Below are 57,671 nucleotides of genomic sequence, written 5' to 3'. Positions count from 1 at the left end.
CGTAAGTTTGCTGCTTGCGTCAGCAGCGAATCGGCAAACGCATAGGCAACGGCGTCCTGGTTTTGGTCTGTTTCAGAGGTGGATTGCCCGCCCGCAAGCTGTGCCAATTCTTCTCGTCGCTGTTGGTTGTCGAGCGGCGTTACGCGCACAACAGTGCGAACGGAGTCAAGCGGGTTAGGAAGGGCAAGCGTTTTAAGTTTTGAGTTCTTTGTATCCCCTGCTTCCCCTTGCTCCTTGCTCCCAGCTCCTCGCTCCTCTCCCTTCTCCGACTCAATCACCTGCTTACTCACGCGCCAATGATGGTCTGCCATCGCAGCGACGATCGGCTGGTGGGTGACGCAGAGTACCTGATGCTGCTGACTCAGTTGGTGGAGTTTTTCGGCGATCGCCTGGGTGACGCGTCCCGAAACGCCCACATCGATTTCGTCAAAGACTAAGGTGCCAACGGGATCAATTTGAGAAAAGCTGGCTTGGAGGGCGAGTAAGAAGCGACTCATTTCACCACCAGACGCAATTTCGGTCAGCGGTTGCAGAGGCTCACCCGGATTGGGGCTAAAAAGGAAAGTGACGCGATCAGCTCCCAAAGCAGAAGGAGACGCAGGCGAGATCTCTACCTGAAATTTCACTTTCTCCATTGCCAGCGGTTTGAGTTCACTGACTAACCGCTCTTCTAATTCTTTAGCAGTGGCTTGTCGTTGTTGCGTTAAAGCAGCACAGGCTTCAGTTAAAACACTCTGCCGTTCTTCATATACTCGCTCTAGATCTTCGAGGGATTGACCGCCGCCCGTAAGCTCGTCCATATCAGCCTGGAGCCGCTGATATAGGGCGATCGCATCACCTAAAGTGGGTCCATACTTACGACACACTTGCTTTAGCTCGACAATGCGCCCTTGGACATCCTGAAGGCGTTGTGGGTCTGCCTCGAGCGTTTCGCCGTAGGCATTGATTTCCCGTCCGGCTTGTTCTACCTGTGCGAGAGCGTTACTAACCATTTCCAGGATGGGCTGTATCTGGGTGTCATATTCTGCCATCTCCCTCAGAGTGTTTTCGGCTTTGCCCAGCAGGTCGGCACAGGCTTCGGTGCCGTCATCGTTTTGGTAAAGTGCTTGATAGACCTGATAGCTCTGGTGTTGTAGCTCTACGCTGTGGCTGAGACGCTTGCGTTCTTGCTCTAATTGATCTAGTTCGTCTGGTTCTACAAGATTGGCAGCGGTGAGTTCTTTCAGTTGATACTCAAAGAGATCAAGCTGTTGGAGGCGCTCTTGCTCTGATTTACGGCGTTTCTCTAACGTCTGGAGCGCTTGTTGATAGGCAGCGAAAGCAGTGGCAACGATCGATCTCTGCTTCAGCAGGGGTTCCCCCCCATAGCTATCGAGCCATTCACGCTGAAGGGGCGGTTGACCAATCTGGACGGTTTGCCCTTGAGCCGTGAGTTCGACGAGTCGATCGCGCAGTTGCTCCATTTGCTGCTTGTTGACCAGTACACCGTTGATGCGCGATCGGCTCCGCTGGCTGCTCTGGCTGGCGACAATTTCTCGACTACAGACCAGATGGGCAGTCTCAGAGGGCTGAATCTCTTGCTGCTCTAGCCAGGAGGCGAGATCAGGATCGAGTCTAAAGACTGCCTCTACAAGAGCGCGATCAGCTCCAGTACGAACGGCACGGCTGGTAACTTTGCCTCCTAGTACTGCATCGATCGCGTCGAGGATAATCGACTTGCCTGCACCAGTTTCACCTGTCAACACGGTTAGACCCGCATCTAAGCCGATCTCTAGGTGGTCTACCAGAGCGAAATTTTCGATTCGCAGGGAAAGCAGCATGGGCAGGGGTGGGGAGGGATGAAGGAGCGGGAGAATAAAGCGGTGAGTGGGTAAAGGCTGTTGTACGTACTGTCAGTACTTTAAGGTGTTGCTAAAGTGTAAGGTTTTTAAGAATCCTCTTGCTGCTCCGGCACTCTCTACCCTACATCCCATTACCAATTCCCTACTCCCCTTCTAGATACTAGCGGTCTCTGATGCGACGACGATAGTTTTGTAAGCGTGTCAGGTGCAACTGGTGCAGGCGCAATGGCTGTGCTACCAATGCTAAAGCAATCACTTTGTACTACAGCGTATGACATATTGGTGTGCTCTCTGGCGGCGAGCGTTCAGCCTACTCTAATTATCACCGTTTATACGACTGCCGCACCCCGCTGAAACGCTGGCAACCGCTTTTTAGGCTGTTAGCTGTTTGCAGGCAACGATCGTTAATGGTTGTAGCAGGTAAATAGCCCCTAGTCTTTCACCCTGCGTCTGTCTCGTTGGGCTACTCCTGGCAATTGGGTGGGATGCTTGGTTAAAGTCGTACTAGTACCAGAAAAAGACTTGTCAATGAAGCTTCGTCCTGAGACGGAATCTGATTACGCTGCAATCGCCACAGTTGTGACACAAGCCTTTGGTCAGGCAAACGAAGCCCAACTAATTGATCGCATTCGGTCTAGCGATCGCTATTGCCCGTCCTTAGCCCTTGTTGCAGAGCAGGAGGGTGCGATCGTCGGTCACATTTTATTTAGCTATGTCGATTTAGTAGGCGAAGAGAGCCGATCAATCCTGTCGCTAGCCCCTGTTGCCGTACAGCCAGCTGTTCAAAAACAGGGCATTGGTAGTGCGCTGGTGCAAGCAGGTTTAACGGTTGCAGACTCGTTAGGAGAAGCCTTAATTGTTGTTTTAGGGCACCCCCAGTTTTACCCACGCTTTGGGTTTAAGCCGTCAGTAGAGTACGCGATCGAGTCTCCTTTTCCAGTGCCAGACGCTGCTTTTATGGTCAAACCATTACAGCACTTCCATGTGGCATATCGAGGCAGGGTGGTTTATCCGTCTGCTTTCAATGACGTGTAGTGCGGAAAGCTCACCTTGCATTTGTCCCTCTGGACGGAGCAAAGTAGAGGAATGTTGTGCTTGACTTAGTAAAACGGTTCTTGTGCATACAGCGTGACACGTTCGGAGACAACAGATCTAACGAGACAGTCTGACGATACAGACGAACTGTTGTTACAATGCTTTACATAACTGCTCTCATCCGGCTGCAAATTCATGAATGTTAAGACTGCACCGCCTATGCCCGCTTCGTTAGACTCAGAGCATATGCCTTTCGGCTCGGCAGGGCGGCTTCATGAGGTAAGAGAGTTAGAGGGTGTGACTCCAACCTTAGTAGTGGATGACGCAACCACTGCTGAGTTGGAAGAGCGCTTACTGTTAGCAGATCTTGTCCCACCCGATGAGACTGATGGTGCGCTGCGTTACAATGCAGACGCGATCGCGGCACATTACCAGCAGCAGCCTCTCCAGGTCTGGGGACGAGTGCTCAAGATTTTCTTTCCTTTCATTACGTTTGGGCTGATCTGGTGGTGGAACACTCGCGTTGGCTTCAGCGAACGCAAGCATCAGCAGCAAGCGGTACGCCTACGCCAAATGTTGACGCGCTTGGGACCGGCTTTCATTAAAGTCGGGCAGGCGCTGTCAACTCGTCCGGACTTGGTGCCACCTGCATATTTAGAAGAATTGACCCGCCTGCAAGACCAGTTACCACCTTTCGATAATGCGATCGCTTATCGCTTTATCGAAGAAGAGCTAGGTGATGCGCCTAACCTGATTTATGCGGAACTGACCGAAAGTCCGATCGCGGCAGCTTCACTAGGGCAGGTCTATCGCGGTAGGCTCAAAACGGGTGAAGAAGTCGCTGTTAAGGTGCAGCGTCCTGGGCTGGCGCAGAGTATCGCGTTGGATACCTACATTCTGCGCGGGCTAGCAGCGCTGGCAATGCGATTCTTCAAGCAGATTCGTAGTGATCTGGTTGCCATTATGGATGAGTTCGCCGCCCGCATCTTTGAGGAGATGGATTACAACCAGGAAGGACGGAATGCCGAGCGTTTCGCCCAGCTCTATGGGCACATGAAAGATGTGTACGTACCCAAAATTTACTGGGAGTATACGGGACGGCGTGTGTTGACGATGGAATGGATTACGGGTATTAAACTTACCCAACCAGAAGCAATTCGGGCACAGGGAACCGATGCCAGCTACCTGATTGAGGTGGGCGTGCAATGCTCCCTCCGTCAGCTTCTAGAATATGGGTTCTTCCATGCTGATCCCCATCCCGGTAATCTGTTGGCAACGCCTGACGGCAAGCTGGCATATCTAGACTTTGGGATGATGAGTGAGGTAAAACCAGCTCAGCGTTACGGCTTGATTGAGGCGATCGTTCACCTAGTTAACCGTGACTTTGAAGGGCTAGCGAGAGACTACGTAAATTTAGAGTTTCTTACCCCTGATACCGATCTGACTCCGATCATTCCTGCTTTTGCGACCGTCTTTAATGACGCATTAGGAACGAGCGTGGCAGAGATTAACATTAAAAGCATTACGGATCAACTGTCATCCTTGATGTACGAGTTTCCCTTTCGGGTGCCTGCTTACTACGCGCTGATTATTCGATCGCTCGTTACCCTTGAAGGGATCGCTATTAACGTTGATCCGGAGTTCAAGGTTCTAAGCAAAGCCTATCCTTATGTTGCCAAACGTCTGTTGACTGATCCGGCTCCACAATTGCGGGCATCGCTTAAGGATCTGCTCTTTAAAGACGGCAGTTTTCGCTGGAACCGTCTGGAAAACCTGTTACGAAATGCGCGTGGCAGCACCGACTACGATTTGAGCCAAGTTGTGGATCAAACGCTGGACTACCTTTTCTCTGATCGTGGGGATCTGATTCGTCGTCAAATTGTGGAAGAAGCGGTTAAAGGACTTGATCTGTTTGGCAATGCAACGCTCAACAATATCCGCTATGGCTTTGCAGAACGACTAGGTCTTACCGTCAACCGTGCCACTGTTACGACCGATCAGCCCACGCTGGAACACCTCAAGCGTATTTGGGGCATTTTAAAGGAGACACAAGGCTTTGATCCAGCTCAACTGCTACCAGCAATACCCAAACTGCTGTTCAAGCCAGAAGCTCATCAGATGGGGCAGCAAATTGCAGGCGGGTTAGCGCAACGGGCGATCGCCCGTTTCATCCGCGAATTTCTTCTCACGAGTGATGCTGATCCTGCCAACCCTCCTTCTAAACAATTGCGCTTGCCAGCCGCCCATCTGTAGGTGGGTTAGTCATGTAAGTTGACGTATTAGCTTCTTTGAAATGCCTGCGTGAGGTACCTGATTCTTAACCCTTAGTGCAAGCATGAACTGGAACGGTCTACACGAAAAACCCTTCTCCTTGAGAGAAGGGTAAAGGTAAGAGAATCAGTCCCGTCTTACGTAAGCTAAGTTGGAGGTTCTTCAAGTTCCATCTGTGTTTCGCGCTTAGTAGGGGCAACTTCTAGATTTAGCGGTTCCAACAGTTCAGCTTCTGCCACTTTTTTGGAAACGATCGGCAAGCGTAGCGGCAGTGGCTGCTCGATCCAGCAGCTTGCTAGTGGCAGCGTTTGTTCTAGGTCAGACAATGGTCGTGGGATCACCATGACCGCATGCAGTTCGCCGATCCGTTCTGCCTCATGCATTCCGGCTTCTACCGCCACTGCCACATCTGCCACTGCGCCGCGAATAATCACAGTACACAAACCATCGCCGATCGTTTCATGTGCCGAAAGCTGCACATCGGCAGACTTAAGCATGACATCAGCCGCACCTACCATAGCTGGAAAACCGCGCGTTTCAAGTAGCCCGATCGCTTGATTGCTCAACCGACTATCCCCTGAACCTTGTGCGGCATCAGCCAACAATTTACCAATAGGCAGCACAGCCTCTAGATTAGCTAATGGACGAGCAATGACCAGGCTAGACACCTCTTGACCAAATTGCTCCGCTGCCTCTACCCCTGCTGCTACAGCAAGGCGAACGTTAGAAATACCGCCACGAACGATCGCGGTGCAATGTCCACTGCCAATTTTTTCATAGCCTACCAAAGCGACCTCAGCCGACTTTAGCATCATGTCAGCCGTACCGACGATCGCTGGAAAGCTTTGCGTAGACACTAAACCTAAGGCAGTATCGCTAAAATCGTTCGGATCGTATTGACCTCCCCCCATCATGAACCTCGGTACTGCTTTTTAATTGTAACTTTGGCTCTTGGATTGCGAGTCAGCAGAAGGTCAGAGGTCGGAAACAGTTTAAAGGACGTACATGAAGTAAAAGTACCTGTTGATCGGTTTTCGACTACGTTTAACCCTCAGCACTAATCCAAGAGGATTGATAAGAGTTGCCCTGCGTTAGCGTTTAGTTGCTCTTTCAGAAAAGGTACAGCTTTTAGCTTTCGGGTCTAAAACGATTCGCTTCGCCTTGACGATTATGTACTGTCATTGCTGCGTTAGGACATTATGGTTTGAGGCTTCAAGTGGGTCTTGTCTCCTGACCTCTAACCGTCACTCTTTGCATCCTCACTGCTGTTAAGAAACATTTGTCTATGCGGCAGTAAGGTTGACAGTAGGCGGTTTAAATTTGCCTGACCGTATACAGGGGTGCTAAAGCTAAGCTGAATTTCTGCCGCTGGCTGATTAGCAGTCGGATCAACCGTACCATTAGGGGAGTCTTGAGCTTTAGTCAGCGAAGCCGACGGTACGCTAGGAGTCTCTATAACTGTGGTTTCAGCCGGCTGACGATCGGTCGATTGCGTCTCAGGCGAGCGCTCATTAGGCACACCCAAAAGTGATAGCGGCGGCACAATCTCCCCACGGGCGATCGAATGATTCCACAGCGTTGAGGCTGCACCAATGCAAGCGCTAGAGCCAATCTTGCCCGTACCAATAATCAGTACCCCAGCACCAATAGTGACTTCTGCCTCCACTTCAAGCGTCCCTTGATGAGCATGAATCACTGTACCGAGACCCAAACAAACACCCGCACCAATGATGACGCGGGCTTCTGGATCTGCCTGGAGTAAAACCCCTGACGCAATCACGGCAGTTGGATGAATCGTGACATCGCCACTAACACAAAAGTGAGAACTATTCACAGGTTGTAGCGACGGCACATGCATGAAACGGAAAACCTTACTTGAAAGTTAGAAAACGACAAGTTGCTAACTGCTAGCTGTTGGACTAAACGCTGCTTGAACCAACCTTTGTAACCAACAGCTAACAACGCTGCGTGTCTGACTATTTCAATTAGTCAGGCGATCCTTGGTTCGAAGCGATCATTTAGTGGGTCGCTTAATCGTCGTTTCGATCACTCGGCGCTTTGCCTCACGATCCGTACCAACCAAGCGCACATAGGCTCGACCCTGTTCCGAAACAGCAGCTTCTAAGGCTGCCAGCACCTCTGCCTCACGTTTTGCTTGAATGACACCGCCAGTCTGCCACGAACTCGTTTTAAACCGACGCTCATCTGCATACTCGGTGCTAATTTGATAGCCCTGCGCAATTGCCTGACGTACTTGACCGATGATTTCCTGACTGAAGCTTGTTGCAGACGAAGTGTAGCTGGAACCGTTATCAGCAGTAGCTCTGGAACTAGTAGCCCCAAAACTCGTGCTGCTTTCAGCCTTGCCACCAGAACCATTAGCAGAAGCCCCACCCGGTCGCTGAATAATCAACTCTGCAACGCGCCGTTTGGCTTGGGAATCAACGCCAATCAGACGTACATATTCACCGCTATGTTCAGCCATGCAGCGCTCTAGTGCTGCAATCACATCGCCTTCACGCTTGTTATTAATCGCACCGCAGCTCTGCCAGGAACTGGTTTGAAAACGACGTTTGTCGGCGTGTTCGACCCCAACTTGGTGCCCTTGCGCGAGCAACTGCCGCACCTGCGCGATCACCTCTTGACCCAGGTTGCTGGACGCATGACCATAACTGCTACCACCGGAATCATAGGTTGCAGCACTGCTACTAGACCCTTGTGACGTTGAAGCCGCAAAGGGAGTACCCGGTCGCTGAATAATGATCTCGCCAACGCGCCGCTTTGCTTGAGGGTCAATACCGACTAGGCGTACATACTCGCCGCCATGTTCGGCAGTAAGGCTTTGGAGTGCTGCAATAACATCAGCTTCGCGCCTAGCGTTAATGGCACCGCAGCTTTGCCACGAACTGGTTTGAAAGCGGCGTTTATCTGCATATTCTGAGCCAACTTGATAACCCTGAGCAAGCCACTGGCTAACTTGGGCGATCGCGCCCTGGTTCACGTTATTACCGTGCACAGGACTGGAAGGAGCTGTACCAGCCGCTGTAAGATCCGTACCCCTATGGGTTGCAGGCGCTGACCGCGTTTGATCGCCAGTGCGCGTATTGGGTCGCTGAATGATCGTTTCTAAGACTCGCCGCTTCGCGTTAGGGTCAATGCCAATCAAGCGAACGTATTCATTACTATGTTCATCTAAACAGGCATCTAACGCGGTCAGCACTTCTGACTCACGCGTTGCCTGAATCGGCTCACAGCTTGTCCATGATGCCGACTGAAAGCGTCGTACATCTGCGTGCTCCGTACCAATCCGCAAATTCTGAGCGAGCAATTGCCGCACTTGCTGCACCACTTCTGAACTCAGGCGCGTATTCGCTGAGTTCGCCGATCCACTTGATTCATAAGCCCGCGTCATTTGATCCCTCACAGAGGCTATACAGCTAACATTATCAGCGCAGTGATACCCTGATCGCAGCGCATCATTAATACCTAATACATGTGTTGCAAACTTAATATCACCTGCTTGTACATCAGGCAGGCGATCGGCTTGCTGTTGATTTGTAATTATCGACCCAGAGGCAACATATTTGCCGGGTGGAATCTCAACATCTTGAATGAGAGCATGCATCATTACAATACTGCCTTGACCGACCCGCGCATTAAAAACAGTGGAACGGAAGCCAATAAAGCAGTCGTTGCCAACATACGCAGGGCCGTGGATCAACGCCAGATGGGTAATAGAGGCATTGTCTCCAATCCAGACAGAATAATCATGATTGTCATCACCAACGACGCGCCCGCGCTCCAAGCCATGCACCACCACACCATCTTGGACATTCGTGCCATTGCCAATGTGAAAAGGGCTACCCTCATCAGCACGGATTGACGTTCCGGGTGCAATCATTACTTTGGCACCAATACGAACGTCCCCAATAATGTTTGAGAACGAATGTACATAGGCAGATTCGTCAATTTTTGGGGTGGTCAGGCTTTTTGACCAGGGGGTTGGGGGAGCCGCAGAGCTACGAGCTACCATAAACGAATGCTCCTGAGAAAAACTTAAAGAAGACCCTGCTGAAACGATGGGATATGCAGCAGAGTGAACTGAACGAAGCCAAACTAGAAACGCTGAACTCAACACCACAATCTCTTGCACCTGTGCAAACCAACTCTAGTCTCTAGGGTGAGTCGTTCTCTCCCCAGAGACTAGAGTCTGGTCAGCCAAAACCTTTTTCAGGCGGGCTTTGGTCTATTGCTAGCCAGCTTTAAGGGTTTTGGTCTGAAGTCCAGATTTTAAAGTTCGTACACTAACGGTAATCATCCCTCTTGTTGTAGAGGCGACGATCGTCAACGCTAACCGTGTCGATAATCCCCACCACCACAGCATCGATCGGACGATGTTCGCTGCCTGCCACCTGACGAGCCGCACTACCGCAGCTCACTAGCACCCACTCATCTAGCCCAGCACCAACCTGATCGGCTGCCACTTCATAACGTGGTAGTGGAGCACCCTCCTCATCCATAAACTGTAAGAGGAGGAACTTCACGCCACTGAGGCTTGGTTCTTTTTGAGTGCTGACGACCGTGCCACGGACTTTTGCAATCTGCATACAGCTCTATGGTCTGGTGTAAGGACCAGCGTGGATCGCTCTACCACTGACGCTATCCCGGAACTGCTCCACTTCATCGGTGTAGCGGATGGGCAGAACATATTCCAGGTTTTCGTGCGGACGGGCAATGATGTGGGTCGAGAGTACCTGTCCACCGCTGACTCGCTTCACATTATCAACGCCAGCCGCAACCGAAGCCTGCACTTCGGAAACGTCACCGCGCACAATAACCGTAACGCGACCGCTACCGATCTTCTCGTAGCCTACAAGCGTCACACGAGCGGCTTTCACCATCGCATCGGCAGCTTCCACAACAGCGGGAAAGCCCAGTGTTTCGATCATTCCAACAGCAATTGCCATGAGTCGTACTCCCTAAATTAAATAGCCGAAAAGTTAATGTCTAAACTCTAAACAGTCGGTTCAGATAACACTCAAGAACCGCTCCGCCAATCAATTAAATCGCGGAAACGGCTAGAAGGGTGCGATTTCAAACGAGAGTATAAAGTCTAGTTATGCGAACAAAAAGGATGAAACATCCTGTTTTTAACTACACCCGGAATTGCTCGATCGCCTCGGTGTAGCGAATCGGCAGCACGTATTCCAGGTTTTCGTGAGGGCGAGCAATGATGTGAGTGGATAAAACCTCACCACCGTTGACCCGCTCTGCTGACGCAACGCCTGCCACGATGGATGCCTGTACTTCAGAGACATCACCGCGCACAATGACTGTGACACGTGCACTACCAATTTTCTCATAGCCTACCAGGGTTACGCGGGCAGCTTTGACCATAGCATCCGCAGCTTCCACAACCGCAGGAAAGCCCTTCGTTTCAATCATTCCAACAGCAATCGGCATACTCCTCTCCTACAGAGTCATAAGTCACTGTGCAAACATTTGATGCTATATACAAATATTTGGTAACAATGGTCATCGCGAAGGATACTCTTTAAATTGATGACGAAATTGCCATGATTTAAGCTTTTTTTGAAGCTTGAGTGTCTTCGATTCTAAGAATAGAACGATTGTTTGACGTTTGGCAATATAACTGTAAATAATATTTTCAGATTTCAGCTATTAAGAAAGCTGATTTTTGGCGATCGAAACCCTCTGGTGGTCTAAGGGGTTCTCGGCTAAGCAGTTCCATTTACTTCATAACCGTTTGAGCGACGATGTGACAGGCATTTCCGTCAGGTGTACTTTGCCGGGATCAACTGTTAGACAGGACTAAGGTTGATCCCGGAGCTAGCCTCGACACTACAGCCAGTAAAGGGATCGCCGTCAGAAGTATAGGCAAAAATCTATGATACCCATTGTATTTGGTCTATGAGACGTTGATGCGATTAGTTAACTTGTAGCGATAAGTCAAGATTGATGAAACTATAGGCGCTTTTGTTGTCTGAGGTTTTGCTTTTTTAGGACAGCAGTCCTAAGCTAAAGTAATGCTAGTTAAACTAATGCATTGATAATTAACTCAAGTTTATCAACTACTTTGGTTCTGTTGAAATGATTTAAAGTGAGTCTTTAGCATTGAGTGCATAGTTTTTAGAAACTAGTAAAGATTGCTTAGAAATTAGTAAGAATTGCTGACATTTTAGTGCAATGGTATTTTAAATGATTCAGTTTCTCCTCCAAAATAGTTGGTGGATACCTTGTTACGGTGTCTTGGGTGCGCTACTGACGCTGCCTTGGACGATCGGCATTGTCCGTCGTACGGGGCCCCGGCCTGCCGCTTACATTAATCTCTTGATGACGGTGCTGGCGTTTATTCATGGCACGACCGTCTTTCGATCAACCTGGAATCAGCCGCCTCAAGCCCTGGTCTTTCATTGGCTGCAAACTGTAGATCTGGATTTAACCTTTGTTCTCGATATCTCAGCGGTTAGCGTGGGTGCAATGGAGCTGGTTACAGGGCTGAGTTTGCTGGCGCAATTATTTGCGTTGGGCTATATGGAAAAAGACTGGGCACTGGCACGGTTTTTTGCCTTGATGGGCTTTTTTGAAGGAGCAATGAGCGGTCTGGCATTAAGCAATTCGTTACTGCTAACTTACGGTCTGCTAGAACTGTTGACGCTTTCAACCTACTTGCTAGTTGGTTTTTGGTACGCGCAACCCCTGGTTGTTACAGCGGCACGGGATGCTTTTTTGACCAAGCGTGTGGGCGACATTTTGCTGCTGATGGGTGTGGTGGCGTTGTCCACGTTGAGCGGTAGCTTGAGCTTTCCTGACCTTTATGAATGGGCAGAGACGGCAACACTGTCTCCCCTCACAGCAACGCTGCTGGGCTTGGCATTGATTGCCGGACCAACGGGCAAGTGTGCTCAGTTTCCACTCCATCTCTGGCTGGATGAGGCAATGGAAGGTCCGAATCCAGCGTCTATCTTACGAAACTCGGTGGTGGTTGCCTGTGGTGCTTACGTGCTGATTAAGCTGCAACCGATTTTGAACCTTTCGCCTGTGGCATTGACGACGCTGATTGTGATTGGCTCTATGACCGCGATCGGTGCCTCGCTCGTGGCGCTCGCGCAGATTGACATTAAGCGTGCGCTGTCTCATTCCACTAGTGCCTATCTAGGCTTGGTGTTTGTGGCGGTGGGCACTCAATGGACTGGTTTTGCGCTCATGCTGCTCTTTGCCCATGCGGTTACTAAAGCGTTGATGTTTATGAGTGTGGGTGCCATTATCACTACCACGCAAAACCAGGACTTAACCGAAATGGGTGGTCTATGGTCACGGATGCCAGTGACGACGACAGCCTTTGTTGTTGCGTCTGCTGGCTTGGTCGGCATCTTACCGCTGGGTGGTTTTTGGGCTTTGCGGCTGGGCATGGACGACTTTTGGACCGATGCACCCTGGCTGGTCGGTGTTGTGCTGGTAGTCAATGCGCTGACAGCGCTAAACCTGACGCGAGTCTTTCGCCTAGTGTTTTTGGGCGCTCCGCAACCGAAGACTCGCCGCGCACCAGAAGTTGGCTGGGCAATGGCAGTACCAATGGTATCGTTAACGATCGTGACGTTGCTGACACCGTTAATGATGCAACGTTTATCACTGTTGCCTGATTGGGAGTATTTCAATCACACAGCGGCATTTTTGCTGGTGCTGTCAGGCATTATTGGGTGCCTGGTTGGGGCAACGGTCTATCTCCACAAAGCATGGTCGCGATCAGTGCACTTGCCCTGGCGGATGCTGCAAGATCTTCTGTCCTACGACTTTTATATTGAGCGACTGTACGAAATTAGCGTGGTCAATGGAGTGGTCTTGCTAGCCCGTTTTAGCAATTGGTGCGATCGCTATATTGTTGACGGTATGGTCAATTTTTTGGGCATTGCTTCAATTTTCAGCGGCGAGAGCCTGAAGTACAGCATCACGGGGCAGTCTCAAGCTTATTTGCTCACGATTATGGTAGCAGTGAGCCTCTTGGGTGGGGTTTTGGTCTGGTTCGCATGGTGATTCTGGAGTAGGACAATGCTCAGTGCTTTGATCTGGATACCGCTGTTAGGTGCGCTTCTCGTTGGCTTTGGACGAGAACCGTTGATTCCTGCACGGGCGCGTTTGATCGCTCTTTTGACAACTGGGGGGACGTTTGTCTGGACGATCGTGCTGGGCAGCCAATTTGACGTAGGGCAGGCAGGGATGCAATTTAGCGAGCATCTTACATGGATTGAACCGCTTGGCTTGACGTATGACCTGGGTATGGATGGGCTCTCACTGCCGTTGGTTGCCCTTAACGGGTTACTGACGACGATCGCGATCGCAAGCGGCACACCATCAGTCAGTCGTCCTCGTCTTTATTACATCCTGCTGTTGCTGCTGAATGCAAGTGTGACCGCAGCCTTTCTAGCTCAGAACTTGCTGCTGTTTTTTCTGTTTTACGAGGTGGAGCTGATTCCCCTTTACTTGCTGATTGGGATTTGGGGGGGTGCCAACCGAGGTTACGCTGCCACCAAGTTTCTGATTTATACCGCTATTTCAGGCATCTTGATTCTGGCGGCTTTTTTAGGCTCAACGTTATTAACAGGTGCATCTAGTTTTGGCTACGAGCCTCTGCTGACGCAGGCTTTGCCGTTGGGACAACAGTTTTTACTGCTGGGGGCGCTGCTGATTGGCTTTGGTATCAAAATCCCGCTGGTGCCGTTTCACACCTGGTTACCCGATGCCCACGTTGAAGCGTCAACCCCCATTTCAGTCTTGCTGGCGGGCGTGCTGCTAAAGCTGGGTACCTACGGGTTACTACGGTTTGGGTTGGGTCTGTTTCCTGAAGCGTGGGCTGTACTGGCTCCGTGGTTGGCATCATGGGCGGCGCTAAGTGTTCTGTATGGCGCGTTTATGGCGATCGCGCAAACAGACATGAAAAAGATGGTGGCATATAGCTCGATCGGGCATATGGGCTATGTTTTGTTAGCCGCTGCAGCAGCTACACCTCTGAGCCTCCTAGCCGCTGTCTGCCAAATGGTCAGTCATGGACTCATTGCAGCGATGCTCTTTTTGCTAGTCGGTGTGGTGTATCAAAAAACAGGCACCCGTGACTTAAAGGTGCTGCAAGGGTTGCTGAATCCGGAGCGTGGCTTACCACTCATCGGCAGTCTGATGATTTTGGGTGTAATGGCAAGCTCTGGTCTCCCTGGTATGGTGGGCTTTGTTTCAGAATTTTTGGTGTTTCGGGGTAGCTTTCCCATCTTCCCAACCCAAACGCTGCTGTCAATGGTCGGCACCGGGTTAACAGCGGTTTACTTTTTGCTGCTCGTCAACCGTGTCTTTTTTGGTCGCCTATCGGAACCTGTGCAGGATCTACCGCCTGTCTACTGGAGCGATCGTGCACCAGCTATGGTCTTAGGTGCCTTGGTTTTGCTGCTGGGTCTACAGCCAAACTGGTTGGTACACTACAGCGAAACAACGATGGCTTCATTGCTGCCTGCTCGTTTGGCGATCGCCCCAACAGCAGTGGTGGCGCAACCAATGCCCAAAGCAGAAATAATGGAATAGGCACTTGCCCACAGCCCATCTTCGATCTTCGTCCCTCTGGCACAGTATGACCGATACCCTTAAAGCGCATCCCCCCTCCTCCTCCCATCCGTTCGCGCCCTACATCAATCGCCTAAAGGCGGGTGGGGCGCTGCTGCCGGATACACAGCAAAATGTTATGGAGGTTGTAGGCATCCTCAAAAGCTATGGCATTGTGCTGGATGCCTACTACCGCAACCTGCTCTACATTTCCGAGCATCAGTTTTTGGTATTTTTTCCGTTCTTTAAGTATTTCAATGGCGATGTGTCGTTTGCTAAGCTCTTGCGCCACTGGCAACACGATCGCATCAATTTTGAATATGCCGAATACTGTATGAAAGCAATGTTTTGGCATGGCGGCGGCGGTTTAGATGCTTATCTAGATTCCCCAGAGTTCATGGCGCGATCGCAGTCGGCGATTCAAACGCGCATTCAAGGGAATCCAGGGCTGATTGCATTGCATCGCTTATTTCCCGAATTTTTGCCAGAGCACGTGCGGCAACTGGCTTACTACAGTGGGCTGGGTCAGTTTTGGAAGGTGATGAGTGAGATCTTTCTGTCACTGTCTGATCTCTATGACGAAGGAAAAATCCAGTCTATTCCACAGGTTGTGACCCATATCCAGGACGGGCTGGTAGCTGCTGCTAGTCTTCCTATTACTTACACGGTTACGTTGCGTAACCAAACCCATGAAATTATCCCCCTTTCAGTCGGCTTAACGTTTCTCCCCGATGTGGCAGTGCCCTACGTTGAGGCAGTGTTCTTTCGTGGCACACCCTTTTCGGGTACGGTCTCGTATAACGCTCAGTTGCATCAAATTCCGCCGGATCAGAGCCGCTTTGGCTATGGGGCGCTATTTGCTGATCCGTTGCCGATCGGTGGTGCTGGCATTCCCCCCACCTTACTGATGCAGGATATGCGACATTATTTGCCGGATTATTTACACGATATCTACAAAGGTGGAAAGCGTGGTGAAGACGATTTGCGCGTAAAAATTTGCGAAACGTTCCAGAAATCCATGTTCTGTGTCACAACCGCAACTATTTTTGGTCTAGCGCCCTATCCCTTAGAAACCAACGACCCAGAACAGCAGCGTCAGAACCAGGTGTATCTAGAAGGTTGGATGGATCGCCTTCTAGACTCCCGTCTGGCAGAGGTGCAGCCTACTTAGGGGACTAAGTAAGCTGAAAGCTGAAGGCTGATCGCTGCTATTAGCTTTGCCCTTTTAGTTTGCATGCTGTCTAGTGTACTCTCACCCATAGCGCTAAACCGCCGCCACGTCCGCGGGCAGCAAGGCAGTCTGGTGTCACCAGAAAAAAAGCGAAAAAGGGCAGTGTACCAACGGTTTGACGATAAAAATCATTGCTAGTTTTACGCCCTGGCACTGCACCGCTATAAACCGTTTTGCCCAGCACTCCAACATGCAGACGGGTAAAGTCGAACGCCAGCAGATTCTTCTTGCCGAGGTAGTGCGCTGGACCGGTAAACTGCAGCAGTACTGGACCTACCTCAACCTGGTTGCCGATCGTGCCTCGTCCCAATACGGGGTCTGCACCCCCTTCAGCGCTAAAGGAAAGCTGTGCAACCGCTAGCTTTGGTACATAGAAGCCTTTCCCCAGTACAATGCCGCCACGCCGAACTTTGCGCGTTCCTGTAGCAAAACAGAGCCGCCAGTTGCCCCATAATGGCTCAAACGGGTAGGTCAAACGCTCTTGCTTTGCCGCTTTTTCTGCCTGCACTAGCGCTTCAGCCACCGCTTCAGCCGTAGGGCGCTCACTAACTTTGCTTTGAAACGCAGCCGCAGCCTGATGCAAAACTGCGCTATGGTCAGGCGATGATGTCGGTCTCTGGTCAACAGTCATACAGTCTTTTTACGAGCAGCAACATTAAGCTAACTATAACGACAGGTGCATGGATCTAAAAATTACCAAGGCACGGCTACCGGGACGATCGCACCAATGGGATCTAACGATTGATAATGGCACTATCATCACCATTGCGCCATCGATTGCTACTCCCGCAGAGACAACGCTTGATGCCCAAGGCGGGCTTGTCATTCCTGGCTTAGTAGACGCACACATTCATCTCGACAAAGCCTTTTTGCTCGATCGCATGCAGTGGCAGACGGGTACTTTTACCGAAGCGCTGCAAGAAACTGCCAACGCCAAGCGATCGTTCACGGTTGCTGATATCCAAGCCAGAGCACGACGGGTCATTGAGCAAGCGATCGCCTTTGGCACAACTGCTATGCGCTCGCATGTAGAAGTTGATCCCATGATCCAATTGACCGGTATCAAAGCACTGCTGCCCTTACGTCAAGACTATGCGTGGGGCTTAACGCTTCAGCTTGCTGTCTTCGCGCAAGAAGGGATTACAAATCAGCCTGGTACTGAGGCTCTGTTGCGACAGGCAATGGCGTTGGGTGCTGATGTCATTGGGTCTGCACCGTATGTCGATCCCGACCCAGAACAGAATATTTGCATCGTGTTTGATATCGCCCAGACCTTTGACTGTGATGTCGACTTTCACCTGGATTTTTTAGACGATGATGCTCCCTTGCTCTTACCTGTCGTGATTGCTGAAACGCAGAAACGGGGATGGCATGGACGGGTTTGTCTGGGGCATATGACTAGGCTCGCTGGCTTAACACCAGGAGAGTTGGAGACGATCGCCGCTGACACTGCCGCCGCAGGCATTTCAATTCTGGCGCTTCCGGCTACAGACCTTTACATGATGGCTCGTCACGATACGCACAACGTCCGTCGGGGCATTGCCCCTGTCCATCTGTTGACTGCGTTAGGTGTTAACACAGGTTTAGCAACTAATAACGTACAAAACTTGTTTACGCCCTTTGGCGATGGCGATTTGCTCAAGATGTGTACCCTTTTAGCGCAAGTGCTGCATCTTAATACGACTGCCAGCCATGAACTCTGTTTAGCAATGGTAACCACGCAGGCAGCACAGGCAATCGGACTTGCAAACCACAATCTTGCTCCTGGCAACGCTGCTGATCTAGTGATGCTTAATGCGACCTCAGTGACCGAAGCGATCGGTGCTGCACCTACTCAACGCACCGTCATTAAAAAGGGGCGTATTGTGGCTCAAAGTCATTGCCAGCAAACGTTTTTTGCCTCGTGATTGTGCCCATTGATTACCGCAGAAGGTTTGGATCGTCTGATTGCACGTCTGGATCAGGCAATATTTCAGCATCCAAAGAAGGCGAGGAAGCCGTAGGTGATGGAACTGTTGTGGGTGAAACAGTTGCTTCAGCGTCCACAATCGCCGCTTCTACTACATCTGAGACCGATGGAGTTGCCGCAACACGATCGCTCTCTAGCTTAACGGCTGCAACATCAAGGGCCGCTGGATCTACGGCTGCTGGCGCTGGCTCAACATCTGGCGTGCGAAACTGCTTTCTCACGTAAACAGGCTTGCTCTCACGTTTTGCAGTTAGCCCTTTAAAGGCACCCTGCACTTGCTTGCCGATCGCCGTAATCGGGCTTTCCCCTGGCTGTATCTTGCTGCTCGGTACCGACACTTTGGTCGGCGCGATCGTCTGTGGTGTCTTTACTGCAGGTGTCTGTATCCTAGCCTGACTCGCATTTGCAAAGTCTGCTGGTGTCAGGGGCACATACGCTTGCGAATCAACCGTCGGTGGTGATGGTGGGGTCGTGTTGGTAGACGTTGCTACCAATGCCCCAGCCCAGGCTGCAAGTTTCGCAAACTGTTTGCCGATCGGCTTGGCAAGCGGCGCAACTAACTCAGCACTAGAGATGCTTTCCCATGCCTTTGCCACCATTGACTGCCACTCTGCTGCTGTCGGCACGGCTGTTTGCTGGTCTAGAGGTGCAGCCTGTCGCCGCAACACTAGCGTCTGCCAGCCCAGCCAGCCTAGTAGTGCCACACTCGTTGTCTGTCCCAGAAGCACGCCACCCGTTATGCGTCCTGCACAAACCCACAACACCAGCGCGTAAAACATCCCCAAGCCGCTCCAGAGGAAATCATTCTTGCGATGCACCTCTGGGAAAAAAAATGCCGCCATATAGAGAGCAACGCTGCTCAAACCAACGACCAGTGCCAAAACGTATGCCAGCATATGGCTGCCCCCAATTGCGCCAACAACTACTTATAAATCTATTCTGTCAGGGTGCGCTAAAGTTTTCGTGGCGTTGCTGCTTGAACGCAGGAATTTCAGTAGGGGCGATCGACTGTTTACTCTTAAGGTTGATCTTGAAAGTACCGATTCCTCAAGTCATCCAGCAATATCGTTTGCAGTAATAAGGACGTTATACGTCCTCCTGCACCGTCAAATGCATGACAGCTTAAGATTCTCTTCCAGGCTAACCTAAGATGTTCGAGCTACCCTGAAGGGGAATTGGACAGCCCAAGCAAATTGCAGAGTTAAGCAGAGAATCTTATGGCACAAAGCTTTGGTGTAATTGGTCTCGCGGTTATGGGCGAGAACCTGGCGCTAAACGTCGAGCGTAACGGGTTTCCTATCGCCGTCTACAACCGTAGCCGCGAGAAGACAGATGCCTTTATGGCGCAACGAGCAACAGGCAAGAATGTCGTAGCGGCTTACTCTCTAGAGGAATTCGTAGCGGCATTGGAGCGTCCCCGCAAAATTTTGATCATGGTGAAGGCAGGTGGTCCTGTCGATGCCACGATCGAGCAACTGAAGCCCCTCCTGGATGAGGGCGATATTCTGATTGACGGTGGCAACTCTTTATTTACAGATACGCAGCGCCGCGCTAAAGATTTGGAGTCAGCCAAATTTACCTTCATTGGCATGGGTGTCAGTGGTGGTGAAGAAGGCGCACTCAACGGTCCTAGCATGATGCCTGGCGGGACAAAGCAGGCGTATGACTACCTGGAACCTATCCTGACTAAAATTGCTGCGCAGGTTGATGATGGTCCCTGTGTTACCTACATTGGTCCTGGTGGCGCAGGTCACTACGTCAAAATGGTGCATAACGGCATTGAGTACGGCGATATGCAGCTCATTGCCGAAGCCTATGACCTTTTGAAGAGTGTACTGGGTCTCAACTCAGAGCAACTGCATGAAGTCTTCGCCGAATGGAATACCACGGACGAACTCAATTCCTACCTGATTGAGATCACGGCAGATATTTTCACAAAGGCTGATCCTGATACTGACACTCCGCTAGTTGAGCTAATTTTGGATGCGGCGGGTCAAAAGGGCACCGGACGTTGGACTGTGTCAGATGCGCTGGAACTGGGTGTATCAATCCCCACCATTATTGCAGCCGTCAATGCTCGCATCATTTCGTCCTATAAGGAAGAGCGCGTGGAGGCATCAAAACTGTTGCCTGGTCCAACTGCAACCTTTGAGGGTGACACCAAAGCCTTTGTGACAAAGGTAAAAGATGCGCTCTACTGTTCCAAAATGTGCTCTTACGCTCAGGGTATGGCGCTGCTTAGCAAAGCTTCAGAAACCTATGGGTTCGAGTTGGATTTGGGTGAATGTGCCCGGATCTGGAAAGGCGGCTGCATCATTCGCGCTGGCTTCCTGAACAAGATTAAGCAAGCGTTTGATGAAAACCCATCTCTACCTAATTTGCTGCTGGCTCCTGAGTTTAGACAAACGATCCTGGATCGTCAGGAAGCCTGGAGAGAAGTGATTGCGACCGCTGCCAAAGTTGGCATTCCGGTGCCCGCCTTTAGTGCGTCGCTGGACTACTTTGATAGCTACCGACGCGATCGCCTGCCGCAAAACTTGACCCAGGCACAGCGCGATTACTTCGGCGCACACACCTACCTGCGTACCGATAAGGAGGGCGTTTTCCACACAGAATGGATGAAGCCTGATGAATCGATTCAATTGCCAACGCCGGATACGGTTTTGGTAGACCAGCACCAGCCTACTCAAGCAGACGTTCAAAAGCAAGAAGCGGAAACGCTCAGCTAGCTTATACGAGCAGCTAAATAGCAAGAACGGTGCGTTTTGATTAATCAAGCGCACCGTTCTTGTGTCGAGTCAATTTGCTATTTCACTCGATCGTCTCACAGCACCTAGCCCTTGCTGCTTACTTCCAACGATGGGCAGGCATGGGGTGAAAGGCGCAAGTAGCGCAAACATTCTTCTGGTTGAAGCTGACGCAGGGTACGATCGCGCGCAAGGTGCAGCAGTTCTTCCCAGGTTGCAGCCCAGAGACGTAGTTGCCCACTTTTACTTAGACTGGCAACATAACGACCGTCTGGACTAAAGAAGGCTTGTTGAATCGGTTCTGCTGTGCTGCCTAATTCAGCAGGGCGTAGTAAGGCTTGCTCTGTACCTGTCTTTGCATCCCATAGGCGGATCGTGCCATCCGCACTGGCAGTTACTAATCTCGTTGCATCAGGACTAAACTCTGCATCAAGCACTGCGCCTCGATGCCCGGTCATAATGACCTGAGAGACGCCTGTCCGGGCATTCAGAATCCTGGCGGTGCCGTCCCAACTGGCAATGGCGACCAAGTGTCCATTGGGGCTAAAGCGAGCGCTACTGATGACATCCCGATGATAAAGCGTGGTCACGAGTTGACCAGAGGCTACGTGCCAAAGGCGGGCAGTGCGATCGCGGCTAGCACTTACCACACGCTGACTATCAGCACTAAACTGTACTTGCTCAATGGTAGCGGCGTGCCCCTGCAACTGCTGCTTTACTTTGCCAGACGGTACATCCCATAGAGTAATGACGCGATCGTCACTCACACCCAAAAGCGTTTGATTATCAGGACTGAAGGCAAGCTGATAGATTGTTTTAAGGCGATGCGGTTGAGCTTGATTGGTTGAGCCAGCGGCATTAACGCTACCGAGTTTGTTTGCCTCCAAGCGACGCACCCGCTGAAGTGATTGGTCTGGTTGCCGTTGCCAAACTTCTACAGTGCCACTGGTAGGAGCGATCGCTATCCACTGTGTATCAGCGCTAAAGGCAACGGCTGTAAGCTTTGCACTAGTTGGGATGCCGCTTGGTCGCTTAGGGGTGTGCTGGTAGGCAACGTGAGGTGTTGCAACAACTGAGTCAAGACCGTTGGAAGCATCGTGAGCGTTAGCTGCTTGTAGCACCTGCCTTTGTAGCAGCGGCTTGAATGCAGTAGACGACTCTGCGGTTGCCAGATTATTTGCAGCCACAGTTACAGGTGTGGCTAATGGGTCTGAAAACAGCCTGCCTGATGGAGCGATCGCAGGCTCAGGGACTTTTAGCGTCAACATTGAGGCTCCAAAGAAGCGCCGGAAATCGAACCTCATGTTCGTTAAACGGGCTGGACTCCATAAGGGGGCGGCTGACTCAGAAGCAATACGCGCCTTGTCTGAGACTGCTGCTGGCTTTGTGGGGTTCCAGGTATTAATAGTGCCATCGATCGCTACGGTTACGATGCCACCAAACCCTTCGAGTGGTGAAACCTCTGGTGTTTGTGACCTAAAGCTGGCATGTGCGATCGTGGCTGTGTTGAGTGGAGGCATGGGCACAGCCCCCGGCAAGCGACCGAATGCTGCCCACAGCCTTTGCCCATTCGTTGTATTCAGTGTGGGAAACTCGCTGCCCATCTCGGTTGCCCACAAACGTGTAGAACCATCAGTGCTAGCAGTGGCAATCAGAGAGCCATTGCGGCTAAACTGCACTGTCTCGATCGCGCTTGAGTGCCCCTTCAAGCTACCAATCAACTGTCCTGTGGAAAGATCCCACAGTCGCGCAACAGGGATTGTGTCTTCGTCGCCCACAAGGTGATCAGCTATCACTAGCTGACGGCTATTAGGGCTAAAGGCAAGACTGTTAGCGGCCCTTGGATAGTGAACCGATCCTGGCGATCGGTCAGTTTGCCCAGCTAGATTAGCGTTGTTCAACTCACTGGAGCGCTCCAACTGTTGCCATAGTTGACCAGAATTAACATTCCAAAGTCGGACGCAGCTAGCATCAACAGTGGCTAGCAATTGCCCATTTGGGCTAAACATGACCTGTTTCAGCGGTTGCACAGCCTGCTCAAACGAGCGTAAACTACTGCCTTGCATTGGCATAGTGCTACTAGCTGCTGTCAAAATCTGGCGCAACTGCCCGGTATTAACTCGCCAGAGGTATGCGCTACCGTCGTCAGCGGCAGTGGCGATTAACTTCCCATTGGGGCTAAACGTAGCATTACGCACCCGAGCATCATGGCGCAGCAGTTTGTGGCGTTGCCAGGAGCTTACCTGCCAGGGGTGTCTCTGCCAGAGTTGGGCATTGTTGCCACTAGTGGTTAACAGTGCTCGGTTGCTAGGGCTAGCGGTCAAACTGTTAACAGGAGCCACATGACGGAGCGTTGCTTGCGGTTGCCCACTCCTGGTATCCCACACCCGTACCTCGTTGCCTGCACTTGCTGCCAGCCAATCACCTTTGGGGCTAAATGTTATCTGCTGCACAGGTTTTAGCAAACCGTTCAACGTGAGTAGCCGTTTACCCGATGCCACTGACCAAAGCTGAATGTCTGCAGAATTTTGGGCGATCGCGGCTAGCTGCGTTCCATCTGGGCTAAACGCGATCGCAACGATCGCCGTAGCCGTTGGCGCATTCGGAGTAGTGATCGCCGTCGCAGCTAACGGGTTTTCCGCATCACGCCAAGAAAAAACCTTCTCGATCGCTTGGGTCTCTAGCGACCAGAGCCGAATTGTGCCATCCGCTCCAGCCGTAGCAAGCTGACGTTGATTAGGGCTAAAAATAGCCTGGTGAACAGCGCCGCGATGCCCCTGGAGGCTGACCTGCAACCGCAGTTTTTGTAGCGCAGTACGCAGGCTTGCCTGCGCTTCGTAGGTATACCCTCCTTTCTCGGCAGCAAGGCGGCTGATGAGTAGTGCTGTTGTAGGGTCACCATCTGGTTCTTGCAAAATGGCTTGCGCGACGGCTGCCTGCTGTCGTGCAGTGGCAATCTGAAGCTGGTAATCTTTTTCGGCTTGGCTGTTGACGACTGCCCGGTACTGGCTAAATGTGACAACCAGCGCCACAAGTAACGTACAGGGCACAGCCAGTTGCAGTAACCGTCGTTCTTTTTGTGCGCGCCGGTTTTCCTCGCGGCTTACGGCTATATAACGTTGTGCAAGTGCCGATAGCTCATCAGGATAGGCAATCACATAATCCTCGGCATCGGTGAGGCGATCGCCATGTAGCAAATATTCGGGCGATCGCGACTGTTGTAAGGCGTACCATTCTTTGGCAGCTTGCTCCATGCGTCGCTGCCGCTGAAGTAATTCTCGATTTTCGTCCAGCCATGTGCGTAGCAGAGTCCAATTCCGAATCAGTGCTTCGTGTGCGACATCAACCGTTTCCTGAGTGTCGCTACTGTTAATTACAGAGGTGGAGGCATCTGAGAGCTTGCTCACTGATCGCTGCGTCAGGCTAGCAATATCGAAATTGGTACTGTTGCTAAAAAGAATGGATGGGGCGCGATCGTCTGACAGTTCCTGTGAGCATTTACCCCGGCGCATTTGGGCAAAACGCAACGCTGTAGACACATTATTAAATTCTTGTATCACCCTGCGTTGGCTGGTGCCGACGCAAAGCACGCGATTAGTAACAACTAGCTTGGCAGCAACCAGTTTCTCCAGCACTTGCTCAATCAACGCCGCCGGAAACCAGGGGCTAATAAGTTCAGATTTAGAAATACGACGGCGGGTATCCTCGGTGCCATCGCCAATTTGTGTTAGCGCGATGAAAATCCGCTTGGCAACGCGCTGTTCCTCTGGCGTAAGGCTATAGAAAAGATCATCTGCCCGCTTCTGCAATGTGCCTCGAACGCCGCCTAATTCGTTGTAGGCATCCAGCGTTAGGTGAGCGGCTCCACCCTCTGGGTCAAGTTGCCGCCGTTGCCAAAGTTCTAGTAGCGTGTACTGCAAGAGGGGCAGTTCTCCTGGTGCACCCACTACATCTAGCAGAATGTTGTAAATCAGGTTGGGTTCACAGATAATGCCTGCTTTCTCCGCCGGTTTGACGATCGAGGCTTTAATTTGCTGATAGGTAAGGGGCGTCACCGTGATCAAATTTTGCTCGATTTGCTTTGCCAGACCGTTGTAAAGCGAATACTTACCAAAAAAATCTGCCCGCAACACCACAACGACGCTGAAGCAATCATTCAATTCGCGTAAAGCCGTGATGAGACTATGAAAAAAGTTCAGGCGATCGCGCTCTGCTTGCAGCCCCTGGCAGAGTGTAAACACTTCCTCAAACTGGTCAATGATCAGCAAGAGCCGGGAATTTCTGCCGTGTTTGGCAGACATTAAACTGGCGCGAATCAGGTGAGACAAACCGGTACCGCCATCCCGGAGCAAGGTTTCTGCTCGTCGCAATTGTTCAGCACGATCGACCGCTGAATCTTTAGGGTTTACAAACGCAGTTGCCAGACTTTTGAGCGGTTGTTCTGTTGGGCTAATCAGTTGGATGCGCCAGCGATCGCTCCCCGAAAACTTCTTGCCCTGACGCAAGGTGTGGATCAACCCCGCTCGCACCAGTGAAGATTTACCGCTACCAGATGCACCGACTACGGCAGCAAAGTTTCCAGTTCTGAGCTTCTCAATGAGCTGATCGGTCAGTTCTTCGCGTCCAAAATAATAGTCAGCGTGTGCTTCATCAAAAAACTCTAGACCCCGATAGGGACAAACATCCTGGACAAGCTCGGTTTTAACGCTCGTTGGTGCACCTTGACCGCGTGTAAGAAGGATTTCACTGCCAGAGTTTTCAAACAGGGGCTGCTGCATCTCCCGCTTGAGCGCATTACTAACCCAATCGGTCAGTGCATAGTTCGTGACCGTGCCATTTGCAACGCGAGTTGGATCAAGACCCTCTAATAGTGCTTGTGTAAAAACACTGTACTTACCAATCATGGATTCGTAAGCAGCTTCATACTCCCGTGATGCCGCCATAAAGAGGCGATCGGTACCGGAACGGGCACCTGGATCAGCTTCTAAAAAGTTGAGCAGTTCACCACTATGGCAGCAGTCTAGCAGTACAATCCGTTGTCGTACGGGGCTTTCTTGCAGCAGTCGCCGTAGCCAAAAGAGCGAAAGACCATAAAAGCCAGCGTTGGGGTTTGCGTCACTAGTCGCTAAAAAACCTTCCTGTACCCCTGCATCTTTTTGCAGCCCATGACCCGAAAAGTAAAAGAGTGCCGTTTGCGGAACGTTAGTGCCCTTGGGCTTAAAGAGCTTAATGAGTGCGGCTTCTAGTTCCGCTACTGTCACCTGGGTTTTAAAGCCAATTCTTGATTGCCCCGCCTGCACAATTTCCGGCATCCGTGCGACCCGAAAATCTCCATCTGTTTGCAGCCGTTGTGCGATCGCCTCCGCATCATGGGAGGGCGCATTTAAACTTGGCAAGCACTGATAGGTACTAATTCCAACAACTAGAGCGTCACGTGACATAGTGTAAGCCTTCCCCACAGCTTTTCAATGAGGCTAAATGATGCGCTTAATCGTCTTTAGCAATATTCCAAATACGCGCTTCTAAAAAAGTTAAAGGCATCATCAGGGCACACACACGACACACACTAAAAACGTATACAAAGAATGTTGATTGCTCTTTTAGAAGCTCAACAAACGATGTTTTGAGCAAGAAAATTATTAACTGTATAGTATGGATGAAATAGCTTCAGCCATTTGGCTGATTTTTTATCTCATCAATAGCAACGAGCATGAAAAGTCCAGCGTACACACAGCTTTGGCGTTGGAAGCTGAAGACGCTCTAGACCTTAAAAGCGGTTCATTAAGTTAAACGTAGTAATTTTTTTGCTTTTTGTAAAAGGGGTAACACCCCTAAGGGTGATTTTTTTAGGATTTACACATATGGTCCAAGACGATGTCTCTAGACTTACTTCAACGACTAATTTCTTGAGCAATGAATATGTTTGGATGCTTAAGGCACAAAAAATCTAATAACAAAGTTTTGTTTGATTAAGCAACAGCAATACACAACTGTAAGGACCGTAAAATTACGGGTTAAACGTTTCGCTTTAGTTGAAATTACTGAGTCAGTAATGAGTTAAGTAGATAGTAGTAACACTGATAGAGTTTGTAAAATAAATCCCTTGATAGACGAAAAAGACTGGTTTCTCAAGGTGCCTACCAGCAAACGTTTCCGTAGTTAGCGGTGTTTAACGGCGCTAGTTGCTCATGTTGACAGCTAGCCTCTGACCTCACGGACTTGCAGACGCTGGCGATGCACCTAGACTCTCAGTTAAGAGATGCACCCAGACTCTCAGCTAAGAATAGTGGTATCTAGGTCACAGTTAGCTGTATTACGTAGCAGTATGATTTTTGAGTACGGCTATCAGTAGCTCTGTAGCTATTTGCCAGCAGGAATTCGGGAGCTTTTGTCAGAATCTTGCTCTCTAGCCGCTAATCCTGTTGCTAAACCTGCCTCTATGGGTATTTTGTTTGGTAGAAATCTCCTTAGCAGTATGATGCTTCGACAGTTTTTCCTTTATTGGATACAGCGCTGACACATGAAACGAATTTTGCTGGCGGCAGCGTTTGCGCTGGGATTACTGCTGGTGTTACTGCCAGCCGCCGTTCGGGGCGAATGGTCATCGCGATCGCAGACGGCGATCATCTCTGCGGAGCGATCGCTCGACGCTAACGCTGGCAAAACAGGTACTCAACCAGCGATCAGCGCAAAGACCCTTGCTCAAGCTCAATCCGACGAAGATGAGACTGCGCCAGCACCGTCAAACCTAATGCCGTTTGAGCAAGCGACCAAGGGAACTGAGCGGCTCAATGGGTTGTTTACGCTGTATCGCGATCGGGCAGGCGGCAACCTTTATGCTGAAATTAAGCCAGAGCAACTGAATGTCAACTACCTCTGCACCATCACCATGGAATCGGGGATTGGGCAAGGTGGGATCTACAGCGGGCTACCACTCAAAGATTTCTTATTCAACTTTCGTCGCGTTGGCAACAAGCTTCAGTTTGTGGTGCCCAACGTGTTCTTTCGGACTCGTCCGGGCGATCCACTTCAGCGATCGATTAAGCGTTCTTTTAGCGATTCTGTGTTGCAGGCACTCACAATTCGCAGCATTCATCCCCAGCGTAAAAGCCTGCTCATTGATCTAAAGCCACTGTTCCTCAGCGATCTACCTCAATTAAGCCAATTTTTGGCAGATATGCTTGGCTCAGCCTACAACGTGGAAGCAGGCAAAGCGTCCTTTGGTCCAGTGCAGGTGTTTCCGCTGAATGTGGAATTGGAGTCTGATTATGGCATTACGGGTGCGATGGGAGGAGAACCGCCACCCTTTTTGTCAGCCTTGCCAGATAGCAATACGTTTAACCTGCGGGTGCGCTACAGCCTGTCGCAGCTACCAGCAAACCATGACTACCGCCCTCGGTTGGCAGACGATCGCGTTGGTTATTTTATCTCAGCGTACCAAGACTTTTCGGACGATTCGCCGAGAGAGCCATTTGTCCGCTACATCCAGCGGTGGCATTTGAAGAAAAAAGACCCTGACGCTCTGCTTTCGCTGCCTGAGAAACCGATCGTCTTCTGGATTGAAAATACAGTGCCGTTGGAATATCGAGAGGCGGTGCGAGACGGTGTTTTGATGTGGAATAAAGCGTTCGAGCAGGCAGGCTTTAAGGACGCGATCGAAGTGCGCCAGATGCCTGACAATGCTACGTGGAACCCTGCGGACGTGCGATACAACACCATTCGCTGGCTCAGTTCCTTTGATGCCGACTTTGCTGGCATGGGACCGGTACGGGTCAATCCGCTCACAGGCCAGATTTTGGATGCTGATATTTTGATTGATGCTAACTTTGCACGGTATCTCAAGCGGACATATCAAACCTTCTCGCAGTCGCAGCAATCGCAGTCAGCACAAAAGCCGTTAACGAGTCGTTCCAGACTATGCGGTGACGGGATGGCAACTCCCCTCTCGAAGTCAATGTCGGCACCCGCCTTAAAGTCTCGACGGATGCTGCAACGATTGGGTAACTACGACCTGTGCTACGGCGCAGAAGCGTCACGGCAGTTGACGATCGGTGCCATGTCGCTCTCAATGTTGCACAGTGCAGCACCCGGCAGTAACGCGATGAAGCAGTTTGTGCAGTCCTATTTGCGATCGCTCATTGCCCATGAAGTCGGACATACACTGGGGCTACGCCACAACTTCCGAGGCAGTGCTATGCTGTCACCCGCCGAGCTGAACAACACTACAATCACGCATCAGAACGGTTTAGTGTCATCCGTAATGGACTACAGCGCTATCAATCTCGCACCCCAAGGCACGCCTCAGGGTGATTACTTTACACAAACAGTTGGTCCTTACGATAAGTGGGCGATCGCCTACGGTTACACCCCTAGCAACGCCCTGGTGCCGCAAGCCGAAATGCGCCTGTTGGACAAAATTGCTGGACGTGCCCCTGAACCGGCGCTTGCCTATGCCACAGATGAAGATATTTACGCTGGGCTAGACCCACTGGCGACTCCTTTTGACCTCAGTGGCGATCTGTTGACCTACGCACCGTGGCAGATGGAGAATGCTCTCAAAATGTGGCAAACGCTTGATCAAAGCTCTCCTACAAAAGGCGAAAGCTTTAGCGACGTGCGGCAGAAGTTCGATGAAATTTTCTACTATTACTTCCAATACTCCAGGTTCTTAACCACTTATGTGGGTGGGCAATCCTTTAATCGCTTTCGGAGCGGCGACGTGGCAGGACGGCTGCCCTTTGAGCCAGTCCCCGCCGAGCAGCAGCGTCAAGCATTAGCATTGCTGCAAACCCACGTCTTTGATGCCAATAAATTTCGGTTTTCCCCAGCCTTTTTAAACAAGCTCGCTCCGTCACGCTGGGAACATTGGGGCGAAGAAGCACAGATGGATTCACTTGATTACCCGATTCACGATCGCATCCTTTCCTTACAAGCGAGGGTGCTGTATGACCTGCTGAACACCGATCGCCTGTCCCGACTGCGCGATGCTGACCTCAAGACACATGGGCAATCCTTCGCCTTGCCAGAACTGTTCGGCACTCTGCAAACTGCTATCTGGGGTGAAATGTTTAAGCCAGAGGAAAAGCTGCAACTCTCTAGCCTGCGGCGAGGCTTACAGCGTGAGCATTTGAAAGCGTTGACCAATATGGTATTGCGTACTGCTGATGTGCCTGATGATGCTCGCACTTTGGCATGGTATGAACTGAAGCAGCTTGCTAATGCGCTCGATCGTGTGCTGAAGCGGCAGGGCAGAGACGCAAACATTGAGACAAGAGCCTATCTAGAGGAAACGCGCGATCGCCTTGCCAAAATCTTGGATGCTAAACTGCAAACCCAATGATTGGCCAAACGCGATTAGGATAAAGGCAATTAGGATAGAAACGGCACCTCTGGAACCTCTTTGAATGCGCGACTTCTTTAAAAACACCCTGGCAACCGTACTGGGCTTATTAATTTTTCTAGGTTTAAGCGTTAGTGGTCTTCTAGTCCTGGTTATTGCGATCGCCGCACGCGATACCGAACCTCAGGTGAAAGATAAGTCGGTGTTAGTGTTTGATCTGGGCACTAATATCACGGATGCAAAGCGCAGTTCTAGCACTAGCCAAGCATTAGGAAACGCTCTCTCAGGTAATCCAGCCGAGGAAACGATTAGCCTCCGCGCTGTTCTAGATGCCATTAATGAGGCAACCCGCGATGCCAAAATTGTTGGTATCTACCTTTATGGGAACGAAGACAGCACTAGCGGCACTGGGTTTGCCACTCTTAAAGAGGTGCGAGAGGCTTTGCAGCGTTTTCGAGCCTCTGGCAAAAAAATTATTGCGTATGACGTTTCCTGGGCAGAAAGAGAGTACTACCTGGGTTCCGTTGCCAATACGATCGTGCTCAACCCCGTTGGTTCCTTTGACTTCAATGGCTTGAGTTCCGAAACGATGTTTTACGCTGGCGCACTCAAAAAGTTTGGTATTGGCGTTCAGGTAACGCGGGTCGGCAAGTATAAAGCGGCCGTAGAGCCATTTTTGCTTACTAAGCGCAGCCCCGAAAATCGTGCACAGACGCAGCAACTGCTCAACGATTTGTGGGGTGAGTTTTTAACTGCCGCAGGCAAAGACCGCAAACTTAGCGTGCAACAGCTACAAAAAATTGCAGACAGTCGGGGCATTTTGATGGCAAACGAAGCCTTGAAAAGCCGACTGGTAGACAAGCTGGCATATACGGATGAAGTTATTGCCGACTTGAAAAAGCTAGCAGGAAGCGATGAGAAAACCAAGTCGTTTCGTCAAGTGAATCTAGCAACCTACGCCAAAATTGCTGAAACGAAGATTGATCGAGGCGGTAAGCAGCAGATTGCTGTTGTCTATGCCGAGGGTGATATCGTTAGTGGTCAAGGTGGCGTTGGGAGTGTGGGTGGCGATCGCCTTGCAAGACAACTTCGCCAAATCCGCCAGGATGACGATGTAAAAGCAGTTGTGCTGCGGGTCAATAGTCCTGGTGGCAGCGCTACGGCTTCAGAGGTGATTCAGCGAGAAGTGGTACTTACACGCAAAGCTAAACCACTGGTCGTTTCAATGGGTTCGATCGCAGCATCAGGTGGCTACTGGATTTCAACCTACAGCGATCGCATTTTTGCCGAACCCAATACTATTACAGGCTCCATCGGTGTGTTTGGTATCCAGCCCAATTTTCAGGCGATCGCCAACGCTAATGGCATCACGTGGGATGCGGTCAAAACTGGACGCTACGCGGATAGCCAAACCACTTCCCGTCCCAAAAATCCGCAAGAACTGGCAATCATTCAGCGATCAGTTGACCAAATCTATGACCAGTTCCTTACAAAAGTTGCTGATTCTCGTAAATTAACCAAAGCTAAAGTTGCCGAAATTGCTCAAGGGCGCGTGTGGTCTGGGCTAAAAGCCAAACAGCTTGGCTTGGTAGACGAACTAGGCGGCATAGATGCAGCCATACGCGATGCTGCTAAACGCGCTAATTTAGGCGATAACTGGCAAATCGAAGAATACCCCAAGACACGTGGGTTTGCAGAACGCTTGTTTGAGCAATTAGGCAATGATGCTGCGGCTAAGTTCGGTCAGAGCGGCACGACTCCTGATCCACTCGCTGTCCAAGTGACAAAGCTTCAGTCCGATTTAACTGCACTCCAGGCAATGAACGACCCCTTGGGCGTGTATGTACGCCTGCCGTTTAATTTTAGAATTGACTAGACTGACGGCGCTAAACTACCGACGATCGCCATCCGCTAGCGCAATCAAGCGCGATCGCAGCGACACAACACTGCTGCGTAGAATAATTTGCGTCAACTCTAGGATTGATACGCTAAACTAGGCAAGAGCGCTACGAGGACTCATCGCAGTGCCTCCTAGCTTCGTGAAGTTTTAACTTCGTGAGAAGTGGGTTACGCCCACTTTTTTTATTGGTACTTATGGCTCATCCGCTCATTCCACAGGTCATTGATCTAGCACAGCCCCTGGCAGATGCCCTCGGTTTGCAAGTCGTTGGGGCAGTGTTTCACACCAACCAACAGCCGCCAGTGTTGCGAGTTGACATTCGTAACCTTGAGCGCGATACAAACTTGGAAGATTGTGAACAGATGAGCCGTGCTCTGGAATCAACGCTTGATACAACGGAGATTTTGCCAGATGCTTATGTGCTGGAAGTTTCTAGCCCTGGGATCTCACGTCTGTTGACGACCGATCGCGAGTTTATCTCCTTCAAAGGTTTTGCCATCATTGTGACGACAGTTGAGCCGTACGCTGGGCAAACAACATGGACGGGTCAACTTATTCGTCGTGATGAAGATGCCGTCCACCTCAATCAAAAAGGACGGGCGATCGCCATTCCGCGCCCACTGGTAAAAACAGTGCAATTAGACGAACGGCGATAACTCAAGCAAAGACGGCAGTTTTTAAGGGGTAGCAACTCCAGTCCTCCCATTCCCCTTCATTCCCCCACATTTACGGAGACTTTCCCAATGTCAATGGTCACTCTAACTGGACTCAGAGACATGATTGATGGCATCAGCCGGGAGCGAAACCTGCCCAAGCTGGCAGTGCAGGCTGCATTGCGAGAGGCGTTGCTCAAGGGCTACGAACGCTATCGCCGTACTCAACGGCTCGATAATCCCAATTTCGATGAAGAGTACTTCGCTAACTTCGAGATCGAATTGGATGTCGAAGAAGAAGGCTTCCGGGTGCTGGCTGCAAAAACGATCGTTGAAGAAGTAGATAATCCCGACCACCAAATTGCCCTTGAAGAAGTGCAGGAAGTGGCGGCTGAGGCACAACCAGGCGATACCGTGGTGCTAGATGTCACTCCTGACAAAGATGACTTTGGGCGTATGGCTGCGATTCAAACGAAGCAAGTACTTGCCCAAAAACTGCGCGATCAGCAACGCAAGCTGGTACAAGAAGAATTTCAAGATCTCGAAGGCACGGTCTTGCAGGCACGGGTGCTGCGGTTTGAGCGACAATCTGTCATCATGGCGGTCAACAGCAGCTTTGGACAACCAGAAGTCGAAGCAGAACTGCTGAAGCGGGATCAGCTCCCCAACGATAATTACCGAGCAAATGCAACCTTCAAGGTCTACTTAAAAAAAGTATCAGAAGGTGCTCACCGGGGACCGCAACTGTTGGTATCAAGAGCAGACGCAGGCCTGGTCGTTTATCTCTTCGCTAACGAAGTCCCTGAAATCGAAGACGAAATTGTTCGTATTGTTGCTGTTGCCCGCGAAGCAAATCCCCCGTCTCGTTTTGTGGGTCCGCGTACCAAGATTGCGGTGGATACGTTAGAGCGAGATGTCGATCCGGTTGGTGCTTGCATTGGCGCAAGAGGGTCGCGGATTCAAGTTGTAGTGAACGAGCTACGTGGCGAAAAAATTGACGTTATTCGCTGGTCGCCTGATCCCGCTACGTATATTTCTAATGCATTGAGTCCAGCACGAGTGGATGAAGTGCGGCTAGTTGATCCAGAAGGGCGGCAAACGCATGTGCTGGTGCCGGATGACCAACTAAGTCTGGCGATCGGCAAAGAAGGTCAAAACGTACGTTTAGCAGCCCGTCTTACAGGTTGGAAAATTGACATCAAGGACTCAGCAAAGTACGACTACGAAGCCGAGAACGAGAAGATTGCCGCCGCCTTGGAAACCCGTCGTCAGCTCTATCCGCTTGATGAAGATTATGAGGAATACGAAGACGAAGAGCAGGACGCGATCGATACTGAGTATGTAGCCCCTGAAATTGCAGTTAATTGCTCTGATGACGATCAAGAAGCAGGTGCGGCAGCCGACGGCTCTGGTGTCGAGTCCGACGATGCACTTAAGCGCCCCTAAACGATTATGTGATGGAGCCAAATTACCGTTGTTGTATCAGTTGTCGTAAAATTGCCACAAAGCAAGCCTTTTGGCGCATTGTCCGAGTAGCTCCGTCTCAAGCCGACTCGCCTCCATACGTGCAGCTAGACAGTGGAATGGGGCGATCAGCATACCTTTGCCCACAAACAACCTGTCTTCAACTGGCGCAGAAAAAAAATCGTCTGGGTCGGGCGCTTAAAGCAGCCGTAGCGGATGAATTGTTTCAGGCCCTCTGGCAGCGGCTTGCTAACAGTAGTGAGGCAACTCAGCATGAGGTGAACCAGACAAATTTGCCAGACTAGCAAAACTAGATCAGCGAAACAGCAATCGTACCAGCCTAAAGACTGACGAAATAGCTTGATCCCCATCTGCCCATAGTTAACACTCTGCAAAAAAGAGGCAATTTCGCTTAACTATTGCACGCAAAAGGGCAGGTATTAGCTAGACTAATAGCGTTAGTTTTGGCTACCAAGACGGTAACTTATGCTTTGATTCGGTGCAGTCTCTATAGCAATCTGGCAAGCAGCATTACGAGCTTCTTTCGCGGAAGCTCCAAATCGGGTTCGTATGTTACTTATCGGATACTCCTCAACCGCATTGCCCTACTTGAGAGTCACAAGTTAAACGCTACTGTCTCCTCAAAAGGAACTTTCTAATGGTCTGAGAAGGGACGGTAACCCAGGTAATGCTTAACCGCCGTTTTCTACTTCCCAAGGTTGCAGGTAGTGCCTCTGCTCCACTCTCATACCAACTTATTCTGTATAGATAAAAATCTATGCTTTAGCCAAGAAGCTTATTCTGAAGCTATGCTTTGCGGCGGATTTGTCAAAGGTAGGTTAGTGTGAGAAGAGTGAATGTTTGGATTGGGGGTTAATTTTGATAGAAATCGGAACGTGAAATTGGGACAGTACCACCATATTCATGCAAGATTAGGAGAGAGAACTCTGTGTAAATCGTGGGCATTGCCCATGTAGCTCTGGGACTGTTGTAATGAGAAGCTAGAGCCACCCCGATCGGAATCAGTAGGTCTTTTGTTCCCAGTGTGGAAACGAGTTCAATTTGAATCCAATGTCGTTTTAGTCAAAGCAGCAGGCAATTATGTGAAAACAGGATAGGTAGCGAGGGCAGAGTGGATGAATAATGGCAAGGTCAGAATTTACGAGTTATCAAGGGAATTGAATTTGGACAATAAGGATTTATTAGCCGTTTGCGAACAGTTGAGTATTTCAGTAAAAAGCCATAGCAGCACCATTACTGATTCTGAAGCTGAGTTAATTCGTACGGCTGCCGAGAAATATACTGCCAATCGTCCCTCTCCTGCTAAGTCTGCCCCATCTCGTAACGGGGCTAACTCTCAGGCGGCAGAGGCAAAGGCGAAAGCAGCCGCTCCAGTGCAGAAGAAGCAGCAAATTCTTGAAATTCGCAAGCCAATCATTCGCCAAGCGCCCAGCCCGGAACCACCTCAACAACCGAGTCCGAGCGCTCCTCAACCAGTGGCGATCGATCCGCCTGCAATGCCCGCTAATCCAGCGCCACCCAGACCATCAGGGCCGAGCCGTCCAGCCCATCCTGCTACGGCGAACGCTCCAGTAACCGATACAGCGGTTCGTCCTGAACCCGCTATACCTTCATCAGAGCCTCTGACTAATGAGTCTGTTGATGACTTAGATGACTCTAGTGCTGAGTTAGAAAGCAATACTAAGTTGGAAAGTGTTCAAGAAGCGCCTATAGCACCTCCAGAAGCTCCAATAGAGGCTACTCCTGCTGTTGCTAGCAGTTCTTCTAACATTAGTCAGCCTGAATTGTCGGGTCCACCTGCACGCCCCGCTCCGCCCAGTGCCTCGATCAATGCACAACGGGTCAATTTGACCAATCGACCCCTTCTGAAGCGTGCGCGATCGGAGCAGGTACCTCAGACAGTCAATGAATCTGTAGAGCCTGTAGGACGTACAGATAGTGCTGTTGACTCGCCACCAAGGGTGCCAAGACCTGCTGCTCCTGTTAATCGGGCTCCTGGTCCTGTAAGACCGACTGATCCTCGTTCTGCTCCTAAGCCGCAGACGATCGTTGAGTTGCGTCGTCCACCTCGTCCTGTTCGCCCCGGCGAAGGCTCTGTCGAGAGTTCACGACCTACCGAAGGCGTAGTGCTGCGAGTCAACCGACCGAATGCACCTTCGGCTAGTGCTCCAACTGCTCCTGGTGCAACGGCGTCTCCAGATGCACTATTGCAAGCTAGACCAACGCTACCGCGTGCTAAAAAAGCTAAGAGTTGGCAGGAGGAAGAAGAGGAAGGACGCGAAGCTGAAAAAGCCGCTAAGGTGGCTGGCAAGACAAAGCGCCGTACTCAAGTTTCGGTAGAGGATGAAGACGAAGATATCGACAGCCTTCTGAACAAAGACGGTGATGCAGCCGCGCCAGTCAGCTTGTCTCTGGTGCGTCCTGCGAAGCCAAAGTCTACCCGCGTACCTCAGGTGAAAGCGCCGACAGCAGCACCCAGGGCGAAAAGAGCTTCAGGTGGTTCGCGCGATCGACGCGATCGACGTGAACAGGAAGTCAAGGTTGAAAAGCCGACGACGATTGTGCTTCACGGTGGTTTGACCGTGCAAGAGCTATCTTCCATCATGTCAATCCCTGATACGGATATTATCCGTACTCTGTTTATGAAGGGGATCGCAGCAACTGTTACCCAGACGCTGGATATCGCTACTGCCACAATGGTGGCGCAAGAGTTGGGCGTTGAGGTTGAAACGGGTCAGCGAGAAGCTGAGGCGAAGAAAATCACTGAGATGATCGATGCCGATGACCTGGAAAAACTCCAGCGTCGTCCGCCTGTTGTCACTATCATGGGGCACGTTGACCATGGTAAAACAACCTTGCTTGATGCGATTCGTAAGACTAAGGTTGCTCAAGGCGAAGCGGGTGGCATTACCCAACATATTGGTGCTTACCACGTCGATGTTGAGCATGAAGGGCAGATGCAGCAGGTTGTCTTCCTTGACACGCCTGGTCACGAAGCCTTCACGGCAATGCGGGCACGGGGTGCAAGAGTTACGGATATTGCCATTCTGGTAGTGGCTGCTGACGACGGTGTGCGTCCGCAGACAATCGAAGCAATCAGCCACGCTAAAGCAGCAGAAGTACCTATCATCGTTGCCATTAACAAGGTTGATAAGGAAGAAGCACAGCCTGACCGCGTGAAGCAAGAACTGACCGAGTACGGTTTAGTGCCCGAAGAATGGGGCGGCGATACCGTGATGGTAGCGGTTAGTGCGATTTCGGGTGAGAACCTGGATACTCTGCTGGAGATGATCCTGCTGGTGTCTGAAGTAGAAGACCTCTATGCCAACCCCGATCGCTCTGCGAGAGGAACGGTAATTGAGGCTCATCTCGACAAAGCGAAGGGACCTGTGGCAACACTACTGATTCAAAACGGTACGCTACGGGTGGGTGATACGATCGTTGCTGGCTCTGCTCTTGGTAAAGTGCGGGCAATGGTGGACGATCGTGGTCAGCGTGTTAAGCAAGCAGACCCATCCTTTGCAGTCGAGGTACTGGGTCTGGGCGATGTGCCAGCCGCTGGTGACGACTTTCAAGTCTTTGATGACGAGAAAGAAGCCCGTTCAGTTGCATCAGATAAAACAGATGAGCAACGTCAGTCTCGTCTACTACAGGCAATGTCTTCACGCCGCGTCAGCTTGAATACTCTCTCGGCACGTGCTCAAGAAGGTGAACTCAAGGAACTAAACCTGGTCTTAAAAGCAGATGTGCAGGGTTCTGTAGAAGCGCTCTTAGGTGCTCTCAAGCAGTTACCCCAAAACGAGGTACAGGTGCGCGTGTTGTATGCTGCTCCTGGTGAAATCAGTGAAACTGACGTTGACCTTGCAGCCGCTAGTGATGCCGTCATGATTGGGTTTAACACCACGTTGGCAACTGGAGCGCGTCAGGCAGCTGATCGCGCTGGCGTTGATGTGCGTGAGTACAACATCATCTACGCCCTATTAGATGATATCCAAGCTGCGATGGAAGGGTTACTTGAACCCGAACTTATTGAAGAAGCTCTGGGTCAGGCTGAAGTACGCGCCGTCTTCCCTGTGGGACGCGGTGCAGTTGCAGGCTGTTATGTTCAATCTGGCAAGATTGTCCGTAACTGTAAGGTGCGGATTCGTCGCGGCAACGAAGTCGTTTACGAAGGCAATCTAGATTCGCTGAAGCGGATGAAGGAAGATGCCCGTGAAGTTAACTCCGGTTATGAGTGTGGTATCGGTATTGATAGCTTCAACGCTTGGAAGGAAAGCGATGTCATTGAAGCGTATCGTATGATTACTAAGCGCCGGACGCTTTCGCCAAAATAATCACTTAGCTAGATGATGAGTCTATGAAGCAAAGTGGGGTTACTTCAAAGTGACCCCACTTTTTTGTTCGGTCGCCCCTCTCAAAAACAATGCGGTGCTAGCAGTATTGATTGCTAATTGCGCTTGTCAAAGGAGTACATCAGGTTTAGCTGTGAAATCTCGCTAAGCCACCGAAGAGCAGCAGCCATGCCGCTACAATGAGCCAATGTATCGTGACCGGAACCCAAATAGAGCCGTTTTCTAAATAAAATATTGTGCAAACAATGCCAATCAACCCTGCGCAATTAGAAAGGCAGGTTCTCTAAAAAAGAGCGGAGTAAACGGATGTAAGTGATACGCCATAAACCCAAACCAACTAAGTAGGCTAAAAATCCATTGCTTTGAAGTTGGAAATTCTGTTGGATGGGGCAGTAGTACAACACGAAAACCTAATTCTTCTAGCAACGCTGGCATGAAAAACGTTCCTGTAATGATGCTAAGAATGGTTTGCCAGGACGACTGAATCTTAATTTTAAGGAAGCCTAACGTAAAATCGATCGGCAAGTAAAGAACAGCAAAAATGACGATCAGCTCAACTGCTTATACCTAATCTTTTGCACATGGGATAGTAACAAACGCAGATGTAATGCGACGCAAAAGGCTTTGCACTTAGAAGTTTACTCTGAGCAAAGAACTGCTTGCCGGCAAGGTGACATTCTACAGTATGCCTAGCAACAGTACGAAGTTGGAAAGAATACAGCTTCCTTTACTTGTGCAAACCAATCGGCTTTGTAAGACGAGTGGCTTATCCGACTTGAACTACTGCTCCGCAGTTCGACGGTGACTCAACTCTAGAGACTCTTACAATGGCTTGAAATAGTAGCTTAAGTCCGTGTTGTAATACAGTGAACTTCTTACCAACTGCTGCTCCTTGGCAGTGACTAAAATCACCTTTGCATATGACGAGACGCATTGGTTTAGAGTGATATATAGCAGTGGCATAACTGATAACAAACACAGGGAGCCAGTGATTAACTACAGCATTTAACTAGACAACTTCGTCCACTGTATAGGTAGGTGAGTGTATCTTTTTTGATGCTTTACAGTTATCGATTATCACGCCGATCTGGCAACCTGGAGATGTTATGGACATGACGATCGATGCGATCGATGCAAGGGTAGTACCACCTGTAGCACTTGCATATACTAAAGCTTTAACGCTACCGCACCTTGCATCAGCAGTAAGACCACGTTTCCTCGTCCTTCAGCCCAACGGATCGCTGAACCAGGCTAACAGCAGTGACTTTCAACATGGGTTGGAAAGCATACTAGAACAAGCAACAGACGGTGTAATTGTCGATTTATTATGGGTTGGCTCATTGGATGCATACGGTATTGCAGCGCTGGTCGCAGGTATTCAACGCGCTACAGCGCTTGGTAAACAGATGCTGTTCCAAGCACTGGATGCAAAGAGCCGCCTTGCATTAGAAATCGAGTGGGCACAGCAGCAAGAAAGCAGTGTTGGCGCTTGGAAACATACCTTTAGCAGCAATCTAGAGGCGTTTTTAGACAATTTCACACACGGATAAGCGTTTCTATCTAGCTCGAGAGTTGCTCTAAGTAGCCAGGCGTAATTATTTAATTGTTTATAAGACGCATTTCGACTGAGCGCTCACGCCGAAGTCCCAATGCTCTTAGTTCTATATGTAGGTGGGTTAAGCGCAGTCTAAACCTGGTCCCTCAGTGGTGGTTAACTTAGCCCTCCTACTTAACAGCTAGCTAAATGAGCGTCCTGACAGTAAGTCTTGCCTCAGTGGTGAAGTCTGAGGCTGACAAGCTGTGATTTATGCCCGGTGCAGTTGGTCGCTCCCTAAACATGCAGGGCAGCTCTATAAATATCCGTACAATTTTTGGGGTTTTGACTACAACATTGATTGCGTTGGCTGATTCACCTTGAATTACGCTCTGGTTACCTTGTGGCGTAGGTTTCTAAATAATTCGACTATCCCTATATGCACTAGCAGGCTTAGTTGCTGGCAGTTGCAGAAATGCCTCTGGCACCAAAGAGCTGGCAGGGTTTGTACTATTGTAGTGATCCAACTTTTCAGGTTGCTTCATTGCTATGCTAGTCTTCTAGGCTCAACACTATTGCATCTCTTAAAAAATCCCTTGCGATCGATGCGATCGTGCTTAAGAGTTTCTACACTAGAGTCGAGGCTATTTATTTTTGTTCTGTAGTGGAAGGATTGACCGCAGAAGTTATCAAATAGTCATTGCTTAAAATGTGATCGGGGCGATCGGCAGGTGAATGTCTCAGCCTGCACTGCTAATCTTGTACACCGCAGAAAGGAAAGGAATGTCATGGGATTATTTGACCGTGTGAGCCGGGTCGTGAGAGCCAACTTGAATGATGTCGTTAGTAAGGCAGAAGACCCCGAAAAAATTCTTGAACAAACTGTCATCGACATGCAAGAGGATCTGGTGCAGCTACGGCAAGCCGTTGCCAGCGCGATCGCCAGCCAAAAGCGTAGTCAGCAGCAGTACAATCAGGCTCAAACCGAAGCAAATAACTGGCAACAACGGGCGCAGCTAGCCCTCCAAAAAGGTGATGAGAATTTGGCGCGCGAAGCTCTTGTTCGTAAGAAAACTAACAGCGAAACAGCAGCCAGTCTCAAGACTCAGCTTGATCAACAGGTGACGATGGTTGATACACTCAAGCGAAACCTAATTGCTCTAGAAGGCAAAATCTCAGAAGCAAAAACTAAGAAGGATATGCTCAAAGCGCGGGCAAGTGCTGCCAAAGCCAATGAGCAACTGCAAAACACCGTGGGTCGCTTGGGCACTGGCAGCGCAATGGGTGCTTTTGAGCGCATGGAAGACAAAGTGTTGCAAATGGAGGCTCGATCGCAAGCCTCAGCAGAACTTGCCGGTGCAGATCTGGAGAGTCAGTTTGCGTTGCTGGAATCCGGCAACGGTGTTGATGATGAACTGGCAGCAATGAAGGCGCAATTACTGGGACCAGCAACACCTCAGACACAGGCACAGCTTCCTGGTACTGCAACGGCAGCGCCAACAACTGCGCAAGCTTCAGCAACTGCCGCCGCCGATCCTGCTGTCGATGCTGAACTTGAAGATCTAAAGACAAAGCTCGATCAGTTGTAGAGTGCAATTGTAAAAAGAACGGCTAGAGGATAAGACTGGTTAACCTTTAGCCGTTCCTGTTTGTCTAGAAATGGCAAAACACGCCAGAATACGGAAGCATTATTTTGTTGACATGGTTATGGAACGGGTATGAGTAGCGTCATTACAATTTCGGACACGGAGTTTGAAGCAGAGGTTTTGCAGGCAACCCAACCCGTACTGGTGTATTTTTGGGCAAGCTGGTGTGGTCCGTGTCGTCTAATGACATCGGTAGTAAATGGGATGGCAACGACCTACGGCGATCGCCTCAAGATTGTCAAAATGGAGGTCGACCCTAACCCCGCTGCCGTTGCAACATACAAAATCGAGGGTGTCCCTGCGTTCCGGTTGTTCAAAACTGGAGAAGTCTTGGAGTCAACTGAAGGCGCAATTAGCAAGCAAAAGCTAGAGGGTTTTCTGAGTCCTCATCTTGCCTAAGGTGACAGTCAGGGCGGTGCTCCCTCACGATGTGAAAATGTCTTTAAGGACTATGAGGTCTTGCCTGCTGCGGGAACTCTGATTTCGGTTACGCTATGCGATGCATCTTGTTCAGTTGCCTAACGTTGCCCCAACTTTTTAGAGATCCTTCTACTCTTATTAGGGCTACCAGCTTAACTGGCTAACGTCAGTTGAGTCTGCTGCATTAATAGCGCACATTCCCTTAGAAATTCTCTGCAAAGGTAAACGTCAGGGCAGAGGCTATTCTGCAAACCTATCGACTTCAGGGCTAGCAGTTCAGCCGCGAACCGTTCAGCATAGAATAAGGGATAAGAGCAATATAGATTTGAACAGTGGGAGTAATGTTTGTGACGACAACTGCCGCCTCGACTGCTTCTGCGGAAACGATCGTGCTATCACCTAGTTACAATCTGCCGATCGCCATTGTGTTCTTGGCTGTCCCTCTGTTTTTTGTACAGGTATGGGTGAGTGTGGCGACCGCGCTGTTTGGGTTCTTTTTACTGGTTCAAGCCGCGACGTTGCGACTTTCCTTTACCGAGACGGCATTGGACATTGAGCGGGGGCAAACGCTGATTCGCCGCTTCCCTTACCAGGATTGGCAAAACTGGCGCATTTTTTGGTCGCCTGTGCCGATTCTCTTTTACTTTAAAGAGGTCAACAGCATTCACTTTCTACCCATTCTCTTTGACCCTAAAGCGTTACGGGCTTGCCTTGACGCTCGTTGTCGTCTTTCCTAAGCGCTAGTTGTACAGTTGCTTGATAGAAGGCTCTCAGTCTTGCTGGCGACTAGTGATCAACAACTTAAAACTGCATTGCATATGAACCCAGACGAATTACCAACGACGACGGGTAGAGAGAACTACCAGCCTGAAGCCTCTGCGACCTTTGACCTTGCTAAACCAATCTTTGAGGAGACAAGCGATCGCTCAACGTCGGAGCCTCTCGGTATTCAGGAAGCGTCTGCCCAGGCACTGCTTGAAGAGGAAAAACTGCCCTTAGTAGAGCGACTTGAGGTAGAGCAGGCACAACCGTCTAACGCTTCAGCCCCACCAACTGTGACAGAGATGGAACAACGAGTCGCCGATCTCCAGCGGCGTGAACAAACCTTAAGACGAGAAATTGCCACACTACAGGCTTCGCAAGTCCGTCTTGAAGAGGAAACGGCAGCATCGCAGGCAGCTTTGGGGCGGTTGGTGCAGGAAGGATTAAAAGAGTTGGAGCAACGTAAACAGGCTCTTCAGGTTAGCGTCGAGCAACTTGAGCGCCGCCAAGAACGGGTTCGCAACGAAATGCGAACAACCTTTGCTGGAGTGTCACAGGATTTAGCAATCCGGGTGCAAAGCTTTAAAGACTACCTGGTTGGTAGTTTGCAAGATTTGGCGCTTGCGGCAGAACAGTTAGAGTTGCCCCAACCTGGTACTGCTGTTAAAGCGGTTGATCGAGTCGCCGTTAAGGAATCGTCATCGCAGCAAACGACTGCACCCCAATTTGGTGAACAAAGCTTTCAAGAGCAAGCGAAGAAAATTCGCAATCTGCTGGATCAGTACCGGAATCGTCCTGACTATTATGGCTCTGCGTGGCAGCTTCGACGTACCTTTGAACCCGTTCATGCTGATCGTGTTTCCAACTGGTTCTTTACTCAGGGTGGACGTGGTGCAGTGCGAACAATGGGCAGTCGCTTGCAGAATATCTTGATTGCCTCAGCGACCGTTTCGATTTTGTACACCCTGTATGGCGATCGTCTACGTACCTTAGTGCTTGCTCAATCGCCTGAACGGTTAGGTGAATGGCGACGGGGTTTACAAGATTGTCTCGGTATTACCCGTGGTGAGTTTGGTCCAGAACGTGGTGTTGGCTTATTTGAAGACCCCATGCCGCTGACCCAAAAAGCTGATCGTCTCGTGAAAGATGGACTATTGCCGCTAATCATCATTGACGAAACGGAAGATGAGATTAGTCTGTCGTTGCTACAATTTCCACTTTGGTTAGCGTTTGCGCCCAATCCTCAAGTGCCGACCTATTCGTATTAAAGTTGTTAGGTGCTTAGTTGTTAGTTATGGGCGTGCTCGCTACTCCTGGCTTACAACGAGCGATGCCCTGATGCATTAAGGAAAGCAAGCGATGGCACTTTGGGTTGCCTTGAATGGGCTGCTGCTTATAGGAGCTTATTTACTAGGCTCAATACCGCCTGGGTATTGGGCAGGAAGATTATTGAAAGGTATTGACATTCGAGAGCATGGGTCTGGCTCGACAGGTGCTACGAATGTCTTACGCACAGTGGGTAAAGTTCCAGCCCTGGTAGTGCTGCTGATTGATGTCTTTAAAGGAGCAGCGGCGATCGCGCTTATTCACTGGTTCTACGTCTTTGTTCAGGCTCAAACGTTTTTGCCTTCAGCTATAGAAATCACGCTGTGGTTACCGTGGATGATTACTTTGTCCGGTATGGCAGCGTTGTTAGGACATAGCAAGTCGGTTTTTCTTGGCTTCACTGGGGGCAAATCGGTCGCAACCAGTTTGGGCGTGCTGCTAGCCATGAGTTGGATAGTTGGCGTTGGTACGCTGACAGTGTTTGCGCTGGTGCTGGCAATGTCCAGGATTGTGTCGTTAAGTTCGATCGCAGGAGCGATCGCGGTTTCTGGTTTCATGTTGCTTACACACCAGCCCTTACCTTACATCCTGTTTGGTCTTCTAGGCGGACTCTACGTCATCCTCCGCCACCGCTCTAACATCCAACGTCTGCTCTCTGGTGATGAACCCCAATTGGGACAAACAGTACCAGAAGCTAGCAGTCAGCCGCCATCGTGAGGTTATAGGACCGCTACGTGCAACCTTCCTACAGGCTTGTCATACAGTGCGTTCTCTAAAAGGATACGATTCTAGAGCTTCAGCAGTTTTCTACCTAGCTTTGTCATGGCGCTCAAAATTATTGATCACTTCGATAGCAGTTTTACTCTAGACCCAGATGCAAAAGCAGCGTTGTTTGAGTTGCTGACGAGTGGCCCTTTTCTTCAGCAGGTTGCTCAACAGGCGCAGTGCCAAGCGGTAGAGTTTACCGAATTACTTTTTCAACCTGTTCCCTATAGTGCAGCAACGCCGAAAGGAATGCCAGCCGAGTTCGAGAAATTTCAAAATGCTGCTGGTTACGTCATCATCAATGTGCCGCCCAATTTCATGTTTAAAGCAAAAATCTTTAAGCCGAGTCGGCTTTGTGCAATTTATCGGCACAGCAACGAGTCTTAGTGAGAGTTTTAGCTGAAAGAAAGGCTAAGGCTAAACGTAATCCTTTCCTCTGCCAAAAATAGTTAATAAGAAAGGATAAAGCTAAATGCTGTAGCTTGCTCCTTTGAAGGAGTAGGTTAAAAGCAACTTTTCATCCTTACCTCTTGCTCCCCATCTTTTACAAAATGTCTTCCCAAACTGATACACCGACACTTTCCAGTCTGGAAGCTCTTACCTACATTGACGATCGCGGTCAACTGCCGGAACAATTTCAGGGCAAAGTGGGCGTGTATGCCATTTTTGATCAACAGCAAACGCTGCAATATATTGGCTACTCACGCGATGTTTATTTAAGCCTGAAGCAGCATTTAGTCCGTCAACCAGACCAATGTTATGGGCTAAAGGTGCTAACCATCGATCGCCCCAATCGCACGATCTTGGAAGAAATTCGGACAACGTGGATCAGCGAGAACGGGTCGGTGCCGTTGGGCAACAGTGCGGATGAAGGCAAGTGGACGCAGGCGATCGATGCGAAGGCGCAAATGACACCAGCGGAACAAGCTAGCTATACAGGGGCGATCGATGAACTTGCTCAAACGAAAGTACTCAAGCAGGTGGCTCGTCGAGTGGAGGCAGCAATTCTTGAAGTGCTAAAATCTCGCGGCGTTCAAGTCGAAATTCGCTTCAATCCCAAACTAAAAGAAACAGGATTGCTGGATTTAAAGTAATTGTGTTACTTCATAAAGGCTCTTCTGGCTTGCATTTTGTGTATGGTTTAGCGATCGCGCTATACTCTTCCCACCTTTACCGACTGTGATTAGCACTGATCAATGCATCAACCCTTGGAGTAGGAATCTGTTCCCAGATGTATTGCTCCGTTTTATGGAAGACACCAAAATATTCCAGCGTTGTGTTTTGCTGCAAACCTGCTACTAAAAGATCTTCGCATTCGGTGTTGAAGGCTCCCGTTAAAACTGTTAAGCGTTTAAGCCGGAGACGATTGGCGGCATAAGCAACATCAGATGAATGCTCTGGTTCGTCAGTAATATCATCACCGCTGAAATACCAGAAAAGACCTAAAAATTCTACTTGTGGCGCCCTGTCAGGAGCTTCATTTTGTATCAGTGTGTCAACGAAGCAGCGTATGGCACCCGGCATAAAAGTAGTGCAAAGAAGAATCAGATTGCGGGTCGGTCCACCTTTAATGATTTCAGCTACAGCAGCGGCAGCAGGCACGGTTAACGCCAGATAGGGACGACCACCCTCCGGTAGCCTTTCACCCCACTGCTGGTAAACAATAAACTGGTTGCGGGGAGAGTAAAGATTCGATTGGCTCAAGCGCAGATTCTCGATCGTATCCACTTCGATCGGTTCTTGCGGCTCCAAGTAAGTCGTAACTTTCAGGTCATGCGGCGATCTAGGATCAAACCAGGGCTGTCTAGCACAAATTTCTTGTTGCAATGAACGTACCTTATAAGCAGCATATTCCTTTCCTCTCCTCTTGCTTTCCTGACGAGTTTGCCAAGAGTTTGATATACGAGAGTAGATGAGGTACAGAATCAGAGCTGGCAACGTTATGAAGATTAGACAGATAAAGGCAGTGAAGATTATAGAAAAGGTCATGTGTCAGTATCTATCTACCGGTTGAAAACAGCTTTATTCTGCTCAACGCTTCAATGACCTTCCCATTCCTAAGGATCAACCCAACAGCCATCTGATTTGATCAAATTAATCAATTCTTCAACGCCTTGTGCTTCGGGTACTTTTTTGATTTCATCACGCCCACGGTAAAGCGAAATCCAACCTGCTTGCTTGCCGACGTACCCGTAGTCTGCGTCTGCCATTTCACCAGGACCATTGACGATGCAGCCCATGACCGCAATATTCAACCCAGTGAGATGGTTGGTTGCATTCCGAACTTTATGCAGCACTTCTTCAAGATTAAAGAGCGTGCGTCCACACGACGGGCAGGCAACATATTCTACCATGGTGCGCCGCAACCCTAGCGCTTGCAGAATGCTGTAGCAGACAGGAATCTCTTTTTCGGGTGCTTCAGTGAGAGATACACGAATCGTATCGCCAATGCCTTCTGCCAAAAGGGTACCGATGCCAGCAGTGGACTTGATACGCCCATACTCACCATCGCCTGCTTCAGTCACGCCTAGATGCAACGGGTACTCCATACCCAACTCATTCATACGCTGCACCATGAGGCGGTTAGCGGCGAGCATGACAGGCACTCTAGAGGCTTTGAGCGAAAGTTCTAGATGGTAATAGTCAAGTGATTCGCAGATGCGAATAAACTCTAGCGCTGACTCAACCATGCCTTCGGGCGTGTCGCCATAGGTAAACATCATGCGTTCTGCCAGGGAACCGTGGTTCACGCCAATTCGCATGGATTTATTCTGGTCGCGGAGCGAAACGACAAGGGGTTCTAACGTTTCGCGTATCTTCTCGCCAATGTCGTCAAACTCAGTTTGGGTGTATTCAGTGCGATCACTCTTCGGCTTCTCAAACACATACAGCCCTGGATTAATGCGCACATTATCAACGTGCTTAGCGGCTTCAAGCGCAATTTTCAATCCGTTATGGTGCACATCTGCCACCAACGGCACAGGCTGGTAGGTCGCAAGCAGCCGACGTTTAATCTCCTCCATCGCCTTGGCGTGCGCCATGCTAGGGACAGTCACGCGCACAATTTCGCAGCCAATTTCATGCAAGCGACGAATAGCAGCAACCGATCCTTCAATGTCCAGCGTGTCTTCGTTGATCATGGACTGGACAGCCACAGGATGCTGACCGCCGATCGTAATGCTCCCTACAGGCACAGAGCGAGTTTTACGACGCTGAATGGTGGTATCAGTGGTTGCGGTAAGAGGTGTTGCGGCGGTGGGTGGGCTAGGCAGAGTTTGCATACGCTATTAATTAAGTCTTGGCAGCAAGACAGGATAATTTGTCTCTGTTCTTACAGATTGCCATAGATGGGGCAAGTTTGACGGTTAAGACACGGCAAAATCTTGGGTACAGAAGGATCTACAACTGCCCTCAAGCCCCAAAGTTTAAACCTGACGCAACAATAGCGATCGCACTCGGTTTACCGTGCAGCGCTACGAGCCTCTTCACGAGGTTTTGCTTTATTCACTTTAAGCTGGCGACCCATCCATTCGGCACCGTCTAGCTCGGCGATCGCGGCATCTTCCTGAGCATCTTCAGCAAGTTCCACAAAGGCAAAGCCACGTAAGCGGCCCGTTTCGCGATCAGATGGAAGAGATATGCGTTTAACCGAGCCGTATTCAGCAAAGACTTCGGTCAGGTCTTCAGGAGTTGCCTGGTAGGACAAATTGCCAACGTAGATAGTCATAGGATGATCAGATGGAGGGGGCGAAGGATTTGTGCAAAACCCTACAAGCAGGTCATAGCACATCGCTTCCCTCTCATTCTGAAAAATCTGATACCTGTAGAGGCGATTGGTTATGGGTTAGCACACTTTAATCGATCGAAATCGACTTGGGCGCACCGCTATTGCCATTATTGCCCCCAATCGTTGATGACGTTGTAGTGCTGCCCGCCTGCTGATCAAGCCAGCTTTTCACCGGATCTTCAGACAGATTAAGGCGAAAGACCCCAGAGAGAAAGCCACCTAAAAATGCCACAGGTTGTTGCGAAAACTCTTGCCAAAGGGGGGTTAGTTCATCAAGAAACACAGATAAAGGCTCCTGTAAGATACGAATTTGAGCTTGTATCAGCGTCGCACTGCTAGACAACATTGATGGAGCAAATGCTTTGCGATGCCTGCATTGTCTGAACGCTGACCGTTGTTTCTTTGGTGATTGTAACGCGAAGCGAATTTGTCTCGCAGGTAAAGAGCCATTTTCGCTTCAGGTAAGGAGTGAGCGAGTATGAGAATGCCGACTGTCTTTAGTAAAAGAACTGCGCTTGTTCTAACCGCTCACTTCGCTCCCCTGACTACTTCTTCTCCGGCAGCATACATTTGTCGCTATCACAGCCAGCAGGACCTTCAGCCAGACTAAAGCCAGAGTCATAGCGGCTAAGGGCAGCGTAAAAGTCACTGGTTTGTTGCTTGGTCTTGACGTCTTGCTGGCGACGATCGAACGTTGCTTTGTCGATTTTTTCAAACGGTAGTCGTGGAAAGGGCGCATCAAACCGCGCTAACAAAGCCGCGCTGATGTAGCCTTCGTCGTTAGCAATCGCCTGGTAAATGCGCTTTGCCAATGGTTCAACTTCGGCTTCGGTCAGTTCGATCGTGGCGCTAGTGTTATGCGCAGTGTAGTAGGTTTGCACCTGCATATAAAAATCAAACTGCGCGAGGGCGGAGAATTTTTCGATTGCGATCGTGTCGGCTCCAGGTAGGTTTGCCCAGGAAACCTCAACGGGAATTTCCACCAACCATTCTGTACAGCGAGAATCAAACGGATCATTTAAGAGATTGCCGTTTTCATCCTTATCTGACTGCGATGGCACAATGTTATAACCGTAGTCCAAGCAAGCCAACGCTACAGGATCGTTTTTGCGGAAGGTAATACGCCGGATAAAGCGCTGGGCTTTCGGCGGATGCCAACCAGGACTAGCCCCAGTCAACAACGATTTGGTGCCTGCTGGCTGCACAGTGGTGCAACGATTAGGACGTTTTAGTTGGTGGCGATCGCAATACTCCCACACCGCTTGATTGACAGTGTCTCGCCAGCGCGACAGGAACACCTGCTCTTTCTGCTTAAACTCCAAACCTGCTATAGTCTCAGGCCTACCAGCCTCCCACCAGCGTAGCCACTCGACTCCAAACGCATGCACAAAGAAATCGAAGAGACCTGTGAACGAAACGCCAACGATCGGGTCGAGGTCACGCGATTTTTGATAACGCGGTTCGGCAAAGCGATGATTCAGCAGGGCTGCAACAGAGAGGGCAGCGGCTTTAAACGCATTTGCTTGCTCATCTAAATTACTAGGATCAAGCTGATTCAGGTGGACTTCTGCAAGGTTGCAATGGAAGTCGGCACCCAAGATTTCACCACATGGATTCAACCCATAGCGCCCCAAACGGTGCTCTCGCTCTTCCACAGACATTTGGGGTTCATGCTGTTGCAGCCACTCGTTTGCGGTGCCCTGTTTGTAGGCCGCTAGAAAGTCAGCTCTGAGTGCTGGTGTCGTTAGTAAATCGCAGTTCGAGCGGGCAATCGCCTCTGGTGCATACTGAATTGCCCCTTCACCAGAATAGAATTGCTTGCGGACAGCATCGACACACTCTTGCTCTGTCGGCTTGTGGTGATACACACGAGTGTGGTTTGCCATCCGCAGAGCATCGCGCTCTGGGTCAATGCGCCAGTTGCCGGCATCATCCTGTTGCCAAAGATTATCCTTGGCAACAGCAAATGCTTCATCACTGCTTACGCCCTGCCGCATCCCTGCTGAGCGCCGGATGTTACCTGCTACAACGGTCGCAGCCGCTTCATCAATCAATAAACAGCATTCTACAGAGGTCAACTGCCGACCGATCGCTTTATTTAGTAGCGCTGCACAGCGTTCGTACAGTCCTGGTAAACGGATGGGGTTTGCCATGCCGCCAAAACCTTTCAGCACTTCACCTTCGGCGCGGACATCGCTCACGTTAACGGTGACAGAAACATCGCCTGTAAACCGCTTATCAGTCGAAAGCTCCAGTAAAGCTTTGTAAGACTGTACCCAACCCTGACGGCTATCGCCAATGCGGATTTTGACATTATGGTCGTCGATTGTGACTTGGGTGCGATCGTGCCGCTGAGTCGCAGGCGTTGTGCCGATTTCACCTTCTAAACTGACTAACAGACGATTGCGAATAGCTGGCAGTTGGCTAATATAGCGTGGTTCCAGAATGGCGCCAGTGCCACAGCCCATCATGGCAAGATCCATCATGAGCCCAAATGCCTGCCAGTCTATGACATTGGTGCTGGTGCAGTTATAGGCTCCCGAAAAGTTCTCTGGCTTGTTGATCCAGTCTGTGCCACCCACCCACAGCCACCGTCCCGAAGGCAGGCTCTTAAGCTGCTGCTGCATCAGTTGAATCAACGCTGCTTCTTTATGGGTAAGGTGCCCTAACTCGACCAAGCCTTGCGTTGTCCGTTGGATTACGTCTGCTAATGGTTCACGACGGTTTTCGGTGCGGCGGCTATAGGTTCTGAAGAAGACTGGATTGGCAGTGGGAGCGGTTTCTGGAAACTGCCCAGACAAAAAGCTAGAATCCTGCACGGGAACAGGATTGGTTGGCAAGCTATTGGCACGAACTTGATGAAGTTCTCGAACCATAGGTTAAGCGCTCACTTCTTTGGAACGGGGTGGGCTTGGCTAGATGTAGCATCTAGAGATCACAGTCTACACTATCGGTAGAGTTATGGATCAGTAGTGTTTTAGCATAACGTTTGCGAAACGACACAAATTTTGGGCGCGATCGCAACTGGTAGAAGATTGCAAGCCTATTCTAGAAAATCAAAGACGAGCGTCTTCGTAATTACGGCAACCACACTCAAGGAGGAGACAATGAGGGTTTTGTATCTGATTCAAACGTTTAAGAATTTGCCTCAGATCGTACGGCTTGTGCGGACGATTCGGCAGTCAGACCCTTCAGGGGTAGTTTTGATCAGTCACAACCAGGAAGCATTTGTGCTTGAGTTAGTGGCATTTGAAGGGCTGACTGATGTCTACATTGTGAATGTCCCAAGCGGTTGCCGCATTGACTTTTCACTTCCGGCGTCCTACCTCGCGGCGCTTGAACGTGCGCACGAACTCGGAATTCGTTTCGATTGGGTGATCAACTTGACAGGGCAGTGCTACCCGGTACGCCCGCTAAGAGAATTTGTGAGCCTGCTGGAGCGCGCGCAGGTGGATGCCTTTATCGACCATCACCAAGTCTTCGACGAACATGGTCGAGGTGGAGGCATCTGGCCATACGATGAGGCACATGGTCGCTATCACTATCAGTACTACTGGCGGTTTACGCGCACCGAGCCCGCGTGGGTGTGGCGCAAGGTGCTGGGAATCGTACGTGTCATGCTGCACAAGATCCAGCCCTGGGTTCGTCTTGATACCAGTTATGCGCTCCAAATTGGGCTACGCGATCGCACTAACATCGTTGGAGAAGCATTTCCGCTCTTCGGCGGCTCGTACTACATGACCCTTTCGCACCGTGCAGCTAGCTATCTTTGTGAATTCACACGGTCTCATCCTGAAATCACGCTGCATTTTAGCCGGATGAATACGCCGAGCGAAGTTTACCCGCATACCGTCCTAGCGAACAACCCCGAGCTGAAGCTCAGCGGCAAGCACCATTTCTTCTTCGATGTCAACAGTAAGAGGGGACGCCCCTTAACCCTAAAAGTCAAGGATCTAGACAGGATCACTGCGTCTGGCGCGTTCTTTGCGCGTAAGTTTGAGCCAGCGATCGACAGCGCAGTGTTAGACCGCCTTGACCAATCTGTACTGGATACCACGTCAGCCTGAGGTCACGCGAACCGCACGCCGACGTTCTTGCCCATTGAACCGATTGCCTCTGTGCCTATGGCATTAAAACTAATGATACGGGACGCGCGATCGTCTCTCTAATACCTATATCCATTTTTAGCAGTCCACAGGTATTAATGCTGCCGAACTACCTTAGATAGCAAAAATCCCCTGATCTGCCACCAGATCAGGGGAGGGTGCTAGATGCCTTGAGTGAGGCAATGAGTGTCGCCTCAAGAGTGAGGACAACAACTCTTACAGTGTGACCAGATAGCTAGCTGCCTGGCATGACCCAAAGCGTTAGCTACCTATCGTGGCGGCAGGAAGGCGTTTGTAAGGCACAACATCCTCACCAAAATAGCGGACGTACTCAGGGCTATCGACGATCGCTGCCACTGCTGCTTTCAACCCATGATCAGCAAGCAGAGTTTGGTAGTGAGCCGTTTCAGCATGAGCAGGCGCACGACCCAGCAGGTGGCGGAACAGAAACTCAACAACCTTTGCACTAGGGTACGGCGTATAGAAACGGCTGATGTAGCTTTCGGAGCTTACCAATGCCTGCACAAACTCCCGCACTGAGATTTCACCATTGCGAAGCTTGCTTTCTAAGTCGGGACGGTGGAATTGCTCTGGCACTTGACCGCTAGCGACATCCATCACCTGCACATAGATTGCATTGCAAACCAGCGCGATTTCAGCCTGAGTCATACCAGGATTCAAGCGGTAGATGCGGGCAGGCTTGCGACGAGTCGCTTCAGCACTGACCTCAAGTTGACCATCACCATTGCCAGTCGATCGACCCGACTCAACCAACACAGATTGACTGTGAGCGGCTTGGCTTGCCTGTCCCGCTATCTCTGCTAACGCCTGATCCATCAGCGGCATCTTTGCAACATCCATGCGTGGCTTCACAGTGTCAAAACTTGGCACCACCAAGGCGTTGTCTTGCTTCGTCAACTTGTTGTAAAGGGTCTGACTATTAGGGAAGTTAGCAGCAGGCAGCGTCAGGAAGCGGTTATAAGGTACTGTGTCCTCACCGAACGCATGAGCGTATTCGGTGCCATTGACCAAAGCACTAATAAAAGCTTTAAGCCCCTTGGTTGCCAAGAGTTGGTTGTACTTGCGGATTTCTGCCTGATCCAGCGGTGCGCGACCCAGGAAGTGTTTTGTCCCTAGCTCAATCACTTTGGTGTTGGGATACGGCGTGTAGAAATCTTTGATGTAGAGGCTAGAGCAACCCAGCCCTTCAATGAACTCTTTGAGGTTAATTTCACCGTTGCCCAACCTGCTTTCCAGCGCCGAGAATTCATTCTCAACAATGTACGGCGCAATATCACGCTCAAACACTTGACGATAGGCAGCACCAATCAGGGTTCGGAGCGCCATTTTGTCTCTTAGTTCAGTCAGTTTAAAGACTTTCGTTTGCTCGCGCTTCTTGCTAACACCTTGATTACTACGGAACTCAATGTCGGGCTCAGAACGCTGCTCTGACACAGCGCCTAGGGTGACAAAGCGTGGCGTTTCTTCTTGATCCACCCGATTGCCTTTCTCACCGAGGCTACCAAGACGAGAGTTACGCTGTGACAAGCCTGCGGGAGTCAGGTAACGTTCGTAGGGAACGGTGTCCTCACCAAAGGCATCACTGTATTCCTGACTGTCAATGAGGGCATCAACCAGTGCATAGAAGCCTTTCTTGGCACAAATATCGAAATACTTGTTAGTCTCTTGGCGACCGTAAGTGGGGCGACCCACTAAGCGACGATGGATATACTCGACCGCCTTCGTCACATAGAGCGGTGTCCAGTAGAGCGATCGAAACAAGTTGGACTTGGCTAACCGACGCACAAATTCGCGTACCGTGATTTCGCCGTTTTCTAGTTTGATTTCATCTACTTTCAAGCGCTGACCATCGTAGACATCGCGCCCAAAGACTTGCAGGTACGTTGCCTTAATAACTGCCTGCGTAGAACTCTCGGAAAACTTGGTACTGACGCCCTGGGTGTTTGTTTTGCGCCGACCAGTGCCGCCTGTAAAGCTAGGCAGTTGATCCAGTTTGAACACCTTAGGTCCAAGTGAACCAGGAGCGACACCTCGCGCCTCAGGGTTGCTAAGTTGGTTGTTGATGCCTGCACCCTGATTAATCAAAATCCGGCGGGTATCCTTACCAAAGGGGGCAGGGCTGGCGCTGGGGTTTCTCGTTTCTTTCGGAAAGATGGCACCAAACTGGATTTCCAGGGGGTCATTGCCCGAGCCGTAGGGATGTTGATCTGGCAGTGGGCGATCGTAATTCGCAAACGTCGTGAGAAACTGCGGAATCTTACGGAAGGGCGCACTGAAATTAAACAGATCTTGTTGTGGTCCCCAGTTGCGACACTCTTGCGCTTCTTGACCCAGACCACGCAGATAGGGCACCGTTTCTTCGCCAAAGTAGTCGGCATACTCTTTGGAATCTACAAGCGCATCGATCAAAGCTGGCAGACCACCTTTGGAGACGATCGCAAAGTAGGTTTGCACTTCTTCACGCGAGCTGGGACCACGACCTAAGATGTGGCGGAATGCCAGCTCTAGCGCTCGACTGTTAATGTAGGGCTCGTAAAAGTTCTTGCGGTACAGCGGCGACTTGGCAAGGCGACGCACGAACTCTTTCATCGAGATTTCGCCGTTCTTCACCTTAGAGGACAGGTCCGAGATGCCGAGGGAGTAAGCACGGGTAATGTCGCGCTCAAACACCTGCCGGTAGGCTGCTTTGATCACCTCATTCTTTTCAGAGGACGATAGCCCTGGCTTCATCGCGTATTTAGGGCGACGCTCAGCAGCGTTGAAGTAGATCTGGGGCAGTTGCAGCCCTTGCAAATCACTAGAAGCGCGTTGGCGCAGCTTGTCAGACGGAGTTGGCGCCTTAAACTCGGTAATCAGAACATCGAAGTATTCTGTCACGATCGCCGTTGCTGCTTCATCGCGACGGAAGTAGCTCAGGGCAGCCACTTTCATTTCTTGCAATGCCACGATCGTTGCCTCACCTGAGCAGGCACGTTCAATGATTTCTCGCAGACCGCGAACGTTGACTGAAATGATATTTGGATCGCCCGCTACAATCGCATACGTCACATACCGCAGAAACCAGCTCAGATCCCGCAAGGACTTTGCCATGTTGCTGGGACCGTACCGCGCCACGTTAATCGGACGAAAGTTCGCTGGAGTCGTACCACCGCTCGTACTGAACAGCGATCGAATACCATCCAGAAAACCACCACCGGAGCTAACGTATGTTGCTGTTCCCAGCTTCATCGACTCGCGGGTATCCATCCCACCACCAGCCGCCACCATGGCAGGCTCTTCCTGCGGTTTTTCCAAAAACGCCATTGGAGAACCGCCAACAAAAATACGGTTGGCAGCCCGCGAAACAATAATTTCAGCATTTTGAGTCAGCGCTTCAGAAATTTCGAGGCGCTTGGCACCAGAACTGAAATAACCAGCCAACTCGTCCAATTCGCCACGTCCCAGGAAACGATCTTGCTGCTCAGCCTGGGTGATCGTCGCGACTGGGACGGTTTGGTAAAGTTGCGGACGGGCAACCGAGCTTCCACCACTTGCTTTAACACTCATTGATTTCAAAAGCTCCCTTTAACGGATCGTGACTGTGTTAAATCTGACCAGAGTGCCACCTGGCAACCATCCCAAAGCCCTTGCCTTCTAGAGAAAAGCATAATCAGGACTCAAATCTAATGACGGCACAGGGTCTACCAGTTCAATATTTAGGTTAGAACGATGCGAGCCTCAAGACTCGTTGATTAATAAAGTATGTAGACTGCGATCGCTCACTGTATCGTCCGATCATAGGGGATCGAGGTCACGCTCCTGAGAAGGTACAAACGTTTTGTTACAAATCTTCGTTATGTGCGGCAGCATGACTCTTTAAGGCAATCGTTTCACCACGAAGACTGTGTAAACGAATGGGTTTAGGACGCTCTTGCGGATCAGGGTAACGGCATTGCACTGTCTCTCGCACCAATGTTTTTCGTTCTGCAATGGTGTCAGCTTGCGTAAAAATAGATTCGCCAATCACTCTGGCAACGTAACCACCTTCTGGATCGTCTCCTACCAAGAAACTGTCATGGCTATCCTTAGAATGCCGATTCTAGTACCCTAAACTGCAACAATCGCCAGAAAAAGCATGAGCGTTAATCCTGGTTGGTTTTTGCTCCTCGTGTTGGCTGAAGATGCTCAAGTAGCAGAGAGTGTCTTTGAAAAAGCTGTTCAGCAATCTCGCATATATGAGAAAGCAAAAGAATTTCTGCAAAATCGGGCTTTAGAGCCAGACTTAAATCCTAATGATTGGAGCGATTTGTGTCTTGCTTATGACCTTTTCTATCCAGATGGTTTTACCCAAATCCTGGATGACATCGTTGCTGATCGAAGTTCAATCATGCCCGGAGACGAGCTAGAGGAGGCAACCTTAGCTCTTAAGATAACTGATCGTGAAAGTGCCACGATGATACTGTGGGTTGGCTTGGGATATGAGCAAGCAAGCAGGCTTCCAGGCTATTTTGGCAATATGTTCGTTCCGCCAAAGGATGTAGCTGATGTTTTGCAGACAGTGGAGCAAATTTTAGGAGAGCTAAACTCAGCTGAGTTTGATAAGAGGGCAGGGACAGTTCATGCCTTGGGCTATTACAAAAACTTTCCTCAAACGCTTTTATCATTGCTTCTCTCTTCTTTGCGTACTGCTTTACATGAAGGAAATGGACTGTTGGCTTTGAACTATCCACATATCGGTGATCTTCTTTAGTTCTGTGACCGAAGGCGATTGCTCAGAAAGTGTTTGTAAATGCTGGTTAAGCAGGTTTCAAGTTCCTCGTTCGTCGGTTGTTTGTTAACCGCCTCAGCATCAACCGAATCATGACCACATAAACCATGCCTTCATGATTTTCAGG

At 50.3% G+C, this 57,671-nt stretch carries 40 protein-coding genes and 2 pseudogenes (1 of these 42 running past the window's edge); 23 read left to right on the top strand and 19 right to left on the bottom strand.

Annotated elements, in window-relative coordinates:
• Positions 1–1,820, bottom strand: partial view of a DNA repair protein RecN gene (gene recN / locus H6F86_RS19135; protein WP_190450300.1) — the 5' portion only. 148 nt of this gene lie to the left of the window's left edge; the window shows 1,820 of its 1,968 coding nt (coding positions 1–1,820); its start codon is at positions 1,818–1,820; its stop codon lies off the left edge, out of view.
• A gap of 549 nt (positions 1,821–2,369) precedes the next feature.
• On the opposite strand from recN, the gene H6F86_RS19130 reads away from it, so the two are divergent.
• Both H6F86_RS19130 and H6F86_RS19125 read left to right on the top strand, forming a co-directional pair.
• The gene (locus tag H6F86_RS19130) at positions 2,370–2,876 is read left to right on the top strand and encodes an N-acetyltransferase (RefSeq protein WP_190450299.1); all 507 of its coding nucleotides are present in this window, start codon (positions 2,370–2,372) and stop codon (positions 2,874–2,876) included.
• Positions 2,877–3,071: 195 nt separating this feature from the next.
• A complete protein-coding gene (locus tag H6F86_RS19125) occupies positions 3,072–5,129 on the top strand; it encodes an AarF/ABC1/UbiB kinase family protein (protein WP_190450298.1) in 2,058 nt (685 codons plus the stop codon).
• A gap of 164 nt (positions 5,130–5,293) precedes the next feature.
• Here the strand turns inward: H6F86_RS19125 and H6F86_RS19120 are convergent, their stop codons facing one another.
• The 6 genes from H6F86_RS19120 to H6F86_RS19095 all read right to left on the bottom strand — a co-directional run bounded on the left by H6F86_RS19120 (position 5,294) and on the right by H6F86_RS19095 (position 10,610).
• Positions 5,294–6,061, bottom strand: coding sequence for a BMC domain-containing protein (locus tag H6F86_RS19120; RefSeq protein WP_190450297.1), 768 nt, complete (start codon positions 6,059–6,061; stop codon positions 5,294–5,296).
• 323 nt (positions 6,062–6,384) lie between these two features.
• Positions 6,385–7,005: a transferase gene (locus H6F86_RS19115; RefSeq protein ID WP_190450296.1), complete on the bottom strand. Its 621-nt coding sequence runs from the start codon at positions 7,003–7,005 to the stop codon at positions 6,385–6,387.
• Positions 7,006–7,161: 156 nt separating this feature from the next.
• Positions 7,162–9,180: a ribulose bisphosphate carboxylase small subunit gene (locus tag H6F86_RS19110; protein WP_190450295.1), complete on the bottom strand. Its 2,019-nt coding sequence runs from the start codon at positions 9,178–9,180 to the stop codon at positions 7,162–7,164.
• A gap of 271 nt (positions 9,181–9,451) precedes the next feature.
• A complete protein-coding gene (locus H6F86_RS19105; RefSeq protein ID WP_190450294.1) occupies positions 9,452–9,754 on the bottom strand; it encodes a EutN/CcmL family microcompartment protein in 303 nt (100 codons plus the stop codon).
• A gap of 6 nt (positions 9,755–9,760) precedes the next feature.
• Positions 9,761–10,114, bottom strand: a complete 354-nt coding sequence (locus H6F86_RS19100) for a carbon dioxide-concentrating mechanism protein CcmK (RefSeq protein ID WP_106256501.1) — start codon at positions 10,112–10,114, stop codon at positions 9,761–9,763.
• Between the two features lie 187 nt (positions 10,115–10,301).
• Positions 10,302–10,610 (bottom strand): carbon dioxide-concentrating mechanism protein CcmK, encoded by a 309-nt coding sequence (locus H6F86_RS19095; protein WP_190450293.1) that lies wholly within the window; start codon positions 10,608–10,610, stop codon positions 10,302–10,304.
• 756 nt (positions 10,611–11,366) lie between these two features.
• Between H6F86_RS19095 and H6F86_RS19090 the strand changes: the two genes are divergently transcribed.
• Genes H6F86_RS19090 through H6F86_RS19080 form a run of 3 tightly spaced genes read left to right on the top strand, consistent with a single transcriptional unit; the run spans position 11,367 to position 15,924 of the window.
• Positions 11,367–13,202, top strand: coding sequence for an NAD(P)H-quinone oxidoreductase subunit F (locus H6F86_RS19090; RefSeq protein WP_190450292.1), 1,836 nt, complete (start codon positions 11,367–11,369; stop codon positions 13,200–13,202).
• 15 nt (positions 13,203–13,217) lie between these two features.
• Positions 13,218–14,735, top strand: coding sequence for an NADH-quinone oxidoreductase subunit M (locus H6F86_RS19085; RefSeq protein ID WP_190450291.1), 1,518 nt, complete (start codon positions 13,218–13,220; stop codon positions 14,733–14,735).
• 46 nt (positions 14,736–14,781) lie between these two features.
• A complete protein-coding gene (locus tag H6F86_RS19080; protein ID WP_190450290.1) occupies positions 14,782–15,924 on the top strand; it encodes a CO2 hydration protein in 1,143 nt (380 codons plus the stop codon).
• Positions 15,925–15,994: 70 nt separating this feature from the next.
• Here H6F86_RS19080 and H6F86_RS19075 read toward each other — a convergent pair whose 3' ends face one another.
• On the bottom strand, positions 15,995–16,615 hold the full coding sequence (locus H6F86_RS19075) for a hypothetical protein (protein ID WP_190450289.1): 621 nt from the start codon (positions 16,613–16,615) through the stop codon (positions 15,995–15,997).
• A 49-nt stretch (positions 16,616–16,664) separates the two neighbouring features.
• Between H6F86_RS19075 and H6F86_RS19070 the strand changes: the two genes are divergently transcribed.
• On the top strand, positions 16,665–17,891 hold the full coding sequence (locus tag H6F86_RS19070; protein WP_190450288.1) for an amidohydrolase family protein: 1,227 nt from the start codon (positions 16,665–16,667) through the stop codon (positions 17,889–17,891).
• Positions 17,892–17,904: 13 nt separating this feature from the next.
• On the opposite strand, the gene H6F86_RS19065 is transcribed toward H6F86_RS19070, so the two are convergent.
• On the bottom strand, positions 17,905–18,849 hold the full coding sequence (locus H6F86_RS19065; RefSeq protein ID WP_190450287.1) for a Ycf66 family protein: 945 nt from the start codon (positions 18,847–18,849) through the stop codon (positions 17,905–17,907).
• Positions 18,850–19,170: 321 nt separating this feature from the next.
• Here H6F86_RS19065 and gndA point away from each other — a divergent pair, with 321 nt between their 5' ends.
• Entirely contained in the window at positions 19,171–20,682 is a 1,512-nt protein-coding gene (gene gndA, locus H6F86_RS19060; RefSeq protein ID WP_190450286.1) for an NADP-dependent phosphogluconate dehydrogenase, read from the top strand.
• A 104-nt stretch (positions 20,683–20,786) separates the two neighbouring features.
• Here gndA and H6F86_RS19055 read toward each other — a convergent pair whose 3' ends face one another.
• Positions 20,787–26,141, bottom strand: coding sequence for a caspase family protein (locus tag H6F86_RS19055; RefSeq protein ID WP_190450285.1), 5,355 nt, complete (start codon positions 26,139–26,141; stop codon positions 20,787–20,789).
• A 1,079-nt stretch (positions 26,142–27,220) separates the two neighbouring features.
• On the opposite strand from H6F86_RS19055, the gene H6F86_RS19050 reads away from it, so the two are divergent.
• From H6F86_RS19050 to infB, 6 genes are all read left to right on the top strand, one after another.
• A complete protein-coding gene (locus H6F86_RS19050) occupies positions 27,221–30,040 on the top strand; it encodes a zinc-dependent metalloprotease (protein WP_190450284.1) in 2,820 nt (939 codons plus the stop codon).
• A gap of 64 nt (positions 30,041–30,104) precedes the next feature.
• Positions 30,105–31,916 (top strand): signal peptide peptidase SppA, encoded by a 1,812-nt coding sequence (sppA, locus tag H6F86_RS19045; protein ID WP_190450283.1) that lies wholly within the window; start codon positions 30,105–30,107, stop codon positions 31,914–31,916.
• A gap of 218 nt (positions 31,917–32,134) precedes the next feature.
• Positions 32,135–32,596, top strand: a complete 462-nt coding sequence (gene rimP / locus H6F86_RS19040) for a ribosome maturation factor RimP (RefSeq protein ID WP_190450282.1) — start codon at positions 32,135–32,137, stop codon at positions 32,594–32,596.
• Between the two features lie 87 nt (positions 32,597–32,683).
• Positions 32,684–34,039 (top strand): transcription termination factor NusA, encoded by a 1,356-nt coding sequence (gene nusA, locus H6F86_RS19035; RefSeq protein WP_190450281.1) that lies wholly within the window; start codon positions 32,684–32,686, stop codon positions 34,037–34,039.
• Positions 34,040–34,050: 11 nt separating this feature from the next.
• Positions 34,051–34,362, top strand: a complete 312-nt coding sequence (locus H6F86_RS19030; protein WP_190450280.1) for a YlxR family protein — start codon at positions 34,051–34,053, stop codon at positions 34,360–34,362.
• A gap of 831 nt (positions 34,363–35,193) precedes the next feature.
• On the top strand, positions 35,194–38,412 hold the full coding sequence (infB, locus tag H6F86_RS19025) for a translation initiation factor IF-2 (RefSeq protein WP_190450279.1): 3,219 nt from the start codon (positions 35,194–35,196) through the stop codon (positions 38,410–38,412).
• 270 nt (positions 38,413–38,682) lie between these two features.
• On the opposite strand, the gene H6F86_RS19020 is transcribed toward infB, so the two are convergent.
• Complete coding sequence (locus tag H6F86_RS19020) at positions 38,683–38,955, bottom strand: CPBP family glutamic-type intramembrane protease (protein ID WP_190450278.1); 273 nt, start codon at positions 38,953–38,955, stop codon at positions 38,683–38,685.
• 581 nt (positions 38,956–39,536) lie between these two features.
• Here H6F86_RS19020 and H6F86_RS19015 point away from each other — a divergent pair.
• The 8 genes from H6F86_RS19015 (at position 39,537) to H6F86_RS18980 (ending at position 45,977) form a co-directional block, all read left to right on the top strand.
• Positions 39,537–39,980 (top strand): STAS domain-containing protein, encoded by a 444-nt coding sequence (locus H6F86_RS19015; RefSeq protein WP_190450277.1) that lies wholly within the window; start codon positions 39,537–39,539, stop codon positions 39,978–39,980.
• 772 nt (positions 39,981–40,752) lie between these two features.
• Entirely contained in the window at positions 40,753–41,553 is an 801-nt protein-coding gene (locus H6F86_RS19010) for a PspA/IM30 family protein (protein ID WP_190450276.1), read from the top strand.
• A 129-nt stretch (positions 41,554–41,682) separates the two neighbouring features.
• Complete coding sequence (locus tag H6F86_RS19005) at positions 41,683–42,009, top strand: thioredoxin family protein (RefSeq protein WP_190450275.1); 327 nt, start codon at positions 41,683–41,685, stop codon at positions 42,007–42,009.
• Between the two features lie 368 nt (positions 42,010–42,377).
• Positions 42,378–42,767 carry a DUF3119 family protein gene (locus tag H6F86_RS19000; protein ID WP_347240688.1) on the top strand — a complete coding sequence of 130 codons (390 nt, stop codon included), beginning with the start codon at positions 42,378–42,380 and terminating at the stop codon, positions 42,765–42,767.
• A gap of 327 nt (positions 42,768–43,094) precedes the next feature.
• Positions 43,095–44,060 carry a DUF3086 domain-containing protein gene (locus tag H6F86_RS18995; protein ID WP_347240844.1) on the top strand — a complete coding sequence of 322 codons (966 nt, stop codon included), beginning with the start codon at positions 43,095–43,097 and terminating at the stop codon, positions 44,058–44,060.
• A gap of 91 nt (positions 44,061–44,151) precedes the next feature.
• Positions 44,152–44,835 carry a glycerol-3-phosphate 1-O-acyltransferase PlsY gene (gene plsY, locus H6F86_RS18990; protein WP_190450272.1) on the top strand — a complete coding sequence of 228 codons (684 nt, stop codon included), beginning with the start codon at positions 44,152–44,154 and terminating at the stop codon, positions 44,833–44,835.
• A gap of 105 nt (positions 44,836–44,940) precedes the next feature.
• A complete protein-coding gene (locus H6F86_RS18985; protein WP_190450271.1) occupies positions 44,941–45,270 on the top strand; it encodes a hypothetical protein in 330 nt (109 codons plus the stop codon).
• Positions 45,271–45,434: 164 nt separating this feature from the next.
• Entirely contained in the window at positions 45,435–45,977 is a 543-nt protein-coding gene (locus tag H6F86_RS18980) for a GIY-YIG nuclease family protein (protein WP_190450270.1), read from the top strand.
• A 76-nt stretch (positions 45,978–46,053) separates the two neighbouring features.
• Here H6F86_RS18980 and H6F86_RS18975 read toward each other — a convergent pair whose 3' ends face one another.
• From H6F86_RS18975 to nrdJ, 5 genes are all read right to left on the bottom strand, one after another.
• Positions 46,054–46,710, bottom strand: a complete 657-nt coding sequence (locus H6F86_RS18975) for a hypothetical protein (RefSeq protein WP_190450269.1) — start codon at positions 46,708–46,710, stop codon at positions 46,054–46,056.
• Between the two features lie 230 nt (positions 46,711–46,940).
• Positions 46,941–48,164 (bottom strand): (E)-4-hydroxy-3-methylbut-2-enyl-diphosphate synthase, encoded by a 1,224-nt coding sequence (gene ispG, locus H6F86_RS18970; protein ID WP_190450268.1) that lies wholly within the window; start codon positions 48,162–48,164, stop codon positions 46,941–46,943.
• Positions 48,165–48,343: 179 nt separating this feature from the next.
• Positions 48,344–48,610, bottom strand: coding sequence for an RNA-binding protein (locus tag H6F86_RS18965; protein ID WP_190450267.1), 267 nt, complete (start codon positions 48,608–48,610; stop codon positions 48,344–48,346).
• A gap of 127 nt (positions 48,611–48,737) precedes the next feature.
• A complete protein-coding gene (locus tag H6F86_RS18960; protein ID WP_190451015.1) occupies positions 48,738–48,953 on the bottom strand; it encodes a hypothetical protein in 216 nt (71 codons plus the stop codon).
• Between the two features lie 262 nt (positions 48,954–49,215).
• A complete protein-coding gene (gene nrdJ / locus H6F86_RS18955) occupies positions 49,216–51,546 on the bottom strand; it encodes a ribonucleoside-triphosphate reductase, adenosylcobalamin-dependent (protein WP_190450266.1) in 2,331 nt (776 codons plus the stop codon).
• A 231-nt stretch (positions 51,547–51,777) separates the two neighbouring features.
• Here nrdJ and H6F86_RS18950 point away from each other — a divergent pair, with 231 nt between their 5' ends.
• Positions 51,778–52,737 (top strand): beta-1,6-N-acetylglucosaminyltransferase, encoded by a 960-nt coding sequence (locus H6F86_RS18950; protein ID WP_190450265.1) that lies wholly within the window; start codon positions 51,778–51,780, stop codon positions 52,735–52,737.
• Positions 52,738–53,037: 300 nt separating this feature from the next.
• Here the strand turns inward: H6F86_RS18950 and H6F86_RS33200 are convergent.
• From H6F86_RS33200 to H6F86_RS18940, 3 genes and pseudogenes are all read right to left on the bottom strand, one after another.
• A pseudogene (locus tag H6F86_RS33200) lies at positions 53,038–53,430 on the bottom strand (phycobilisome rod-core linker polypeptide); the annotation flags it as partial.
• A 216-nt stretch (positions 53,431–53,646) separates the two neighbouring features.
• A pseudogene (locus H6F86_RS18945) lies at positions 53,647–56,343 on the bottom strand (phycobilisome rod-core linker polypeptide); the annotation flags it as partial.
• 274 nt (positions 56,344–56,617) lie between these two features.
• Complete coding sequence (locus H6F86_RS18940; RefSeq protein WP_190450263.1) at positions 56,618–56,842, bottom strand: 2-oxoisovalerate dehydrogenase; 225 nt, start codon at positions 56,840–56,842, stop codon at positions 56,618–56,620.
• Between the two features lie 69 nt (positions 56,843–56,911).
• On the opposite strand from H6F86_RS18940, the gene H6F86_RS18935 reads away from it, so the two are divergent.
• Complete coding sequence (locus H6F86_RS18935) at positions 56,912–57,526, top strand: hypothetical protein (protein WP_190450262.1); 615 nt, start codon at positions 56,912–56,914, stop codon at positions 57,524–57,526.
• Positions 57,527–57,671: the final 145 nt, after the last annotated feature.

The sequence above is a fragment of the Phormidium sp. FACHB-592 genome, assembly GCF_014695795.1.
Lineage (GTDB): Bacteria > Cyanobacteriota > Cyanobacteriia > Leptolyngbyales > Leptolyngbyaceae > Stenomitos.
Note: the sequence above shows the minus strand (reverse complement) of the source record. Positions and strands in the feature narration are given on the sequence as shown.

Excerpts from the sequence above, each read along its gene's own strand:
- H6F86_RS19075 (WP_190450289.1), bottom strand. The coding sequence starts at position 16,615 with ATGACTGTTGACCAGAGACCGACATCATCGCCTGACCATAGCGCAGTT.
- H6F86_RS19015 (WP_190450277.1), top strand. The coding sequence starts at position 39,537 with ATGGACATGACGATCGATGCGATCGATGCAAGGGTAGTACCACCTGTA.
- H6F86_RS19055 (WP_190450285.1), bottom strand. The coding sequence starts at position 26,141 with ATGTCACGTGACGCTCTAGTTGTTGGAATTAGTACCTATCAGTGCTTG.
- H6F86_RS19120 (WP_190450297.1), bottom strand. The coding sequence starts at position 6,061 with ATGATGGGGGGAGGTCAATACGATCCGAACGATTTTAGCGATACTGCC.
- H6F86_RS19080 (WP_190450290.1), top strand. The coding sequence starts at position 14,782 with ATGACCGATACCCTTAAAGCGCATCCCCCCTCCTCCTCCCATCCGTTC.
- H6F86_RS18965 (WP_190450267.1), bottom strand. The coding sequence starts at position 48,610 with ATGACTATCTACGTTGGCAATTTGTCCTACCAGGCAACTCCTGAAGAC.
- sppA (WP_190450283.1), top strand. The coding sequence starts at position 30,105 with ATGCGCGACTTCTTTAAAAACACCCTGGCAACCGTACTGGGCTTATTA.
- H6F86_RS19125 (WP_190450298.1), top strand. The coding sequence starts at position 3,072 with ATGAATGTTAAGACTGCACCGCCTATGCCCGCTTCGTTAGACTCAGAG.
- nrdJ (WP_190450266.1), bottom strand. The coding sequence starts at position 51,546 with ATGGTTCGAGAACTTCATCAAGTTCGTGCCAATAGCTTGCCAACCAAT.
- H6F86_RS19115 (WP_190450296.1), bottom strand. The coding sequence starts at position 7,005 with ATGCATGTGCCGTCGCTACAACCTGTGAATAGTTCTCACTTTTGTGTT.
- nusA (WP_190450281.1), top strand. The coding sequence starts at position 32,684 with ATGTCAATGGTCACTCTAACTGGACTCAGAGACATGATTGATGGCATC.
- H6F86_RS18995 (WP_347240844.1), top strand. The coding sequence starts at position 43,095 with ATGGAACAACGAGTCGCCGATCTCCAGCGGCGTGAACAAACCTTAAGA.
- H6F86_RS19095 (WP_190450293.1), bottom strand. The coding sequence starts at position 10,610 with ATGCCGATTGCTGTTGGAATGATTGAAACGAAGGGCTTTCCTGCGGTT.
- H6F86_RS19105 (WP_190450294.1), bottom strand. The coding sequence starts at position 9,754 with ATGCAGATTGCAAAAGTCCGTGGCACGGTCGTCAGCACTCAAAAAGAA.
- H6F86_RS18950 (WP_190450265.1), top strand. The coding sequence starts at position 51,778 with ATGAGGGTTTTGTATCTGATTCAAACGTTTAAGAATTTGCCTCAGATC.
- H6F86_RS19010 (WP_190450276.1), top strand. The coding sequence starts at position 40,753 with ATGGGATTATTTGACCGTGTGAGCCGGGTCGTGAGAGCCAACTTGAAT.
- H6F86_RS19110 (WP_190450295.1), bottom strand. The coding sequence starts at position 9,180 with ATGGTAGCTCGTAGCTCTGCGGCTCCCCCAACCCCCTGGTCAAAAAGC.
- H6F86_RS18980 (WP_190450270.1), top strand. The coding sequence starts at position 45,435 with ATGTCTTCCCAAACTGATACACCGACACTTTCCAGTCTGGAAGCTCTT.
- H6F86_RS18935 (WP_190450262.1), top strand. The coding sequence starts at position 56,912 with ATGAGCGTTAATCCTGGTTGGTTTTTGCTCCTCGTGTTGGCTGAAGAT.
- H6F86_RS19030 (WP_190450280.1), top strand. The coding sequence starts at position 34,051 with ATGGAGCCAAATTACCGTTGTTGTATCAGTTGTCGTAAAATTGCCACA.
- H6F86_RS19090 (WP_190450292.1), top strand. The coding sequence starts at position 11,367 with ATGATTCAGTTTCTCCTCCAAAATAGTTGGTGGATACCTTGTTACGGT.
- gndA (WP_190450286.1), top strand. The coding sequence starts at position 19,171 with ATGGCACAAAGCTTTGGTGTAATTGGTCTCGCGGTTATGGGCGAGAAC.
- ispG (WP_190450268.1), bottom strand. The coding sequence starts at position 48,164 with ATGCAAACTCTGCCTAGCCCACCCACCGCCGCAACACCTCTTACCGCA.
- H6F86_RS19100 (WP_106256501.1), bottom strand. The coding sequence starts at position 10,114 with ATGGCAATTGCTGTTGGAATGATCGAAACACTGGGCTTTCCCGCTGTT.
- H6F86_RS19070 (WP_190450288.1), top strand. The coding sequence starts at position 16,665 with ATGGATCTAAAAATTACCAAGGCACGGCTACCGGGACGATCGCACCAA.
- rimP (WP_190450282.1), top strand. The coding sequence starts at position 32,135 with ATGGCTCATCCGCTCATTCCACAGGTCATTGATCTAGCACAGCCCCTG.
- H6F86_RS19005 (WP_190450275.1), top strand. The coding sequence starts at position 41,683 with ATGAGTAGCGTCATTACAATTTCGGACACGGAGTTTGAAGCAGAGGTT.
- H6F86_RS19065 (WP_190450287.1), bottom strand. The coding sequence starts at position 18,849 with ATGCTGGCATACGTTTTGGCACTGGTCGTTGGTTTGAGCAGCGTTGCT.
- H6F86_RS19085 (WP_190450291.1), top strand. The coding sequence starts at position 13,218 with ATGCTCAGTGCTTTGATCTGGATACCGCTGTTAGGTGCGCTTCTCGTT.
- H6F86_RS19130 (WP_190450299.1), top strand. The coding sequence starts at position 2,370 with ATGAAGCTTCGTCCTGAGACGGAATCTGATTACGCTGCAATCGCCACA.
- infB (WP_190450279.1), top strand. The coding sequence starts at position 35,194 with ATGAATAATGGCAAGGTCAGAATTTACGAGTTATCAAGGGAATTGAAT.
- H6F86_RS18985 (WP_190450271.1), top strand. The coding sequence starts at position 44,941 with ATGGCGCTCAAAATTATTGATCACTTCGATAGCAGTTTTACTCTAGAC.
- H6F86_RS19050 (WP_190450284.1), top strand. The coding sequence starts at position 27,221 with ATGAAACGAATTTTGCTGGCGGCAGCGTTTGCGCTGGGATTACTGCTG.
- plsY (WP_190450272.1), top strand. The coding sequence starts at position 44,152 with ATGGCACTTTGGGTTGCCTTGAATGGGCTGCTGCTTATAGGAGCTTAT.